The following is a 57,671-nucleotide window of genomic DNA, read 5'->3' on the forward strand; positions in this document are numbered from 1 at the left end:
GCAAGTTGGGCATAGCGAAGCCATACAATACGAAGTATTGGATATAAAGAAAGCACTAAGATGATTAAAATAAATCATCTTAGTGTTATTATTTTAGGTTTTATGTCTCAGGTATGTCTCATTTCACTTATTCATTTATTCTGTTTCTTCGCTTGACGTCGTTTTTTATAAATAGTTTCTTCGATAATTGAACCTGCGATAAGACCGATGGCGATAATCCATTTACCAATTAGTAACCACATAATGTCTCACCTTCTCTACCATTGACTTACTATTATATTTCCCTATTCAACTATTTTAATTCATCACATGATTATACATACTCAAATGTTGATGGACCGCTATGAATATATTCAACTACATGATGGTTCTTTAAAGAAAGTGGCACATCAATGACTCTTTGATTTAATGATCCTTTATAAGGTAAGTTAGGACGATACAATTGTGTTATAAACATTCCATCCACTAAAACGTCTACATATTCTAATAATTGATGACGTTTACCTTTATTTTGCGCTAAATATTCATATTGAAACCCAGTCCATACCCATATAGACTTTTGCTGTCCAAAATGTTGTCGAAACGTTTGTACTAACTTCAAGGTTACGTCTAAATTACAAAATGGTTCTCCACCTAAAATACTTATGCCACTTATAAAATTAGGTTCACAATATGTGATAATTTCTTCTAATATATCATCTGTAAAAGGTTCTCCATATCTAAAATTTTGTGCAGCTTCGTTATAACAATTAAGACATTGAAATGGACAACCAGAAACGTAGACACTACAACGTACGCCTTCTCCATCTACAAAACTATGCGTCTCTATTTTAGCGATATATCCACGCCCATTTTCAATTTTCAAATAAGATTTCATGCTTTAGATTCCTTCATATGTTTAACACGGGCGCACATTTCTTTATGTCTACCTTCAATGACAGGACGTTGTACTGGATTACCTAAATAGCCACATGTACGTTTAACTACATCTACTGTTTCTGGGTTATCATTGCCGCATTGTGGACATTTATAACCTTTCTTAGTAGACTCAAAATCTCCATCAAAGCCACATTCATAACAATGGTCAATAGGAATATTTGTTCCTAGGTACCCTACTCTTTCATAAGCGTAATCCCATACTGTCTCTAATGCCTTAATATTATGATTCAATTTTGGGTATTCGCAATAATGTATAAAGCCACCGCTCGCATAATATGGATAATCCTTTTCAAAATCAATTTTTTCAAATGGTGTAATATCTTTTCTTACATCATAATGAAATGAATTTTGGTAATAACCTTTATCTGTGATATCTGGAATGTCACCGAACCGTTCTTTATCTAATCGACAGAAGCGATCTGTCAAAGATTCACTCGGTGTACTATAAATACTGAACCAAATATCATATTGATTGGTCCATTGTTCTTGAAGACGTTTCATTTCCTTTAATATTTCTAGCGTAAATGCTTTAGCTTCTTGATTATCCTCCCATTCAGGTCCATAAAAAACTGTTGCAGTTTCATATAACCCAATGTAACCCATAGAAATGGTAGCTCTTTTATTTTTGAATAAAGTATCGACTTGTTCATCATCGTTAAGTTTGTATTTAAATGCACCACTTCTATACAGAATAGGAGCATTATTGACTGTAGCACTTTTTAGTCGTTCAATTCTATATACTAATGCATCATGCATTAATGTCATTTTGTCGTAAAATAGTTTCCAAAACGTCGTCATATCCCCTTCTGATTCTAAAGCTATTCTAGGTAAATTTAATGTCACGACACCTAAATTACAACGACCATTATTTTCAAATTCTCCTTTGTCATTGCGCCAACTTGGTAAAAATGATCGACATCCCATTGGTGCCTTAAAATCACCTAATAATTCAACAATTTTATCGTAATTTAAAATATCTGGATACATACGTTTCGTTGAACATTCTAATGCGAGTTGCTTAATATCATAGTTAGGATTATTTTGCTTCAAATTCACACCATCTTTAATCGAAAATACTAATTTTGGGAAAATAGCTGTTACCCTATCTTTACCTAGTCCTTTAATTCTTGTATTCAAAATAGCTTGCTGTATTTTTCGACTTAATCGATCAGTTCCTAATCCAAAACCTAAAGTCACAAAAGGTGTTTGGCCATTTGATGTATATAAAGTATTAATTTCATATTCCAAACTTTCTATAGCATCGTTAATATCTTTTGTAACTTGTTCGTCTATATACTTTTGAATCTGGTCTTCTTTCACATAATTATGAGCCATTTCACTATGATGCCGTTCATTACTTTCTGCGTATTTACTAAGTAATTCGTCTACACGATCAACTGTACAACCACCGTATTGACTACTAGAAACATTAGCAATAATTTGTACAAGTTGTGCTGACGCTGTTTGAATGGATTTAGGAGAAGTTACATTAGCATTACCGATTTCAAAGCCATTTTTTAACATACTTTCTGCATCTATAAGACAACAATTCGTTAAAGGTTGAAATGGATGATAATCTAAATCATGAAAATGAATATCACCACTTTCATGTGCTTGCGCTATATGTTTAGGTAATAAGTAATTTAAAGCATATGATTTAGAAACAATTCCTGCTGTTAAATCTCTCATTGTGGAAAAAGTATTACTATCTTTATTAGCATTTTCATTTACTATAGTTGGGTCTTTTTCTATAAGTCCAGTTAATGATTGTTCTAGTTGATTCATCTTTTCACTCTTTTCTATATATAGTGTCCAATTTAAACTTAATCCACTATATATAGTTATTCAATGGATAACTCGACACTTAACCAAACTGTCATAAAGTTTTTACCAATTAATGAACAACTATAAAATAATTCTTACATTATTGATAGCAATCCAATTGATAACAATGCGTGCGCTACTATATTAGTACTCTTATTTTAATCAGCATAAATAACTTATTTTTTAAAATAAAAAAAGACAAACCCACCTCATGGTAAGTTTGTCTTAATAAACTCAATCTATATTATGAAATATAGTTGTATGAACCAGCTTGGCTAGCTGAAATTGTACGAGTTGATACGTTACCTGGTCCACCATTATAGTTCATTTCTGAAACTTTAATTGAACCGTCAGAATTTACATTTTCAACATAAGCAACGTGACCATATGCACCTTGTGATGTTTGCATGATTGCACCTTGTTTAGGTGAATTACTTACATTATAACCATCTTGTGCAGCAGCGTTTGCCCAGTTGCTAGCGTTGCCCCAGTTAGAACTAATTTTTCCGCCAACTTTGTCATATACATAATAAGTACATTGACCAGCTGTGTATGCATTTGAACCAGAGCTTGATTGACCTGAAAATGCAGTTGAATTATTTGATGATGGCGCATTTTGTGTAGTTACTTTAATATTTTTATCTGATGTTGAATAATCAGCACCTAATCCGCCACCTTGGTTATTTGAATTATTTGCTGTATAAGATTGTGTAGATTGATTATTATTTGTTGTAGCGTTATTTGAATTGTAGCTTTGAGTTCCTTGGTTACCATATGAATAACTATAGTAATTACCTTGTTGTGGTTGTTGAGCTTGTTGTTGATTTTGTTGGTTCTGTTGGTTAGGACTCCAATTACCTTTCCAATCGTAATTGTAATTACCTTGTTGGTCTATTGTGTATGTGTATTCATATGAATAAGGATCATTAGGATTATATCCATTATTATTGTTTTCTGCTGCATCTGCATCATGTTGCATTAAACCAAAAGTTGCGAAACCTGCTGTTGCGATTGTAGCTGTAGCGATTTTTTTCATTTTAAATATCCTCCTAAAGATTGATATAACTGTTTATTCTCTTTATCTCGTGGCTACCTTCAATTTTCAATTAATAAAAGTTTTTTACTCGTTAAATAACGACAAGTCACACTCTAACAGACATACAAGAGTTTGTGGTCAATGTTAATGTTTTGTAAATGAATCATAATAATCCAACATTTTTTGTAAAATTGTTGGATATCGTTGTAATGGCTTTCAATTCATTGCCTAGGCTATTATTTAATTATATTTATATTATTTATTACTGTTTATGTAATTTATCTGACAATTACAGACATAAAAATACTAAGATAATAGCTTTATTTCTACTATTATCTTAGTATTTGATAATCTATTAATGTTGATTCAAATAATTCAATATAACTTGTTGATACATATCTATATAATCTAAATATCTAGATTTATAAACATATTCGTCTGTTTGATGTGCCAACGTTATATGTCCTGGTCCAATAATAGCTAAATCAAAATCTTCATCTTTATCCCCTAGTAATTCTGCTGCATCTGTTGCACCAACCATACCTGATACTTTGAAGTCGTGATTATATTCTAAAAATGTGTTTATTAAACGATTATCTTTATGCGTATAAACTGTAGGATGATTAACAGTGACTTCTACAGATAATCTTTCACTGTCTATTTCTTTTACAGTATCTTTAAATAACTTTTCAATAGCAACATTATCATATTCTGGCACTGTTCTTATATTAAATTCTGCGTAGGCAGATTCTGGCACTGTATTGAATTGCTCGCCTCCTCTAATAATTGAGTTTACAATTACTAGGCCTGCTGCCACATCTTCCTTTAGGTCACCATCATTATAATGACCTTGCTCTCTAATACATTCATCAATATAAGGATGAACATCAAGCGAATGTTCTTTTTCGTTCTTTTTGATTTCAACATATTTTTCTTTAATCCTTTGTATGAATGCAATTAATGAATTGATTGCGTTGTGCCCTAATGATGGTAAAGATGAATGTGCCGGTATGCCTTTAGATGTTACTTTTAATCCCATAGATCCCTTTGTTGCGTAAAAAGCGAAACCATCTGATGGTTCAGCAATGATCATTCCATCTAAATCATTAACATATCCTTGTTCTTTAAATAATTGAGCACCTGACATTTCTTTTTCTTCTGCAGCAGTAGCCATTAATCTAATTGTCCCTTTTTGTAAACGACCCGATTCCTTAATCTCAATCATGGCTATAATTAATGCTGCTAATCCACCTTTCATATCTGTTGTTCCACGTCCATACAACTTGTCATCTTCTTCAGTTAATTTAAAAGGATCATATTTCCATTCATTATAATCTCCTGCGTCAACTACATCCATGTGTCCTGATATAGCAATTTTAGGCTTTCCTTCACCTATTTCAGCAACTAAATTAGCACGACGATTGTCAACTTTTATTATTTTCGAATCAATATCATATTTGTTCAATAATGCTTTAAAATAATTACAAACCTCAAGCTCATTATCATTTTCAGTATTTATTTCTACAATATCAGCTAAAATTTTTATTTTATCTTCTTCTGAAAATACACTCATGTCATCATCCCCATTGTATTCCATGTAATTAATCACTTTACATTAAATATTTCACTTACAACCAATAAATAAACACTATTTTAAATATGTATTTTACTGTGTACCGATTTTTTGGGAAAAAACGAAGAGGATACGATGAAATGTCAACTTTCTTCATCGTACCCTCTATTAATTAAATAACGAATTATTTACTGTTTATAAACATAGTTAAATGTATTATTAAAACTCTTATACATACTTCAAGACGTCCTCTATCTATATGAATTCATAGATTCAAGCCAACTTATAAATGATTGTTGTTCTGCTTGATTAAAATATTTTTTAGACAAAATATCTTTAAGTAGTTGCTGTTTCTTAGACGAATCTATTACTTTCGCCTTAATTAATTGTCTTGCCTCATATAAGAAATCAATATAATTCTCATAAGATTTGTCATATGTTTCAGATAAATCTTGAATAATTTGTTTTCCTAATTTGGGACTTGCACCTTCTGTGGAGACACTGATAGTTAATCTTCCTCTTCTAAGTTGATTATGAAACGTTATATTACCTTGTTGGGCATTACCAACATGATTAAATAGTGTGTGAGGGGATATATGATTTTTAATTTCATCGTTAACATGCGCTTGATTTGTAGCGGCAATCACTAGGTCGGCATCGTTTACATCTGATGCTTCAAAAGATTTTTCTTCCCACGTAATCTGTTGCTGTCGTACTAGTTGTTCCAATATATCTGTAATATGCGGACTGACTACATGAATTTGTGATGTATATTCAAGGAGCAAACTTACGCGACGAGTGGCAATTTTTCCGCCTCCAATAACAACTACATTCATATTTGTTAAATCAATCATTATTGGCATTTGCATGCGTAATCCCCATTTCTATTTTAATAGACATCTCTTTGATATCTATTTTCTTTTTTCATTTGTTTTAGATAATCTTCAGCTTCTGTTTCAGATAAATTTTGTTCTTTTATCAATACTTCTTTAATTGTTTGATGTACATCTTTAGCCATTTGTTTTTCGTCTCCACAAATGTAAATAGCCGCTCCGTTTTGAATCCATTCATTAAATTGCTCACTATTTTCTAAAATACGATGTTGTACGTACACTTTGTGTTCAGTATCTCTAGAAAAAGCAACATCTAGTTGAGTTAGATAACCTTTATCCAACCACTCTTGCCAATCTTCCTGGTATAGAAAATCCGTTTCAAAATGTTGTTCACCGAAGAATAGCCATGTATTTCCTTTTAACCCAAGTTCTTCTCTTTCTTGCATATAACTTCTAAATGGTGCAATGCCTGTTCCTGGTCCAATCATGATAACTGGAATATCACTATCTTGAGGGAATTTAAAATTCGGATTACGTTTTAAATAAATTGGTACTGTATCACCCGGTTGAAGGCGTTCTGCAAATTCTACAGAGCATACACCTTTTCTATTACGACCATGTGATTGATATCTAACTGCACCGACCGTAATATGTACTTCATCAGGTATCGCTTTATAACTACTTGAAATTGAATACTCTCTAGGCGGTAATTTTCTCAATAATTGGAATAGGTTATCTGGTTGTAATTCTGTTGTATCAAAATCATTTAATAAATCGATAAGGTCTCGACCGTCAATATAATTTTGAATCCATTCTTTATCTTGAACTCTCTCTTTTAAATCATCATTATCAAATAACACAGCAGCATTTTCTAACAATGGCTTTGTTAGTTTCGTAATTTCAAAATAGGATGATAAGGCTTCTTCTAAGTTAAGTGTATCTCCATCATCGTTGATAAGTACTTGATCTTCATAATCCCAACCTAATGTACTGATTAATAACTCTACTATAGCTGGATCGTTTTGTGGTAACACAACAATACAATCCCCTGGTTCAAAGTCTTCACCAAAATTATCTAATAGTAATTCAACATGACGTGTTTCTTTATTTGAGCCTTCACCATTTAAATTAATATTTTCTAATACTTCCGCTTCATAAGGATTTGATTTAGAATATTTTCTTTCTTTTGCTAATTTTATAGACTCACTTACCACCTGTTCACTCTCTGTATCTTCAGGTTTAGAACCAATTGAATTAATCACATTGGCCATCCATTTTTCAGCGTCTTCTTCATAATCTACATCACAATCTATACGGTCATAGATACGTTCAGCACCTAATTCATCTAATCTAATGTCAAAATCTTTACCAGCTTGACAGAAATATTCATAGGTTTGATCACCTAAAGCTAATACTGAAAATCTTACACCATCTAATTTTGGTGCTTCGCGTCTATGTAACGCTTCGTGAAATTCAAATGCATTGTCTGGTGGGTCACCTTCGCCATATGTTGAGGTAATAATAAATAAGTCTTCTACTTTCTTAAGATCAGAAGTATTGAAATCTTCCATTGATTTTAATGTGACATCGTTTCCTAGGTTCACAAGTCTTTCTTCAAATATTTCAGCCAAACTTTGTGCATTTCCTGTTTCAGAACCATATAAAATGGTAATTGTTCGCGATTCTGGAGTAACTTCTGGTTCCTTTTCAGCTAGTAGCGCTTCAGTCTGTTGATTACTTTGTACTGAATCACTTGAGTTCAACGTGGAAGTTGATTCTTTTTCATTATTTGACACTTGTTCACTAACTAAAATGTATCCACTTAACCACATTTTTTGTTCGGGTGATAGTGTTTGAAGTAATTCATTAAGTTGTTCTGCTTGTTCCTCATTGAAAGGACTATTTGTGATGTTAATCTTCACTGTTTTCACCTCTTATCTTCAATACTAAATTCTTTAAATCCGTACTTTATATATGAAATGATTTGTCGTTCTATATTTTTTATTAATTTTAAATTTAAACGTTCAATCTGTAAGCGTTCAAATACTAATAGCTAATCATCTTAAAATTCTATTATACATATTAATTTTTAAGTCGGATTCGATTACTTTCATTATGTACCAAAACGTTGAAACAGTAAATGATAGTGTAATTACATCTCTTTTTTAGTACCATTTGATACGATTTGATTTCAAATTTAAAGATAAGTGGTCTATAAACAGTATCTTACTTAACATTTCTCAGGAAATAATACCTTTATTGTTATCAATTATGCGTTAACTCGCATAAAAACAGTATTATCACCTTGATATTTTGAAAGATATAGCTGTGTAAAATACCAAACTAAAAGATTTCCTAAGAAAGCACGAATAAAAAAACTGCCCACAAAGTCATATACTTTGTCGACAGTCTAATTCAACCAGATTTAACTGATTATTTATCCAATTACAATTGATCCATATTTTCAATTAAAGTGATTTTGCCTTTTTTACTATGCACAACGACTGAGAAATCATTATCTTTATTACTATCGTAAATCAATTCATCGCCTTTACGTTCATCTGGCTCATTATATACGTCTGTAAAATCATCTTCTGATACATTCGAAGGTGCTACACCCACTCGATCAACTTTATCACCAGAATATAACACGGCTAAATCACCATATTTTTCATAATATGTTTGGCCCCCATCAACTTTGCCTGTAGGCTTGCCAAATTTACTTTCAACTTCTTTTCTCGTCATATCTTCATAAATGCCTTTGTAACCATCAGTAGAAGCAGATTTCATATAACCTTGATCGAAGTTACTACTAAATACATCAATCGTTGGTGCTTTTTCTGAACCTTTTTTATCATTTGATGCGTTATCATTTGATTTACTAGTATCTTTAGATTTTTTATTTGTCTCTGTAGTTTGATTATCGTCAGAACTATTATTGATTACATTGTTATAAAAATAATAAGCGCCATATAACAATGCTGCTATCAATAGAATAAAGATAATTGATAAAATCACGATCCATATCGGTTTTTTAGTCTTTTTATTTTGTTGAGGGTTATATTGATTACGATCTGGATACTGTTGATTAGTTTGTTCATTTTGTGATGCCGATGAAGTTGCTTTATCCTGATTATTTAAAGACTTCCCACATTTATTACAAAATGCTTGCCCAGACTTTAATTCATTTCCACAATTGGGACAATATTTCATTTTCATCGTTCCCTTCTCTCAATAATCGTTCACAGTTTATAGTTTTAAAAATATTGTTATACAATATTTTAAATTAATTTATGTAAAATGACTATCTTTTCTTTTACATTTTTAAAATTAATTGTTTTAATCCTATCAATTAATAAAAAAGTACCGCTCCAAAAAGGGCGATACTTTTTATGAATCCTGGTCTTGATGTGTGTCTTCATATCGAATGCGTTGTCGATAACCATACGTACTTTCTTTTATTAATTTTTCATCGAGTAATCCAGCACCAATAGCACCTGCTACTGTGGAAATAGATGCTGCAAACCAAGGAATGCTTAAATATAAATCAGGGCCAGCTGGACCTTTAAGACTAATTTGTTTTCCTAAGAAATCTGCTGGTAAAAGAACTAATTCTGCGAATAAAAACATTAAATAGAGAATAATATAATATATGATAATTGCAATAAACAATGTCATAACAGTTGTTAAATTATATAATAAGGTGATTCTTTTATTTTTGCTGTGCTTTGAAGATTCCCACAGATCATGTGACACCATAATCCATAGCAACATACCTAATATTGCAATAATAGAGATACCAAATAATCGCCACATTGAGAAATTGTCAGCCATCTGCCACATGGTAGTAAATATTAAACCAAAGGCGCCTGTAGTAAAAGCGATAGCTACAATATTACTTAAACTAGCCATCATATTGAGTGGATTGTTCGCAAATGTCATGCCGCTAACTAACCTAAACATACCTCTTGTTCTAGAGCTTGATAAATATCGTGTATGATGAGTCTCTGTATTTTCTAAATATACTTGCGTTTTATCGATTTTAGATAAAGGAAACTGTTGCTTTATACTTTGTTCAATATTGTTATTTTCATCATAGTCACGATGATCTTGTTCAGCATGATGCACTTCATTGATAATTGTTAAAATCGCACTTTTAAAACGCTTTTTAACTGGTCTCCAACCAAATGCAGGATAAGAAAAGATAGCAGCACCATTTTTCATATTAATATCTACAGCCATCACACGATGTTGATGAAAAATAGGTAAATCTGTAATTGCAAGAACGTAATCCCACTCACGTTCATCGTGATACTCTTGAACTTTACTAAATATATCTTCTACATTTTCAGCATAACCAGTCAGAGGATCGACAACTAAGTCAATTTCCCATTCATATTGATTTTCATTTTGTTCAGATAAAATATCAGGAACATCTTCCATTATTTTTTCTGCAAGTGCTTCTGTAACACCAGGTGCTACTACTAAACCAATCATTTTTCGTTGCGACATTAGCGTCCCTCCTCTCTGTGCTCTTGTTTCTTGCCTTTGTTTAAATCATCATTACGATCATCACTTGAAGATTGCTGTTCCACTTCTTGATGTGATGGATCATGTTGCTGTTCTTCCTCTTGTTGTTCTTCTTGAGCTTCTTTATAACGTTGGTACTGACGATATGAATAAGTAATCTTACGGATTTTTTCTTCATTTTCAACTGTAGATCCCATTGCACCAGCTAATAAACCAAGTGAGGAAACAAACCAAATTAATCTAACGTAATTCATAAATGTAAATTCAGCTTGTGCACTTGTCCAACTATTAAATAAACTTACTGGTACGAATAAGGTAATACTTATAGTTAACAGTATATATAATACAAAATAGTTAATAAGAGTAATGACAACAAGTGTCAACATTGTAGTCGCATTATATATCCATCTATAAGTCCTTTGAGATTTAGCTGTTTTTCTTTCAATTAATCTATGGGCGTAAAAAAGCCAACCTGCCATCCCAACTATTGATATAATCATTAAGATAATAAATCTTAATGGTGAATAAATAACACTGAGTTCCCATGGCATTGAAAAAATTGAGACATATGTTCCAGTCGCAAAGGCTACAGAAATAATTTTTTTAAAGTTAAATACATTCTTCCACGGCTTATTTGCTCGTGTTAAGCCACATATTAACTGAATCCAACTTATTAACATTAATGTATTGATATAGCGTCTTTTAGCGGATTCATCTTCTGCAGGTTCAACAGAACGTAAATGTATGAGGGGGTGTGTACTAGGTTTCTTTAAGGGTTCATTATAATAAAGTTGTTCAATCATAGTTGTGATACTACTGATTAACTTTCGTTTTAAATCAATTGCTCCTAATGAGGGTAATGACAACATTGCAACTTGTTTGTCATTATCAAAATCACTCACTACAACTCTTTTTCCTGAAATACTTGGAAGATCCGTCACACATATTGCAAAATCCCAATTTTTTTCATTTTTAATTTGTTCAGCCTTATCAACACTTTCGTGTACATCTTCCGCAGATCCAATGATTAAATCTTCTTTTACATCAAAGTTCCACTGACTATCATCGTTAATTCGTTGTGATAATAAGCGTTTTACTTTAGGAATGATTTTTGTCACATGCTCGTGCGCTACGCCTGGAGATGGTACTAAACCTACTGTATACATCGTCATACCTCCTTTCTTTATATAATTTTTGAAACTTTGGTCTAATTACCTATTATTAATAAAAATAGCAGAAACTATTTTAGTATATATAAATATAATGATATGCAAATCTTATTATTGCCTAACTTTTCCTTTTTAAACCTTTTAAAAAGAATTAGCAGACAACAATACATAATAACTGTATTTATTAACTTTTACAAACAATCTTTTTATACATTTACTTTTTTTAGCAAATAATAGTCTAAAATAAATAAGTTTAATCTCAAACACAAAACACCTTGAAAGGAACTCAATTGATTTCCTTTCAAGGTGTTGAATTAAAAATAAGCCTATTTACTTTTTATAGATATTACTTTAATTATTTCTCTTTATTATCGTTAAAACGACGTGTTACTTCGTCAGTGAAATCATCTTTGTTAGAATCGTCTTTTTTTAATTTATCTTTTTGACGACTTAATTCTTCGTGATGATTATGTTCATTAAAGTGATCATCTTCTCTATGTTCTTCTTCATATGAATCACGATGATTGTCTACATTGTTATCTCTTTGTTTATCATCTTTTAAATGATTATCTATATCTTCACGATGTTCTCTATGAACATTGTCTTCTTTACGTTGATTGTCATAATCATTATGATTATCTACTACACGGTCATTTCTTTTTTCATCAGTTTCATGATGACGTTGATTATCGTTATGTTGATCATTAGTATGATGTTCATTATTTCTATGCTTGTCATCATTATGATTGTCTACTTGTTTGTTTTTTCTAACTAATAACATAATACCAGCAATTATCCAGAATAATGCTGCTATCCAGTTCATCACTAATGATAGGACTCCTGCAATTAATAATAAGATACCTGCTAATTTTGCATGTTTTTTTATTAATAACGTTGCAATTATTGCAATTACAAAAATAACTAAACCGTATATTAGACCTACTTTAAAGATTGAAGGTAATAATTCAGACATGTGTGATGTTGAGTCTACGGCCGGATTAGAAGCTGCTTGTTCTTTCGCTTGTCTTTTTATTTCACTTTGCACTTCACTTCTTCCACCAAATAATGATGCTACCCCTAAAATTAATATTACAAATAATTGAGTAATGATCCCTAACCAAGCAAGGATGCGTTCAATTGTTCTTTTCATCAATTTACACCTCTTTCTCTATTTCTTAATCATTACCCAAATGAATATTAATATATGCTTAAATTATTAAATTAAATTCATAAAATTTTAATTATCCCTATTATATCAATGTTTAATAAGTATTATTTCTTTAATTGTTTTACTAATTTTGTAAATAAATAAGATGTCATTTTATACATAATAAAATAAATTATACCTACAATGAGAACAATACTTATAAAGCTTGTAATATATATACCTATGTATACTTCTCCAAACAAACCTAAAATTTCATATATAATTTTAGAAGCAAATAATGTATGAATGATAGCTACGATAAAAGGAATACTAAATAACCATATTAATTGTTGATCCAATATGTGTTTGATTTTCTGATTATCAATACCTAAATGTTCCATAGTAAGATAATTTTGAACATCTTCTTGTGCTTCAGAAACTTGCTTGTAATAAATAATTAAAAATATGCCAATAAATAGAACTAATGATACTAAACTTCCAACAAATATAAGTCCTCCATTAATGTTGTACCAAACGTTCTTAAATTGCTCATAAGTACTAATATCTATATCATGTTTTCGTTCAATCTCATGTATTATCGGTGAATCATTTCCTTTTAACTCATAGTCATTAAACTCTATCGTCGTATTTGTTAAATGCATGTTCGATTGTGATGTCGACTTGTTATAGTAGTTAACTATTTGATTTAATTCCCTATCATTTTTCACTATCAAATTAATATTTTCACTGAATCTTAGAGAATTAACGTTAGTCTGATGGACACGTTTTATATGGTAAGGTTTACCTTGTATGACTATTTTGTCAGAATCATCTAGAATATTCATATTAGTGTTTACGCCAACTTCATTATCTTTAAGATGGAGATGACGATTAAATTGATTATAGTCATTTAAATTCATAACAGTTATAAATACATTTTTATTTTTCCCTGGATCAATATTAAACTTATTTGGTGTTTCACTCGGTTTTAATAATCTTTGATATTCTGAATTAGCATCCAAATATACATTAAACAGTGATTGCGTATAAACTTTTGGCGTATCAGCATTCGTCTTCTGTTTAATATCATTAATTACTTTTTTTACTTTTTTAGCAGTTTGTTGATTATGATGAAAGTCTCCATCTACACTCGTTACATATTGATTTTTCCACATTTCATTTACATTTTTATCTAAACCTCTATATGTAGTTACTGTCATCCCTAAAGTAACAATTAAGAAAGTACAAAGTAGTGCTATGCTTGCCAAACCAATAGCATTAGATTTCATGCGTGTTCTTAGACCAGAAATTAAAAAGAAATGCTTAGGTTGATAATAATACTTTGGCAACTTTTGTAATCTTTCTATTATGAGCACACTGAATGAAACAAATAATAAATAAGTACCAGAAAATACGAAAAATATAGCTATAAACAATGCAAAAAAAGATTCAACAGGCGTATTGTCCTGCAATGCAATTCTATAACCATTGCCCACAAGAATAATTCCTACAAGTAGAAGTATATAATTGATCACTTTTTTATAACGTCGCTTGTGATGAGCCTTTTTATTAATTAATTGCATAGGATTTTGTAGCGTGATTTTAAATTGATTAATCATAAAAAGTAATAACATCACTATAAATAACAACAGTAATGTAATCCACATTGCTTTAACATCAAATGGATATGCACGTAAACTAGTTTGATGACCTGTCGTAATTTTATTGATTAACATAAAGAATAATGATCCAAATAAATATCCACCCACGATACTAATTATCGTTATAAGGCAGTATTTTATTATATGTTCAATAAGTAACATCACTCTAATATGTTTCTTTTCCATTCCTAAAATAAGATACAGTGAAAATGTCTTTTGTTGTTGTTTCATTACAAATTGATTGGCATAAATGATAAAAATGACAGCTAATAATGACATGAATACATTACCAATAATTGCAAACATACCTAGCATTTGGTGATGTTGTTGTATATATGAATTAGTCGTAATAGATAATAATATGTATTCTATAGCAAATATAATACTTGAAGATAAAATAAATGGTAAGATGATATGTCGTTGTGTTACAAAATGACGCTTAACCATAGTCCAAATCATCGAAAAGGGCATCTCATTTACTCCCTCCCATTATTTAAGATAGCTAAACTATCAGCAATTCGCTTTTGATATTCTGATTGTCTTTCTTCTCCACGATAAATTTCATGGTACAAACGTCCATCTTTTATAAATATGACTCTATTCGCATATGAAGCATCAATATTAGAATGAGTCACCATCAAAATCGTTTGTAATTGTTGTTGATTAATTTGTTGAAATAATTGCATTAAATGTTTTGAACTTTTCGAATCAAGTGCACCAGTGGGCTCATCAGCTAATAAAATTTGGGGTTGTGTAATAAGCGCTCTTGCTATAGCTACTCGTTGCTTTTGTCCTCCAGAAATTTGGTTAGGAAATTGATTTAATATATCACTAATATTAAGACGCTGAGCTAAGTTATCAATACGCTGTTGCATAACTTTAACTGGTTTATTAGCCAAAACTAATGGCATTAAAATATTATCTTTGTTAGTCATTGAATCTAATAAATTAAAGTCTTGAAAAACAAAACCTAATTGTTCACGTCGAAATGAAGCGATATCTTTCGATTTCAGTGATGCTAATGATTGACCATCGATTTGAATCGTTCCTTCTGTCAATTGATCGAACGTCGCAATAAGTTGAAGTAAAGTTGTTTTTCCCGAACCTGATTCTCCCATAATAGCTACAAATTCACCTTTATCAACAAATAAATTCATATCACTTAATGCTTCTGTCCTATTTAGCCCCTTGCCAAACACTTTTTTAACTTGCTTCACTTCTAATAACATATGGACGCTCCTTTCCTAATCATTACCTATTTTATATTAAAAAATAACCAACAACATTTATAATTTCTTACAAATTTTGTTGGTTACCTTACAATTTTGAAAGTTATCATTCTCTTGGAAAATCAATCGTAAATTGCGTACCACTGTTTAATTTTGATTCTACTTCAACGTTTAAATTAAGATGTTGAGATATGTGTTTAACAATAAATAAACCTATACCACTAGATGATTCATTAAGACTCCCATTATATCCAGAATATCCTTTGTCAAAGATTTTTGGTAAATCTGCTTGGCTAATACCTATACCATTATCTTTGATATGTAATTGTTTTGTTTCTGAGTTAAAGTTAATCCAAATATCTTTGCCACGTGCATACTTTAATGCATTATTTAACAACTGTTCTATTAATATAGATGCCCATTGTGCATCGGTTAATACGTTATCATCAACTGATTGATAATGGATTTTAGTATTTTGTTCAATAAAATGTACACGATACTTCATAATTAAAGGCTTGATTAACTCGTCAATTTTTACTTCTGAAATACTCATATCAGAAGCTTCATTAAGTAATTTCAAATAACTTAATGCTAGACTAGTATAATTATCTATTTGTACTATTTCTTGTCTTACTTGATTAACAACATTATGTTCATTACGTTCTAATAATAATTGGGTGGCAGTAATAGGTGTTTTAATTTGATGTACCCATGTTAAAAAATAACTTTCAATATCTTTTTGATATTCAGCTTGTCGTTTTTTTGTTTCAAATAATTCTTCTTCAAGTACCTCTATTTTATGTTTAAGATTAACTTGTTTTTGAAATCCTAAATAACTAATCCACCAATAAATCAGCATAATAAATAAAACAATAGCAATACCAAGCAGCAATGCACTCATTGAAAGTGAAAATACAAAAAAGATCACAGCAAATAATAATAATATTAATGTGACGATTGCAATTTCATTTTTAATTGTTTTTATAAAAGGTAACATCATTTTATTTACACCCTATATCCAACATTTTTCTTCGTTTCAATAAAGTCTTTTAAACCAATTTGATTTAATTTCTTGCGCAGTCGCGTCATATTAACGGCTAATGTATTATCATCTATATAATTTTCAGATTCCCAACATTTTTCAATCAAAGCATTGCGTTTAACGAATTTCCCTTCATTTTGGAATAATAACTTTATGATTTGAAGTTCTGTTAAAGATAATTGTATTGCTTCTTCGTTATAAATAATTTTGGCCTCATCAATAATTAACTTACAACCTTTGACAGTTAATTCATCATTGGAAACTGCTAAATCATAGGTACGACGAAGTAATGCTTGAACTTTAGCAACCGTTAATGATAAATTAAATGGCTTTTCTATGAAGTCATCGCCACCCATTTGGATAGCCATAATTTGATCCATATTATCCGTTCGAGAACTGATAAATATAATAGGCACATTAGAAATCTTTCTTATTTCTTGGCACCAATGAAATCCATTTAATGTCGGTAGATTAATATCTAACAATACTATGTCAGGTTGATATGTGATGAAGTCATCTAAAATATTTGAGAATTGTTTAGCTATACTTACCTCATAATTCCAATTTTTAAGTTCATTAGCTAAACTTTCTGCAATGACAAAATCATCTTCTACTATAAAAATCTTCATTAAGATACACCTTTCGTTGCGCTAAATTGTTTTATCTTGATGTTTATCTTTTTCATCAGTTTGATGTTGAATATGATTTTCATTTTGATTGTTTTTAGCTTCTTGGTTCTTTTTTCTTCTTTTTTCTTCATAAATACTTAAAGCAATAAAACCTACTATAAATAATGGGGATAACATGACAAATATCATTTTCTTCACCTCAGTCATATTAGCTTAAGAAGTTACGATGGTAAATACACACCTTAATTTCTCTTACTACACTGTATTTATTATCTATTTTACATCTTTATTATAAAAAATACATTTGTTATGAGTGATTTACTTTTACATTTCTTAATGTAATTAAAATTTATTATAGATTTACAATCTATTTACATGAATATCATAAACAGTCAAAATTATTTTCTTATAATTAAAATGTAATAAGTATATACATATTTTAGGAGGCTTTTTTAATGAAATCTTTTAAACATATTGGTAAGTATTTGTTGTCGGGTAGCATAGTCGCTGCAACATTATTAAGTACGACAAATATATCTTCAGCTTCAGAAACAAATGCTGATAAAAGTAAGGATAAAAACAAAGATGACGCAGTAGCCTTCGGTAATACTAAAAATCCAAAAAATGTCATCTTTTTAGTGGGTGATGGTATGGGTCCATCATTTAATACGGCCTATCGTTATTACCAAAATGATCCATCTGCAAAATCTATGAATCCTACCACTTTTGATAAATACTTAAAGGGTACGAATCGTACATATCCAAACGATCCTAAAGAAAACGTGACAGACTCAGCTGCAGGAGCAACTGCATTTAGTTCTGGTCATAAAACGTATAATGGTGCCATTGGTGTAGACGAAAATAAGAAAAAAGTTAAAACAGTTTTAGAAGACGCTAAAGAAAAAGGCAAATCAACTGGATTAGTATCAACTGCTGAACTCACTGACGCAACACCAGCTGCCTATGCTTCTCATGTAGATTCAAGAGATAAAAAAGACGAGATTGCTAAACAATTTTATAAAGATAAAATTAATGGCAAACATAAGGTAGATGTACTTTTAGGTGGTGGCTCTAAATACTTTGGCAAAGAGAACGGCAATCTTGATGAAAAATTTAAAAAAGATGGCTACGATGTAGTATCTAACAAAAATGAGCTTAATCAATCTAGCAAAAAACAAGTATTAGGATTGTTCTCAGAAGAAGATATGCCGCTTCAAATTGATGCGCCAAATAGTAACCCATTATTAGTTGATATGGAAAAAAGTGCTTTAAGTAAACTTGAAAAAAATGATAAAGGATTCTTCCTAATGGTAGAAGGTGCTTCTATTGATAAATCTGCACACCCAAATGATGTAACAGGTGTCATGTCTGAAATGCAAGGCTTTGATAAAGCATTTTCAAATGCTATTGATTATGCGAAAAATCATAAAGATACGCTAGTTGTGGCTACAGCTGACCATTCTACTGGTGGTATGACAATTGCAAAAGGCAAAGATTATAAATGGAATCCTCAAGCCATACATCAAATGAAACATTCTGGCTCATATATGACTAAAGAAATCGCATCAGGAAAAGATCCTGAAAAAGTTATTAAAGAAGGCTATGGCATTGATTTCCCTAAAGAACAAATGGATAAAGTTAAAAAAGAAGCTAAAAAACTTAAAAAATTAACTAAAAAAAGTAAAGATGACGAAGATCCTAAAGTAGAAGAACAAACAACACATCTTCAAGATGCAATTCAAAAACCAATTAATGATGAATCTCATACTGGTTGGACAACATATGGTCATACTGGTGAAGATGTTAATACTTATGCATATGGTCCTGGTTCTAAAAAATTCACAGGTAATAAAGAAAATACTGATAGTGCTAAAAACATATTCGACTTTTTCGCTAATGACGTCAAATAATGATTTTAAAAAATGATTTTAAAAAAATCCGGGATGAGTAATACCTCATCTCGGATTAATTTCATGTATACAGTTATATTAAATATCTAAATTAATATTCAATATTTGGCGCTTGGTTTACATGGTTTTGATATCTTTTAAAAGCATAGTAACCTGCACCAACTAAAGTTAAAAGTATAGCTAATTTTTTCATCATCAAAACTCCTTTTCAATTTATTCATTTCAATTATCGCTTTGAAATTCTTATGACATAATTATACACTTTTTTCCAATAATTTTAAAAACCTTAATCTAATAGGATTGAAAAAACATAAATTAAATTTAATATACTTAGCACAAATATACAGAATGAGTATGAATGACAACTGCTTCAGGAGAACTTTTTAATTAGATATAAAACGATATAAGTTTATAAAATATCTTTTATTACTCTTGTCCTTTTAAATGCTCTATATGTTTAAAACCATCTCTTCGAATTGCTAGTTCTTCCATAATATCGTACCAATTATGACCTACTTTTTGTTGGATTGTTTGTAATAAGTGATCTTGAGCATAATTAAGTTCATTGATTAACGCGTTCCCACTGTCAGTTGAATATAATTGTTTTACTCGACGATCTTTGTCGGACGTTTTCTCTATGATAAGTCCCTTTTCTTTTAAAGTTCTTAATGTAGCATGTGAACCTTGTTTTGAGATTTCCAAAGTTTGTAATAACTCTTTAATAGTAATACCTGGTAATTTATTGATAAAAAATAAAAACCGGTGATGCTGACGACTCATGCCATATTGTTCAATAATGTCGTCGGCAGTTGTAACAAAGGTTTTATATGCGAAGTAAAACAACATATGTTCATAATCATTTTTATTTGTCGACATTTGCTTTCTTTCCTTTTCTTATGTTTAAAACTTATTATAATAAAAATTCAGTGTTTCGTCATGTTTATACCTATAACTATAAAGGTCAAGTTAGTTGACTTTATAATCTTGAAAAGTTATCTTTTAAATGTAATATACAAATACATAAACAAGGTGGAATGAGTTATGAAACAACGTGTAGGACAATATTTGATGGATGCAGTACACGCTGCAGGAGTAGATAAAATATTCGGTGTCCCTGGCGATTTTAACTTAGCCTTTTTAGACGATATAATTTCACATGAACACGTAGAGTGGATTGGCAATACGAATGAATTAAACGCTAGCTATGCTGCAGATGGTTATTCACGAATCAATGGTTTAGGTGCATTAGTCACTACTTTTGGTGTAGGTGAATTAAGTGCTGTCAATGGTATTGCAGGTTCTTATGCCGAACGCGTACCAGTAATTGCAATTACTGGAGCACCTACTCGAGCGATTGAATCTGCTGGTAAATATGTTCACCACTCATTAGGTGAAGGTAAATTTGATGATTACAGAAAAATGTTTGAACCCATTACTACAGCTCAAGGATACATTACACCTAACAATGCAACGACAGAAATTCCAAGACTAATTCAAGAAGCTATAAATGAACGTCGCCCAGTTCATATCCACTTGCCTATTGATGTAGCTATGACTGAAATAGATGTGACTTCAACGTTCCAACCTAAACAATCAACAGAACAGGATATCTCTAGCTATATCAAAATGATTGAAGATAAATTGAATGCTGCTAAGCAACCTGTTATTATTGCAGGTCATGAAATTAATAGTTTTGGATTACATTCAGAGCTAGAACGATTTGTTAATCAAACAAATATCCCAGTAGCACAACTTTCTTTAGGTAAAGGTGCCTTTAATGAGGAAAATGAACACTATCTTGGAATCTTTGATGGTAGTATTGCTGAAGAAAATGTTAAAAACTATGTTAACCATAGTGATGCCATCTTAAATATTGGTGCTAAATTAACTGACTCTGCAACAGCAGGTTTCTCATATGAATTCGATATAGATGATGTCGTTATGTTAAATCACAACTATTTTAAAATGAATGAAACTATTTCAAACAATATTGCTTTACCTAACTTATTAAAAGGATTAATGAATATTTCATATAAAAATACATCTGAATTCCCTTCATATGTTAGAGAAGAAAATAACGATTATATATTAGATGATCAACCTTTAACACAAGCAACTTATTTCAAGATGATGCAAGAATTCATACAACTTGATGATATTTTAATAGCTGATCAAGGAACGTCATTCTTCGGTGCATATGACTTATCTTTATATAAAGATAATACATTTATAGGTCAACCTTTATGGGGCTCAATTGGTTATACATTACCTGCCACACTAGGCACTCAAATTGCTGCGCCTAACAGAAGAAATATTTTATTAATCGGAGATGGCTCATTACAATTAACTGTCCAATCATTATCTACTATGGTTAGACAGCAATTGAAACCTGTTATATTTGTTATTAATAACGATGGTTATACGGTTGAAAGATTAATTCATGGTATGAAAGAACCTTATAATGATATTCATATGTGGGATTATAAAGCGTTACCTGCTGTGTTTGGTGGCGATAATGTTGCAGTTCATGATGTCAACACATCCCATGAACTTAAAGATGCTTTTGAAAACATAAACGCTAATAATGATCGTATGCATTTCGTCGAAGTCAAAATGGCTGTTGAAGATGCACCAACTAAATTAAGCGATATTGCAAAAGCATTTGCTTCACAAAATAAATAATTAAGCATTAACTTCATATAACAACTTACTTGTATAGAAATCCTCTTGAATAATGAAATTTAGATCATTATTCAAGAGGATTGTTTTTATTGATACTGAACCATTTTTTCTTCTTCTAATTTTTCAATAACATGATTAATAGTCTGTTCCTGTATTTCTGATTTAATATCTTCATGTATTTCATCTTTAATCATAGGATATAAATGATCAATAATTTGTTTACTTGCAATTTCACCTATCTCTATTTCATATTTTTGATAAAGAAACGATTTTAATTCTTTAGAGACTTCTATAATCATATATATCACCTCTTTTTAATGATTTATTTTAATCCTCCTAAAGTTAATGCCATTATTGCTTTAATTGAATGTAAACGATTCTCTGCTTGCTTAAAAATAATAGAATACGAACTATTAAATACTTCATCAGTAATCTCCATTTCAGAGAGTCCATATTTCTGATAAACTTCGTTACCTACTTTAGTTTGTGTATTATGGAAAGCTGGCAAACAATGTAGTACTTTTACATTCGGATTTTGAACTTTTTTAATTATTGACATGTTCACTTGATAAGGTTTTAACATTGCTACACGTTCTTCTATAACATTTTCAGGTTCTCCCATTGAAAACCAAACATCAGTATATAGAGCATCTGTTTGATATATTGTATTATCTACTTCACTACTTAATTGTATTGTCGCCCCAGTTTGTTGTGCGTATTCTTTAGCCATAGTCACTACTTTTTCTTGTGGTAATCGTGACTTAGGTGCAACAATGTTTATATTGACACCTAATAAAGCGCCTGTAACTAATAAATCACTAGCAACATTATTTTGAGCGTCACCCATAAAAGTCAACGTTTTTCCTTCCAATGTACCCCATTCCTCTTTTAAAGTCATGAAGTCAGCTAACATTTGAGTAGGATGCCATTCATTCGTTAATCCATTCCAAACTGGTACATTTGCATATCTTGCGAATGTTTCCACATCATCATGTTCATGCCCTCTAAATTCAATGCCATCATACATACTTCCCAATACTTTAGCAGTATCATAAATAGATTCTTTTTTACCTAAATGAATTTCATTTTGACCAAAATAATCAACATTCATTCCTAAATCATGTGCCGCTACACTGAAAGCAGCTCGAGTACGTGTTGATGGTTTTTCAAAAATAATAGCTATATTTTTATTTGGAAGTAATTGATGTGATTTATTATTTTTCTTTTCATCTTTTAATTGTCGTGCTTTTTCAATAATATAATTCAATTCTTCTTTAGGATAATCAGTCGATTTTAAAAAACATTTACCTTCAAAGTTAAATTCTCTCATGTCATCAACTCCTTGATAACATATTACAATAAAATTAATATAGATTCAATATAATGATTATTTATGCAAAATTAAAAAGCACTTTTCCCTTTGCTATTCTGATTATTTGCTATCTAATCGGAAGCAAAATACGTTTTCTATGTATATATGTTTTTGTAATATAAAACTATTTCATGATGTTTCTCATGAAACATTTTAAAAGTAAAAGACTAAGCAACAGTCATGTAATTATTTTTTCAAAAATATTTTTCTACAGTTCAAACTAGTTAATATAGTTATTTATATCTTCTTGGTTTCACTTTGAAATTAAGACTACTCGATGTCTACCGTAAGACAAACCTAAGTGTGACGTATATTAAAAAAGCCTTTCATTGTCTCATTCACAATGAAAAGCTTTTAACTAAATAAATATCATTAAACGCCGACATCTTCCCATGATTGATTTACTTTGTCTGCAGTGGATTTATCATATAAATCAAGTGCTGCTTGATGTAATGATTTTTTTGCATCTTCAAAATCAGAATTTGAAGAAAGATATTGTGTTAATGTTCGATAATAAATTTGTTCTGCTTTATCTTTACCAATACGTTTGATAGTTAAGTACGCAGCTTTGTTAGGTATACCAGAATTGGTATGTACTCCGCCATTATCTTCTTGAGTTTTTGAATAATGTTTCATATTAGATGGTTGATCATATTGTTCTGGTTTAGACATACTTCTAAGTGCATCACCTTTAACATTAGGTGTGTATATATCTTCACCTATTAAAAAGTTATCACTATCAATAAAGTATGCAAAGGTATCAGAAATACTTTCATTTAAGGCTCCCGGTTGATTTTCATATACTAAATCCGCTGTTTCTTGAGTGATTCCATGTGTAATTTCATGTGCTACAACATCTTTAGCACCAGAGAATGGTAAATAATTTTCATTATCGCCATCACCATAAATCATTTTGTCTCCAATCCATGCAGCATTATTTCGATTATCTTCATTTTCAAATTGGTTAACATGTGTCAGTGAATCGATAGTACTTCCTTTATCATCATAAGATTCTCGCCCAAATTTATTTTTATAATACTCGTAAACGTCTTTAGCATAGTCATTAGCGTCTACACCAGCTCGTTGGGACTGATTTACAAAGTTTTTATCCTTATCAGTCATTAGTTTCGAATCACCTGATTTATCATTATAGTCATAAGCTGAAATTTTACCTTGATGTGTCACATCTTGCAGTGCATAACCTTTCTTTTGACTATTGATATTAATTTTTTTGTTTTTATTTAGTACACTTTTGCCTGTACCTTTAGTAGCAGCATGTTGCATATTATTTAATTTATCAACGACCTCACCTGTTTGAGCATCTACTTGTATAGTCCAGTGAGATATTTTAGGGTATGTTGTTACGATTTCAATATTATAAACATATTTATTATGTTGACCACTAATTTGGATATTATTCTCTTTAACAACATTATCTTTAAAGTTTTTAGCTTTATTTGATGACATTGAAATAGATTCGAATGCTTTATTCAGAGCTTCGTTTTTATTAATTTCAATACTATTACTAGGCTTAATTTCACCACCACTCGTATTTCCGTTGATAAGAACTACTTTCCCTTTTGGATCTGTATGTATTTTAACTTCTCTATCAGGCACATATGTATTTTTAAACTTTGGCTGTAAAGTGTAATGGGTATAACCTAATTGGTCAGTTTTCACCTCAACAGTTTTGTAATGTTTATATTGTTTTTTCGCATTTTTATCATTAGGTAATACTTTTAATGCTTGGAATGCTTTATGTTTTTCTGTAATTTCTATTTTACTTTTAGTTGATGACTGTTCGATCTTAGCATCGGCATTTCCACTATAAATAGAACTGCTTAATGTTAATAATGAGATGCCTGAAATAGCAATTTTTGAAATTTTATTCATAGAACTCCTCCATTTATTCACAAAATTTATAATCTCCCCCAATAATATTTATATTTTTCAAAAAAGTAAATGCAAATTCCATAAAATACTTTGAATATTCTTTATAAAACACAATAAAAAAGACGTCATTTAATATATGACGTCTGTAAAAAATCTTATTTTATTTAATTTTTTTGATAGCTTTATCTTCTTTTATAGCTACTTTAGTTTTTTCATAACCAATTACTATACGGTCAATTTTACCTTTAGAAGAGTCAAACCATACTGTTTCACCTTTTTTATTAGGTTGGTAATAATAGATACCAGTATTATTGTTTTTACCATTATTTACTTTTTTCAAATCTTTACCATATGATTTTTGTAAATCAGTTAGCTTCAATTGTTTTTTCAATGGAATATCAACTAGTGAAGCCTTTTTAGTTTTTTTATCATATTGGCGGAATAATTGATCTGATTTAACAATATTTTTTGTTGAATTTGTTGATGCAATTTTTATACCATTAAATGTTACGTTTTGAGCTTTGATAGCATTTTTGAAGTTTTTATCTAATACGAATTTTGCATCGTAACCTGCGTCACCTTTATAAGTATAATATGCATTATGTTGTTGTGTAGTTGCTGCATGAGCAGTAGTATTTATAACTGGCGTCGCACTCGCTGATGCACTTAATAATGTTCCAAAAGCTAATGTAGACGCAATAATTGTTTTAGTCTTTTTATTCATGAGAGTACCTCACTTTCTTTATCTGTTACTATTTCTCTCAATGAGACTTCTAAATTATACGCTATCGGTCAAAGACATACAATTAAAAGCAATTGTTATTACATATTTGTAATATTCAAATTGTTGATGAACATAAAACACTTGTAAACATAATTAATTTTTAACATTCTTCTAAATATGTAGTTAGCAGTTGGATATAATAGTCTATGAATTTTAAATAATCCGCTTTATTCACACACTCGTCGATTTGATGAGGTCCTTTTCCTGGTCCAATCATTAAAAATGGAAAAGCATCTGTTTTACCTTTTAATAAATTAGATGCATCTGTAACTGCAACAGTTGGTGTAATCACTAATTCAGATTGATTGAAGTAATTTGTCGCTAACTGATGTCCTAATTTAAACAAGCGATTGTCTCCAGTAGTCACTACAGGATCCAAATCTAAATATATGTCGTGCGTTAATTTTGCTCCTTTATCATTTGCCATGTTGATATATTTTTCAAATAAAGCTTTAACTTTTTCATTATTGTATTCAGGAATCGTTCTAATATTATATTCAGCAGTTGCATAATCTGGAACTGAATTTACTTGAGTGCCACCTTTAATGATGCTATTTGTCATAACAAGACCTTGTATTCTAGTTTGCACTTCTTCTTTACTAACATAACTAGGTAACTGACTAGCCATTTGGTCGACCATATTACCATAGTTTAATGCTGTCCCTTTTATATTTTGAGTGATTTCTTCGTATTCTTTATTAATATTTTGAATAAATTCAATCAGTGGTGTGATCGCATTTTCTCCCATAAACGGTGTTGAGCTATGGCTTGAACGACCTTTAGATGTAATTCTAATATCCATAGAACCCTTATGTGCATATACAATACTAGGATATGATGGCTCGGCTATCACAAGTGCATCTACGTCATCCATATAACCTTTACGATATAATTGCTCTGATCCAGCTTGTTCCATTTCTTCTCCAGCAGTTGCTAATAATTTAATTGTTCCTTTAGGTAATTGGCCACTTTCTTTAATTTCTATCATTGCTATCACTAATGCTGCTAGCCCTGACTTCATATCAGCAGCACCTCTGCCGTATAAATAGCCATCTCGTTCTGTTAACTCAAACGGAGGCGATGTCCATTCCTCATGCTTTCCTTCATGTACAACATCCATGTGCCCTGAAACTGCAATTACTGGCTTTCCTGAGCCAATTGTTGCAATAAGATTTGCACGTTTATCTGATACTCTGTCTATTTCAGATTCAATATTATATTTGTTAAGACATTGCTGTAAATACAACGCTACCTCTAATTCATTATCATTAACTGTAGGAATAGATACAATATCTGATAAAATTTTTACTTTTTCTTCGTTAGTTAATACAGCCATAAATTTCACTTTCTTTCCTATCATATTTGAAGTCAATTAACATTCTTCATTAAAAATATAATTAAATGATATGTTCTTATTCAGAAAATTGATTATAATATAATTAATTATCATCGAAGTTAATGGAGGATATGCTTTTGAAAAAAATATTAGCAAGTATTGTCGTTTTAGCACTTGTAATAGCATTAGGATTTTCTGTTTTCGCAGCTTTAACTCATCAAAATAAATCATCACATCACAAAACAAATCATCAAACTGAAGACAAAGATAAAAAGAAAGACTCTAAAGATAAAAAACAAACAACTACTAAACAGCAGGAGCCTGTTCAAACTGAGCCTTCATCGTCTCAACAACCAAGTAATACACGCTCTAATAGTTCAGCTAGTCAACAAACGATTCAAAAATCAAATAAAAATAATAATCAAACGTCTCAAAATCAATCAACACAAGCCAAACAATCAACACAACCTGCACAATCTTCACAACGTAGTAGTAATCAACCAACTCGTTCACAACAACCATCAGCATCTAAGAAACAAAATCAATCTAATACGAGTACAGAAACTCCTAAAGCTAACAATGGACAAACTACTAACCAAAATGCGAATCACTCATCGCAGAATAACAGTAGTAATTCAAATAAACAGAACAAATCAGAATAAAATAAGAAATAGGGTTAGGTCATTCTCACACAGGCTCAATGAGCTGAATGTCTAATCCTTTTTTGTTTTGATTTTAATTAAATCTCACTTCAATCTTTCCACTTAGCGCTAACTATTTCATCAAAATCATCACTTATTATCTTCATATCAATGAATTATATTAATATATTATAATATTATTTAAAAATGATTTTGTGTGCAAGTAACTTCTCTTAAGAAAATCACAAAAAAATTCTAGTACCAAGACATTAATTAACTGTCTTAAGTGCTAGAATCTAATTGTTATTATTCGGTTACATTACTTTCATCAACTTTAGCTGAGACTTTTCTCATTAGAGGATCAGTAATCGGTTTAAGTACTACACCTATAATTATAAACGCTAATCCAAATGCTGCTAAAATAATCACTTTTGTAATTAAAATTTCAGGCACAATACCTCCTACTGTTTCACGTAAAGCGTCAATAGCGTAAGTAAATGGCAAGTACGGTGATATCGTTTGGAAGAATTTAGGCGTTGTTTGAATTGGGAACGTTCCGCCACCGCCTGCAATTTGTAATACTAAGAAAATAATGGCAATTGCTTTACCTGGATTTCCTAATAACGATACACATGTATAGATAATTGAGTTAAATACTAACGAGCAGAACACTGCTATCGTTACGAATAATAATGGTGATTCAACAGCTGCTTTTAATATTACCAAATCTCCTATAGATACAATTAATGATTGAACAATACCTAATAAGAAGAAAAAGCCTGCTTTGCCCATGAAAATTTCGCGTGGTGTGAGTATCGGTTTCAATGATTCGTGTTTATTGTCTACTGATAATAAACTCACCATCAATAACCCACCTACCCATATAGATAATGCAGTGTAGAATGGCGTCATTCCTGATCCATAATCTTTAACTGGGAAGACATCTGTTGTCTTTTTATTAATTGGATGAGCAATGACATCAGCTTGTTTTTTCAAATCATTTTTTAGAGTATCGATTAAATTATCAACAGCGTCATCTTTATCCAATTGCTTGAAAATTTTATTTGCTTTTTTCAAGTCTTTTTCAACGCCTGGTAATTTATTTTCAGAGAAGTCAGCTAAGTTAGACAATGCTTCTTTAGCTCTAGGTTGATTTTTATCTAGTAGATTAACTGCATTATCATACCTACTGAACAATGATGGTAAATTATCATTTACTGATTGTGTTGCATTAGCTAAGCGTTGTTCTAATCCAGGCAATTCATTTCTCACAAAGTCTGCAGCCTTACCAACATCTTTTTTCACAGTTGGGAAATACGCTTGCGCTGTTTTCATGGCATTAATATATGCTTGTTCAATGCTAGGCAATACTGTTTGAATACGCTCAATTCGTTTTTGGCCGCTATCTAAAATACTTTGACCTGAATTGATCACTTGGTTAATTGAATTTAATTTAGATTGTACATTTGATAATGTTTGTTGTCCTTCAGATAATTGTGAAGTAATGTCATTTGAGATGTTTAATAAGTTTTGATTTAATTCTTTCTTAATATACGTACGGAATTGACTTAATGCACTATTTGTATCTTTGATATTTTTTAATACATTAACCGCTTCTGCTTTACCAGAACTTCCATTTGATAATGCATCGATTAATTGATTTGTAGTTCTTAATTGTTTGTTCAATTGATTGTTTGCAGATTTAATTTGTTTAATTTCTTTAGACAAATCAACATCTTCATTTTTCTCAAGTTCTGATAAGATATCGATAAATTGTTGATTATATTTTGTAGCATTTTCTAATCTTGATTTAATATTATCTAATGGTTCTTTAAACTCAGATGGCTTATCTGATGACAAAATACCATAAGATACATTTTTCAGCGCATCCATATCTTTTTGTGATGCGTTTGCTTGTACATCACTCATATTGGATAGTGATAATAACGATTCAGTCAATGCAGTATTCATTGATTTCACATCATTTGAAGTAACAAACTCATTAGAATTACTATTTTCATTATTACCAGATGTACTCAATGATTTCGTTTTAATATTTGAATTATAACTATGCCCTTCATCATGCTGTTTACCATGTGCACTCTGTTGACTTGTATTAGTTTGTTGTCGTAAGTCTTGGTTCACATTATTATTAGCATTTTGTGCTCGTCCAGCTGCGTCTTGGTAATCACCAACTCTATTTTGAACTTGAGTTAAAAATCCTTTAGCATCAGTCAATTGATCGTTTGCTTCATCAATACCTTGTCCTGCAATAGATACCCCTTTATTTATTTTAGGGAATTGTGCTGGTACATCATTCGCTGCAACATTCAAGACGCGTTCAATGTTAGGCATATAATTATTTAAAGCTAAAATTAATTTTGCCCTTTCGTTTAATGCAGGAATTGATGCATTGACTTGATTGAGTTTTTCTTGTGCATCTAAAATATCACCTTTATAATTACCAAGATTTCTAAATTGATTCGCATATTGATCAAGGTCATCCTGATGGTCATTTAAGTAGATAATTTTATCTTTAAATTTATTTATTTCTGGTAATGATTTATTAGCTGCGTACACTGCATTTTTAATTTTATTAATTGTAGGTACTTCGTCTTCAATTTTCAATCCTACTTTATTTGCTTCTGCAAGTAACGCTTTGGTCACAGTTTGGTTAAATTGTTCATTGGCTTTTTCTACTACCATCGAAGAACCTGTATCTGTTAGTTTTGCAGCTACAGCATTAATTTTTTGATTAACTTTGAAATCAACATCCGCCTTTTCAGGATGCTTTCTTAAAGTACCTGTAATTTGGTGTGTAAACTTACTTGGTATGTATATGCCTGCATAGTATTTCCCCATTTTTATTTCATGATCAGCTTTTTCTCGACTTACAAATTGCCAATCAAAGCTATCATTTTTCTTAAGGGTTTGTACCATTTTGTTACCGACGTTAATTTCTTTTCCTCTTACTTTGTCACCTTTATCTTCATTAACAATTGCCACTTTAATATGTCCAGTATTACCATACGGATCCCACATTGCCCACAAGTTAAACCAAGCATAAAATGAAGGTAATATAGCTAAACCTGCTAAAATCACCCAAACTGCCGGTGTCTTAGCAATTTTCTTTAAATCCGTTTTAAACAGTTTCAGTGCGTTTTTCATTGTCACACTCCTAAAAACAATTTATTAACTTTTCTACCTATTTTGTCACAGTCTTTATACTCATTTTATCAAATGTTATTTTACATTTTTCTAAAAACAATTTATTTTTCTTATAAAGGTTAGTATAATACATTTTGTTAGGTTATTATAATTCGTTGATATGTATCAACTATAAATGCCATAAATTAAATTATATCAAATTCAAGGTATATAGCACAATAATATTTAAATTTTCAAGGGAGCTTAATATAGATGTCTAAAGACAAATTCTTAATTTATTTACTTTCAACTACTTTAATCGTGCCATCTCTAACAACAGCACCCATAGCCCATGCTGAAGATGATCAAACACCTACACATTCGTCATCTTCACAACGCACTCAATCTCAAAGTAATGCTGATAAAAAGAGTGGTCAAGTTACTTCATCAACAAATGATAATAATGACGAAGAAGATAAAGACAAAGATCATGATACCTCTCAAAGTGATAAAGAAGCTAAAAATAAATCTTCACGACATGATTCTAAAAATAATCAATCAAAAGAAGAGAATCATTCATCACATCATTCTACACAAACATCTGTCACTGATGATAATTATAAAAAATCCCATCAGCCAACTAATGTTATCAATCAATTTTATGATGGATTATCTTTTTCACAATCTGATTTCAATCGTTTGTGGTCACCAGATAAATATGACAATAGTTTTAGTTTAACGACATTAATTCAAAATCTATTTCATTTTGACACTGATATTTCAGACTATGAACAACCAACTCGCGATGAAGAGAAAGATAATCAAAATTCCGATGATCAAGATACTAACGATGATGTAACGAGTGACGAAAGTAAAAGTAATTTAGATAACGCATCATCTAATAACAATTTAGAACAAGATGACAATAATCAAAACGATCAAACTACATCAAATGATGATCAAACAGATCATGATAACAATGATTCTCATAATGCAACACAAGAAACAAATGATGATGCATCTCAAAGCTCAAACACGAGCCATTCAAGTCAATCTAATACTAAAAATGACGATAATACTGATTCATCAAATCAAAGTATCTCAGATTCTGCAATTGATTCTATTTTAGATGAATATAGTGAAGATGCAACGAAGACACAAAACCAATATCAATCTTCTAAAAAGAAAGAAACTCGCGATGAGAATCATTCAGAAGAACAACAAAAAGACGATACACAACAAGATATCAAGAATCCTCAATTACCAACACCTGACGAATTAAAACACAAAACGAAACCAGCACAATCATTTGAAAGTGATTTTAAAAAGTCTAATACACGTTCAACTGGTCTATTCCAGCAATTACCAACATTACAAGATGGTCATTTAACAGATGGGGATATCAATGTTGTAGATAGTAAAAACACAAGAGACTTTATAAAATCTATCGCCAAAGACGCACATCAAATAGGCCAAAAAGAAGATATTTATGCTTCGGTTATGATGGCACAAGCAATCCTAGAATCTGACTCAGGTAACAGTGCGCTTGCCCAAAAACCTAACTTCAATTTATTTGGGATTAAAGGCGACTATCATGGTCAATCTGTTTCATTTAACACATTAGAAGCAGATAGCTCAAATAGTATGTATAATATAACAGCTGGATTCCGTAAATATCCTAATACCAAAGCTTCATTAGAAGATTATGCTAATTTAATTAAAGGTGGTATCGATGGTAATCCAACAATTTATAAACCGACATGGAAAAGTAAGGCATCTACATATCAGTCAGCAACATCACACTTATCACGCACGTATGCCACTGATCCAAATTATGCTAAAAAATTAAATAGTATTATTAAACATTATCATTTAACTGATTTTGATAAGAAAAAAATGCCAAGTTTAGATAAATATAACCATTCTATTAAAAATGACGATCAATCACAATCCAGTTTCAAACCATTCGAAGAAAGTCAAGGTAGCGCTGGCTATCCTCAAGGTCAGTGTACTTGGTATGTTGACCAACGTATGAAACAATTTAATGAATATATCCACAGTAATATGGGAGATGCTCATAATTGGAATAACCGTGCAGAAAAAGAAGGCTATCATGTATCATCAACACCTAAAAAGCACACTGCTGTTGTTTTTGAAGCTGGTCAATTAGGTGCAGACACGCAATATGGCCATGTTGCATTTGTAGAAAAAGTTAATTCAGATGGTTCAATTATTATTTCAGAATCTAATGTTAAAGGATTAGGTGTTATTTCATATAGAACAATTGATGCGAGTGACGCTTCACAACTTGATTATATTACTGGTAAATAATTTCAAACTATAAATAATGGACGAGACAATACTAAATTTGCCTCGTCCATTTTTATTTTGATGTTACTGTTGATGATGTTTTCGTTTATGTCTGCTTATCCAAATAAGACTTGCCCCGAATAATGCAACAACAATTGAAATTGGCATCCAGTGTTGTTTGATTGTTTGTCCTGCTTCTGGTAATGATAGATTACCGTCATCATTAAATAACCCTTCTAACAGACCATCTCCAGAACCTAGTGTCAATCCCTTTTCTGGTGTAGGTGTTGGTATATCTTCAATTCCATCCAATAAACTACGTCCTGAATTTAATTGATCCAATAAGCTTGAATTATTATTATTCGAATGTTGATTGATTCTATCAAAGATACTCGGTCTATCTTTAATAGGAGATATAATGTAATCTAAATCTTTCTTAGCACTATCAACTTTATGTTGTAATTGTAGTAAGTCATTTGCTTTACCGTTAATTGCAGATTTAATTAAGTCTAACGTACTCGCTTTATCGGTTTGAATACGATTAATGATGTCTGCCAACACTTGGGCTTTTCCTTGTTCAATACGAGTGGCTAATATCGTTTCAATGGCTTGTCTTTTATCTTTAGCATTATTTAATACGTCATTTAAGATATCATCTGCAGTGACGTTCCCTTGTTTATCAATTTGCTGTTTTAACTGATCTATAATTTGTTGATTATTTAAATTTCCATTTGCTAGTTGATTGGCGATACGTTCTGCTTCTTTGTCACCTAATCGGGTAGAAAGTAATTGTTTAATCAATTGTTGCTTATCTTTAGACTGGTCTAGCATTGATTTTAAAATGTTATCTGATGAAGTATGGGATAAGTTATCAAATTGTTTTGCAATTTGATTAGCGATTTGTTCATCTGATCGACCTTTGGTTTGTATTTTTTTCAGTGTTTGATTCGCTTCATTTTGGCTCATAACGTTATTTAATATCGCTTTAACTGATTTATTTTTGTCTTTAGAGTTATTGAGCTCATCAAGTATTAAATCACGTTGTTGATTTGTACGATTTTGAGTCTGACGAATATCTCGTTTCAATTCCTTTTTACTTTGAGTAGATAATTCACTTTGTTGATTAACATTATTTTCTAATTGCTTTAAGGCATCTTGTTTATTATTCAAATATTGACCATTATTTGCATGACTTTCAGCTAATTTTTTAGAAATATCATGATCAATTTTGTCGCTGCCTTCTAACTTTTTAGTAACATCATTCACTTTATCTTTAGCTTTATTATTAGTACTCTCTGAATTTGTATCTTTGATTAATTGTTGAACTTGAGATGATGTTTGATTTTCTTTATCTTCAACATTATTTTGCTTTTGCAAATTACTCTTCGTTTGTTCTTTATGATTGGATTGTACTTTCTTAGAATTGTTTGATGGTTCAACTTTTTCCAGTTGATCATTGTTGTTATCTTCTTCGCCATTTATTGTTGCATCTTGTTTGATTTTATCCAAATCATCGATGATATTGCCCTTTTTATCATCTGAATTCGTTTTATCAAGTTGTTGATTTTGTTCCTCGGTCACATCTTTATCATTATCGGAATAGGAATCTCCTTCACTTAGTTGACTATTATCAACTTTCGAGGATGAAATGTCTAAATCCTTTAACATTTTGTCTAAATTCTCTGTCACATCTTTATTATCATCAGTATTACTGGAATGATTTACTTGTGAATTTGATTTTTCATTCTCAGTACTCTTAGCAGTCTGTTTCTTTATTGTTTTTATTTTTGTATCTTCTTGCTTAGCATTTTTAATAATTTTGTCCAAATTAGTATTATCAGTCACGTCATCCAATTGTTCTAGATAATCTTGCTGTTTTTCTTCATTCAAATGGCTGAGTTGTTTAATGTCATGTTTAGCTTTTTTGATTTGACCTTGCAAACTTTCTTCTTTCGATTCAAGTGTGCTATAAGATGATGAATCCTTTGCTTGGACTTTCATATTATTTGTAAAACCATATCCAATCATTGAGCCACTGATTAAAAGCGCTGAACAAGATAGTTTCAAACATATGCTGACTTTATTTGTTTGTTTATCTTTCATGTTTTCAATCTCCTTTAGCCGATTAGCAATTTTAAATTTGTTTTTATTATATAACAAACTCCTATAAAATTACACTTTACATTTTAAATAGAAGGTATTTGATATCCTTATAAATTTTATCAAACAAATACGTTGTATTTCTATGTATATAGCTTTATAATTCAACCAAGCTAAATTAATTGGTTTTTGTATATAATTTAACTTAATTAAATTTAAAAGGAGTTTTTCAGATGGCAGAGTCAATTTATTCTACTACTATTATTAGTAATGGTGGTCGAGATGGTCGTGTATTTAGCCCGGACAATACTTTCGTACAAAATTTAGCGACGCCTAAAGAAATGGGTGGTCAAGGCGGTAACGACACTAACCCTGAACAATTATTCGCTGCAGGATATAGTGCTTGTTTTAACAGTGCTTTGTCTTTAATTCTATCTCGTAACAAAGTCAACGATGCAAATCCTGAAGTAGAAATAACGATTGAATTAGTTAAAGATTCTACGGATAACGGTTTTAAATTAGCTGCAGACATTCAAGTTACTTTAGAGAATGTATCTCAAGAAGAAGCAGAACAATATGTTGAACAAGCTCATCAATTCTGCCCATATTCTAAAGCAACACGTGGAAATATTGATGTTTCGTTAAAAGCAATTGCTCAATAATAGTAGATAATTTTTAATTACCCCTATGATTTCATTAATATATATTAAATATCTTGAAAGTGGTGGAGAATGAATGATTCTCCCCACTTTTTTTAATATTTTATGATCTTATTCAAAATATAATGGTAAACAAGTACATCCCTATCCCAATTTTCAACAGTTATATTCAAAAACATCCTATTTCACTAATTATTTATATAAATTAAGGGAATAAGGTACAACAAGCTCTATAATTAATTCCCTATTCAATGAGAACAACAACGTTACAGCTAACATTATCAATTAATTTTCCAACAATTTTTGCAATCTGTTTCATTTTTCAACGCCTTAAAAAAATTAATGGTGTTTCATATAGTTGAATCTTGTTAAATTGATAAATGTAACTTTTACACACCATAGATTTCACTCAATTAAATTGAGCTTAACTTCATATGTACGACATAAGTTTACTAATAAAAAAACAAATAGGAGGAAATGTCTTGGCAAAACTTTTATACAAATTAGGCAAATTTATCGCTGAGCACAAATGGTTAAGCATTATTTCATGGCTTATCATTCTTGGCGTAATTATCATACCACTATTGATAAGCTCCCCAAAATTCGATAGTGATATCACTATGAATGGACTTAAATCATTAGACACAAATGACAAAATGTCTAAAGAATTCCATCAAGATAGTGAGAAGGCATCGATGAAAATTGTGATTCATTCTGATAAAAAGAATGGCATCACTGATAAAAATACTAAAAAAGACATAGAAAAAGCTTTAGATAATATTAAACAAGACGATGATTACGTACAAAATGTAAGTAATCCATATGAAACAAATCAAGTAAATGATGATAAAGATACTGCTATTGCAACAGTAAACTATGTTGTAAATCAAACATCATTACAAGATTCTTCTAAAAAAATTATCAATCGAGAAATGAAAGATGTTAAAGATGACCACAATGTTCAAATAGAACAAACAACTGGAAGCTCAATGAATTCTGAAATTGGTGGTAATTCAGAACTTGTTGGTATCATCACAGCATTTATTATTTTATTAATTACATTTGGCTCATTAATCGCTGCAGGTATGCCGATTGTAAGTGCCTTAATCGGTTTAGCTTCAAGTGTGGGAATCATTTCATTACTAACTAATGTATTTGACATTCCAAACTTCACATTGACGCTAGCAGTAATGATTGGTTTGGCAGTTGGTATCGACTACTCCTTATTTATTTTATTTAGATATAAAGAAATTAGGAAAAAAGGTACACCTCCTGTTGAATCCATCGCTTTAGCAGTTGGAACAGCCGGAAGCGCCGTTATCTTTGCCGGATTAACAGTAATGATTGCTGTCTGTGGATTATCATTAGTAGGTATTGACTTCTTAGCAGTTATGGGATTCTCTTCTGCACTTAGTGTTTTATTTGCTGTATTAGCAGCCTTAACACTATTACCTGCATTAATTAGTGTATTCCATAAACAAATTAAGATTAAAAACAAACCAGAAAATAATAAAGACCCTAAAGATCATAAATGGGCAAATTTCGTAGTTGGTAAACCTATAATTGCAATTATTATTAGTTTAATCATTTTAATTATCGCTATCATACCTGTATCCGGAATGAGATTAGGTATCCCAGATGATAGTCTTAAAGCTAATGATTCATCAGCACATAAAGCTTACAACTTAATCACAGATAACTTTGGTGCAGGCTATAATGGACAAATTGCAATGCTTGTTAACACTAAAGATGGAGGTAGCAAAAAATCTATCGAATCTGATTTAAACAGCATGAGAAAAGATATTAAAGACATGGATAATGTAGATACTGTGGAAAAACCACAATTAAATGATAATAATCATTATGCACTTATCCAAGTTATTCCAGAAGATGGTCCTAACGCTAAATCTACAAACGATTTAGTTTATGATTTACGTGATTACAATAAAGATGCTAAAGAAAAATACGATTTCAATTCTGAAATAACAGGTCAAAGTGTTATTAACATTGATATGTCAGAAAAACTTAACAACGCTATTCCAGTATTTGCAGGCGTTATCGTATTATTAGCCTTTGTATTATTAGTATTTGTCTTCCGTTCAATCCTTGTACCATTAAAAGCAGTACTTGGTTTCGTACTTTCATTAATGGCTACATTAGGTTTCACAACTTTAGTAATGCAAGATGGTTTCTTAGGTGGCTTATTCGGTGTCGAAAACACTGGACCAATATTAGCCTTCTTACCTGTTATAACAATAGGCTTACTCTTCGGTTTAGCTATCGACTATGAATTATTCTTAATGACACGTGTTCATGAAGAATATAGTAAGACTGGCGATAACGACCACTCTATTAGAGTAGGTATTAAAGAAAGTGGCCCAGTTATTGTTGCTGCAGCATTGATTATGTTCAGTGTGTTTATTGCTTTCGTTTTCCAAGATGATATGGCAATTAAATCAATGGGTATTTCTCTAGCATTCGGTGTTTTATTTGATGCATTTGTAGTACGAATGACATTAATTCCAGCATTAACAAAATTATTCGGTAAAGCTTCATGGTACATGCCTAAATGGTTGCGTAACATCCTCCCTGAATTAGATATCGAAGGTAAAGCATTAGAACAAGATTCAAATAGAGCTAATTCTCAAGCACATTATAATGAAGATGATTATAATGCTTATGCCGATGACCGTCGTCAAAGAGAAGATAGAAATAGTGTAAGCAACCAATATCGTTCAGATGAGCAACGTCGTTTCCATAATGAAAATGGACAACATTATAACGACAACCGTGATCATTCAACATATACTAGTGAATCACACTTATCTCGACTTTCTTCAAACGAACCTAATGATGATGTAGATTATGAATCTTTATATAACAAAGAAGGAAATGGACAATATGTTGGTAATCGCAGAAATGATGATTACAGACACTACGATAGTCCAAATAATTATGATAACCATAACACTTCGTACGCACGTCGTTCTCAATCAAATCAACAAAGCAATGAAGTACGTACGACTGAATTATTTAAAGATTTATCAAGTAAATCAAATGGTCAAGATGTGTTATTCCATGCTCTAATGTTATATGCAAGAGAAAATGATCACGATGTTTATAATCAATATAATCATCACTCTGATCAACAATCTCATGACGACACTCACCGTAATAACGATAGAGATAGATATTAATTTTTAATAGGAGGAAATGCTGAATGTTTAAAACAAGAAGTTTAAAACTTTTAGGCCTATTTGCCACTATTGCCTTAGCCATTGTGCTAAGTGCATGTGGTAACGGTGGCGGAAGTTCATCAAAAGAAAAAGACACATCACTTGGTAATAAAGAAATCGAATTACCTTACGTTGCTAGCGATAACTCTGCACCACGTACATTAGTCATTGCTGAAGTTTTAAAGAAAGCTGGTTATGATGTAACAACAACACCTGTTCAAGCAAGTGGCCCGTTATATGCTTCTGTAGCTGAAAATCCGGATTCATTCCATGCATCAGGTATTTTCCCATCTACAGATAAAAGCTATTATAATAAATTCAAAAGTAAATTATCAGTTTATGACAAAGAAAATCTTGTAGATGACGTTAAAGTTGGCTTGGCCGTACCAAAATACGAACAAGATATCGATTCTATTGCTGATCTTAAAGACAGTAAAAAATTCGATAAAGACATTCAAGGTACTGACGCAAGAAATGGCGTTATGAAACAAACTAAAAGTGAATTAGATGAAGATAATTTAGACGGCTATAGTCTTAAAGAATCTTCAGACCAAGATCAATTTAAAGCGATTCAAAAAGCTTATAAACAACAACAACCAATCCTATTTACAGCAATGGATTCAAGTTGGTTCTCTAAAGAATTAGATGTAAAAATGTTAAAAGATCCAGATAAAATCTATGGTAAAGAAGATCAACATATCAATTTAGTATTCAACAAAGAATTTAAAGAAAATCATCCAGCTGCGTATACAATTGCAACACGCATGTCAGACGACTGGAGCAAAAAAGATGAAGATCAATTAGCTAAGAAAATCTTCAAAGACCAAAAAAATCCAGAACAAGTTGCAAAAGATTATGTAGATGACCACGACAATAAAGTAGACGAATGGTTAGAAGGCATCGACCACTAATCTTAGCTACGAATTAATAACTCCGAGTAACAATCATGTAAAGGACTTGAGAATGAAGACATTCTCAAGTCCTTTTTTGTGTATTTAATTGAAGATAATTGTTTAGTTTATGTAAAAACCATTTATATTTGGTAAGATAAAATTATTCGTGATACATTACTAAATAAACATTGTTATTATTAATTAACATTATTACTTGAGGAGTCATAGTTATGCCAACATCAACACAAAAACGCATGATTAAACATATTAATCAAACTGCCTTTGAATTGTTACACCATAATCATTTTGATGAAATTACTGTACAAAAGATTTGTGAAGCAGCCGAAATTAACAGAAGTACATTTTATCGATATTTTCAAGATAAATATGATCTACTTCTACCACTTACAGAATTCTTAATGGAAGAAGAAGTAGTGAAGTATGATGGCCATAATGCTTCAACAGATGCGTTCCAACTGTTTATCCATTTTATTGATAGTAACAAACGCGTTTTTAAAAATTTATTAGTAGCTTCAAGACAAGAAGATGTATTTCGTCTGTTCACTCGATATGGTAGTGAAAAAATGATTGAAGAAGCACAAAACAATAATGACCCTCTTTCTAATAAAATTAATAATAGTAAATTCCCACAATTAATTGCTGATTTTTATAGTAGTGGTTTAATAGAAATTATTTGTCGGTGGGTTGAAAACGACTATAGTTATTCAGCTGATGAAATTTTAGAAGCTTTATATGATAGTTTGGATATCAATATCCCCTCTTGTTATAGCAGACAAACACAATTTGACAACCAAAATTGACAGTGTTAACTTTAACTAGAATGACTATTCTATTTTTAATGAGTGATGAAGATGTCCAAGAAGAAACAAGATTTATTAGAAGTAGCTGAACGATTATTTTATCAACACGGTTTCCATGGTGTTGGTCTCAAACAAATTATTCAAGAAGCTAATGTAGCCACAATGACACTTTATAATCATTTTGATTCAAAAGAAAAATTAGTAGAAGCTGTCCTTAAACAACGTGAATCACGTTATTGGCATTATTTAGAAGATGGTGTTAATCAATCTCCTCATCAACCTTTTATTTCAGCTGTTGATGCACATTGTAAATGGTTAGAAGACTATTCTTATACTGGAGATATGTTTATGAGAGCTATCGAAGATTATAGTGACAGTGATAGTAATATAGAATCTATCGCTCGTGGTCATAAAGAGCGTCTTTTAAACTTTCTTGAAAATTTAGCTACTCGATCTAACTTTAAAAATGGTCGTGATTTAGCGATTAGATATACTTTACTTATGGAAGGTACAACTTCTATGACAACACTATTAGGTGTAGATGAAGCGACAAAGCATGCACGTTATATTGCACATCTATTTATAGATGAAGCAACCAAATACAATTAATATTTGAGATTGATGTTTTCATCAATCTCTTTAATTTCAACCTAAAATAGAATGAACGTTCTATATAAAATAGGGAGTGATCATATAATGAATTTCTATAAACTTGTATTTCCAGGTATTGCCATGATTGCTACAATCTATGGTTTAGGTAGATTTAGTTTTGGCCTATTTCTCCCTGATATTTCTAAAGATTTACATTTAAGCGCTTCAAGTGCTGGAATTATATCATCTTTATTTTATTTATCTTATTGTTTTACCATCATCTATGCTACGTTAAGAACTGCAAAAACTGGTCCTAAATATATGATTATGTTAGCTAGCTTATTAGTTATTTTAGGTTTAATCACCATTAGCATAGCCTCCAATGCATTGTCGCTTTCTTTAGGTGTTATATTTGCTGGAGCGAGTTCGGGCCTTATCTCTCCACCTTATGGTTATGCTATTTCATTATGGATTAAATGGGAACAACAAGGTAAAGCTAACACATGGATTAATTCAGGTACGAGTATAGGTTTAGTGTTTACTGGAATAACTGCTATGTTAGTTTTTATAGATTGGCGTTCAGTATATTTAATTTATGGGATTATCGCCATTTTAATTACCGTATGGAACTTCTTTATTATTCCGTCTTTAAAACACAACATAAACATAAATCCAGGTTCTCTTAATATTCTAGATATAAGTGCCAGTAAAAGAATTATCTTTGCATCTACAATATTAGGTATTTCAACTGCACCATATTGGACCTTTTCAAAATCATATGTTCAAAATACTGATCACTACTCGCCTATCGCTTTATCTATATTTTGGATACTTATTGGTGTAGCTGGTGTATTAGGCGGTATTTCCGGTCGAATGATTGATCAATACGGACTTAAGTTCTCATATTTTTTAGGTGTCATTTTAATGGCAGCTGCATCTATTCTACTGGCATTAACACCTTTTATTTGGATAGTACCTTTCCTAGCTTCTTTACTTTTTGGAGCAAGTTATATATTTATTACAGGTGTATTGCTTGTTTGGGGAGTTAAATTGTTCGTTAAAAACGCTTCTCTTGGTATAGGAATTCCATTTTTAATGTTAGCAGTAGGACAAGTCATTGGTTCTGTTTTAGCAGGCCCTATTGTAGAAGAATTAGGTTATACATTCACCTTTGTAATATATGGCATTATTGGTTTAACACCAATCTTAATCTATCCAAAAGTTGAAGTTAAACCTCCGAAAATTAATATCGACGATGAATATACAAAACTACAAAAAGCAAATAAAGATTTACTATAGATATAAAAGAAAGCTCCTCAAAGCGAATTGAGGAGCTTTCTTTATTTATATTAATCTTCATTTTTATTATCGAAATTTCTTCCTTCTAGTCCTGCTAATTCTTCTTTAGATGCATGTGGTGCTTTCATCTCAAACACTTTATCTACAACAGTGTAATCATAATATCCTAAACGTGCAATTGGACGAATTGAAGGTATATCTAGCTTTCCATCTTCAGTAATCACTTTATCATCGATATGAACTTGAGCAACACGACCAATTACAATATCCACTGTAGATACCGGGTCACCAGTTGGTATACGAATAGTTTGAACATATTCACATTCAAAATGAACAGGAGATTCCTTAACTCTATATCCAGGTGCTTCAATACATTCTTCTTTAGTCACACCAGCATATTCAAATTCATCTTCTTCGGGTGCTAATGCTTTGGATGATAAATTAACAGCTTCTCTTAAATCATAAGTCGCCATATTCCAAACAAACCAACCTGTTTCTTCTGCATTTTTCACTGTATCTTTACGTTCGTGGTCTCCTAAAACAGATTGATTAGCGGCAAACATAACCATTGGCGGGTCCCATGTTAGATTCTGATATTGACTATAAGGTGCTAAATTATCTTTACCATCCTTAGAAACAGTTGATATCCATCCTATAGGTCTTGGTACTGTACTACTTTTAAATGGATCATGTGGTAATCCATGAGATTTAGTGCCTTGCTTTGGTGAATAATTCATTGTTCCTCACCCCTATTAAATATTTATATTTCTTCAAGCATACAATAACTTTATTGATAATTCTAATACTAAAAAACGATTTACTTATAGTCACATACTATAAATAAATCGTTTAAAAATAATTAATAACTATTAATCTAACTATATTCGCTTAACTTTTGTTTAATAAGCGTTAGCATCACTAGGCATAAATAATGATACGATAAATGCAACAAGACCTATACAAGCGATTGAAGCAAACATCATAAAGTAACTAGACAACTCACCAATATAAATCATTATTATTGGAGCAATGGCTGTTCCCATAAATAATATCACTGTATTTACAGATAAAAAGAATCCTTGGTTACGATTAACTGTAATTCCTACTTTTGAAATGACTGAAGGGATTGCAAAGGCAATACCAGCTACAAACGTAACGCTAAAAATAGTTATGCAAATAATGTTAGTAGTCATTCCCATAACTAAAAGTGAAATTGTACTTGTTAATAAAGCTAATGAGATCAATCGTTTGATACCTATACGACCGCTCAAACGTCCAGCTAATAATGATAGCAACATACCAATAACACCAAATAGTTTTACTAATGATGCTGTAGAAATGTCACCATTCAATTTATCAGATAGTATATATAAATTTAAAATAGCGTACATACTAATAAACATAATCAATAAAGTAAATGAAATGAATAAACAGTAAATAACTTTTAAATTATCTCGAAAGTCTTTGAAGTTATTAAAAAATTTAAGTAATTTAACATCAGTATTTCTGCGAGGACTTTCAGGTACAAATTGATAAATAACAAATACCAATAACAAATATAATACTGTTAAAGTAAAATACACCCAATGCCAATTTAAATGATGAACTATCATTTCACTTAAATTTTGTCCTAACACACCAGATAACATAAAACTTGTACTAATAAAGCTAATTGCTGTAACTCTCTTTTTAGCAGGGTAAGTTTCTGTGGTATAAGTAATGGCTACTGGAGAAAATGCAGCGGCAAATATTCCTTGTAACGCACGCATAACAAGTAATAATGTAAATGAATTTACAAAGCCAATAATAAAGCAAATCAATGTCAAACCACTTAATCCTATTAATATTGTTTTAATTCTCCCGTATTTATCAGAAATGGTTCCATAAAATAGACAGCTAATTGAATACATAATAGAGAAAATAACACCATTTAAAGTAGCAACAGATTGTGGAATATGAAATGAATGTGCAAATGCTGCAGTAAGCGGAAGTGCAGTATATAAACTTCCCATAACGATAATTCCTGAGAAAAAGAGAATTGTAGTTATAAGATTATAATGACATTGTTCTTCCATTTATCTTTATACTCCCTTCCTATTTTTTATTAACGTTACCTATTATTACACTTTAACTCATAAAACTAAAGAACCTATTTAATTTGCAAAAAATTTAAAATTTATAGCAAATTAAATATCACATTGATATACTCTGTAATTTGCTCATCTATCCCTTTTATAACTTGCAAACAATTCATATTGACTTTCATCACCCTAAGATATATAATATATCCAGTATAAAAAATATATTAAATGGAGGTGACCCATATGAAAGTAGAATTAGGTTTAACATCTTTTGCTGATAACACTGTTATTCACATGCCAGAAGGTTCAGAATTACCTATCTCAAACGCGGAAAGAATTAGAAATATCGTTGAAGAGATTCAGCTTGCTGATCAATTAGGATTAGATGTGTATGGTCTTGGAGAGCATCATAGAAAGGATTATGCAGTATCCGATCCTGTTACAGTATTAGCTGCAGCTGCTGCAAAAACATCTCACATTAAACTTTCCTCTGCCGTTACCGTATTATCGTCTGATGATCCAGTCAGAGTATACGAACGTTTTTCAACATTAGATGCCGTATCTAATGGTAGAGCTGAAGTAATGATTGGTAGAGGTTCATTTATCGAGTCATTTCCTTTATTTGGTTACAATTTAAATGACTATGAGGATTTATTTAATGAAAAGCTTCAAATGTTGCTAAAAATCAACAATCATGAAATGATAGATTGGGAAGGTAAATTACGACCTAGCATTGATAAGACAGGTATATATCCAAGAATAGAACATGGACAATTACCTATTTCAATTGCTACAGGAGGAACGCCTGAATCTTCTTTAAGAGCTGGTGCATTAGGTTTACCAATTACTTATGCTATTATTGGTGGTAATCCTAAACGTTTTACTCGCAACATTGAGATTTATAAATCTGTTGCTGAATCATATGGTCACAATCCTTCTGAACTGCCGATTTCAGTCCATTCTTGGGGCTATATTGCTGATACAGATGAACAAGCTAAACGTGAGTTCTTCCCGTCATTAAAAGCACATCAAGATATACTTGGTAGAGAACGCGGTTGGCCAACTTTTGATGAACAAGCCTTTGAAAGAGAAATTGGAAGCAATGGTGCGATATACTTAGGAAGTCCAGAGACTGTCGCACAAAAGATAATTGAAACTATAGAAACTCTAGGTCTTAATCGTTTTATGATTCATACACCAGTAGGATCAATGCCTCATGAAAAAACAATGCATTCAATTCATCTTTTTGGGGAAAAGGTTAAACCTATAGTAGATAAATATTTTAAAGATAAATAGGAGGAAATATTATTATGATATTACGTTATGCTACAAATTTAAAACTTGCTAAAGAATTATACGATGCATCAAAACCAAAATTACAAGGTGACCAAGGCATGATCGATACATTCTCAAATGTATTCGGATTACCAAAACAATCTGTTAAATTAGTTGGTGGTTTAGAAGCTGCAGCTGCAGGTTTATTCGCAGTTAGTTTCTTAAGTAAAACAGCTTCACGTTTAGGTTCATTAACTACTATTTCAGTATTAGGTGTAGCAACTTATAAACACTTTGAAGCTGGTCATGGTAAAAAAGGTGCACAACACGCATTAGACTTACTAGGATTAGCAACATTAAGTTTACTAGATACATTTGATGGTAAACGCAAATAATTTTGACCATAAAATAGACCACATCCTTGTGGTCTATTTTATTTATATTTATTTAACAAATGTAATGGAATATGACACATATGATGATCTTCAGGATAATGTTCTAATCTATCTTGATGTTCTAACGCACTTTTTACATAATTAGACAGAGGTAAGACTTCCACCTTTATTTTAAAACAATCTTCTCTTTGATTTATAAAGTCTTTCGCTTCTTGCAAATGTTGATCATCCTTACTATAAAAACCTGTTCTATATTTTTCACCTACATCATGCCCTTGTTTATTTACACTATATGGATCAATGACTTCAAATAAATACTCCATAATTTTATATATTGATAACACTTCAGGATCATAAGTTAATTTTACGCATTCTGCATATCCATCATAATTCCCATCTAATGTTTGAGTCTTTCCATTGGCTCTTCCAGCTTCTGTTGAAATAATGCCTGGTATTGTTTTAAAAAATGCTTGCACTCCCCATAGACATCCACCAGCCACATATACTGTTTCCATAATATTCACCTCTTTAGTTGAATTATACAAAAATAAATTAAAATCAAAAGTACTTATTAGTTCTCTCTATAACAAAATATTTATAAACAACTAATGCAAAGTGACAAAACTGTTATTCAATTGACACCTCATACATAGGTCTTTTAAAAGTTTAAATGATATCTTTAATTTAGATATTAAACAGCTTTATTCATTTACCATTTACTCAAGGGGAGATCTATTTGTTTCATCAATCTATCAAATATTTTATCAGTGCTATTGTTATTACTATACCTTTATTACTTAATTTCAACCAAAATGTTTTAGCTTCTACAAACGAAAATCCACATAAAAACCACATTTCACATCAGAAAGATAATACATATACACTTAAGACTACAAAAGAAAGACACGAGCAACATATGAAATTATTGCCAGAAACTGGTCAAAACAGAAAGCATACACCCATCCTAGGTTTGGTAGTGCTTTTAATATTAGGAATTACTTTTATCTTTATAAAACGAACTTCATCTAAAAAATAATATATTTTATATTAATTTCTCCTTTCTTAAACTTTCATAAATTAATCTTTTTTTCATATAAGTATCGATAAATACCAACTTCTTATAGTTTTTATCGATACTTTTTTCTATGGTTAAATCGAATTAACGACAATTAAATAATATTAAATTCTATTTAATTAAATAAAATAAAAAGAATTAGTTTCAAAACTTAAATGCCATAAATATTTTTAAAAAAATTATATATTTATATTGACTTAAAAATATCTGATGTTATATTTGAATCGTAAATAATTTTTTTGGAGGTTTTTATATGAAAGCAAAATTTTTCACAGCTAGTTCTTTGTTAATTGCCACTTTAACGTCCGCTACTCTTCTCAACTCAGCACAAGCCGACACTATGTCCACGCAACATCAAGATAATAACCAACAAGTTAAACAGAGCCAACACCAAAAGAAATCTAACATTCAGAACAAAGACAACATTAAACCTATCGAGAAAAAAGAAAGAGCAAATGTTATATTACCTAACAATAATAGACACCAAATTACAGATACGACTTTAGGACACTATGCACCAGTAACTTTCATTCAAGTCAAAACTAATGGCGGTACTGCAATTGCATCAGGTATCGTAGTTGGTAAAGATAAACTTTTAACAAATAAACATGTCGTCGATGCTACTAATGGTAATCCACAAAACCTAACTGCAGCCCCTTCCGCTATTAATGAAAATGACTTCCCTAATGGTAGCTTTACTGCTGAAAATATCACTAAATATCCTGGTAACGCTGATTTAGCTATCGTAAAGTTCTCTCCTAATCAAAACGGTGAAAATATTGGAGATGTTATTCAACCAGCAACAATAGACGGTAATGTAGATTCAGAAACTAACCAACCTATTACTGTAACTGGATATCCTGGTGACAAACCACTTGCTACTATGTGGGAAAGTAAAGGTAAAATCACTAAACTTCAAGGCGAAAATATGCAATATGATTTAAGTACTACTGGTGGTAATTCCGGTTCCCCAGTATTTAACTCAAGAAATGAACTTATCGGTATTCATTGGGGTGGCGTTTCTAATGCTTATAATGGTGCGGTTTACTTCAATGATGATGTATTAGATTTCTTAGAACAAAACATTCAAGATATTAACTTTGCAAATAATGACGATGGCAATGATGACGCCGCTTAATTTTAAAATATTTTAAATATAGCTATAAAATATCCATCTAATGGAGGTTTATAAATGCAAACTACATCTAAATACAAATTATTTAAGTTAGTTACTTTTTCTATCATTGTTGCTTTGCTGTTATCACTAAGCGCTATAACTAATATTAAAACAGCTCAAGCTAAACAAGATTCAGATCAACTTGAAATTAATGTAAAGAGTAACAAAGTACCTCAAAAAGTAGAACAATTAGCACAACAACAGTATGTTGGCTATGCACAAGCACTTGATAAACAACACAATAAGCAAAGTGGGAAATATCAATTAGGCGAACCTTTTAATATTTATAAATTTAATGGCGAAGAAGATAATAGTTATTATTATCCTATTTTGAAAGATGGCAAAATTGTATACACACTAACAATAAGTCCAAAAACAAATTCTGACTTAAAAAAATCTAAAGAAGACGCTAATTATAGCGTGAAAATATCTAATTTTATCGCTAATGATTTAGATAAAATTAAAGATAAAAATTCAAAAATCACTATCCTTACTGATGAAAAAGGATTTTACTTTGAAGAAGATGGCAAAATAAAATTAGTTAAATCTACACCACTACCTACTAACACTAAGGAAAAAGAAAGCAGTAAAACTGTTTCTTCAACACTCAAAAAACAATTAAACAATACATCTGAACCGACTAAAATTAAAGAAACTCAATATGCAGAAAATGAAAGTAATAATCAAGTTCAATATGAAAACACCCTAGATCATTTCAAAATTAGAGAACAACAATTTGATAATTCTTGGTGTGCAGGATTCAGTATGGCTGCCCTACTTAACGCTACAAAAAATACAGATAAATACAATGCATATGACATTATGAGAACTTTATATCCTAATGTTAGCGAAGCAGAATTACCACAATATTCTACTAATCCAAATCAAATGATAAGATACGGTAACTCACAAGGTAGAGATATCCAACATCAAAGTGGCATGCCTTCTTATAACCAAGTTGATCAATTAACTAAAGATAATAAAGGCGCTATGATTTTAGCACATAGTGTTGAAAACAGACCAAATGATCCTCATCTCGGTCACGCTCTAGCCGTGGTTGGTAATGCTCAAATTAATAATGAAGATAAAATTATCTATTGGAACCCTTGGGATACTGAATTATCTATTCAAGATGCGGATTCTAACTTATTACATCTATCATTCAACAGAGACTATACATGGGATGACACAATGATAGGTTATTAATTAACATAGTCATTGATATTGATTAGAGGTAGGTGAAAGTATGTATCAACTTCAATTTATTAATTTAGATTACAATCCATCAACACTCACAAAGGAACAGCTTAATTTGATTCAACAATTTTTAGGTAATTGGAAAAACCAATCACTTCAAAAATCAATTAGTATTCGATATGAAAGACATACTCATCTTAATCAATATCAAATTATTCAAATTGATTCTAACCATCAGCGTATCAAAATACTACCTGAAGATAATCAGCAAATAATATATACGTTAGACTATGAAGATGCACAACATATTTTAATACAAACATCGATTCATCATTCTTATGGCACTTCAAGACCAATAAGATATGAAAAATAAATTACATTAAAATCACAATATGAATAACGCCGTTCAAAGAAAGATACATTAAAGTATCCCCTTTGAACGGCGCTTTAATATGATTAATTAATGAGTAGTTGAACTCCTCTTACTATGTTAATGATAAATAGTATGCCTGAACCAATGATTAATATAGTAGCTAAAATAAATAATAGTACCATTAGTGTAGTGTTACTATCGTAAAATGCTGGTGCCATTGCAAAACAAATTAAAGACACGACGATAAATAACCACGATAAAATATGATTGAATAATGCATTTCTAGAATGTGTAGATGCAGGTTTTTCACCCACAATCCAAACAATAAGTGGGAACAGTACGGGTGCAAAAAAGATACTTAAATAGCTTAACGATCCCAGTACATTATTGGTTCTATTATCCAATTCTCTATTGTTATTTTCCATCCGTTGCCACCTCTTTTTTTATTTTATTTCTTTGTATATACTCAATTATTTCCTAGGTTATTTATTTATACCTCTAGTAGCGTTGATTTACACATTATCGTCTATATATCCCATTTAATTAACTATCTAATAATATAACCCTGTTTACCTAATATATCTAAAATACTTTTAGCCTGTATATTCATACCTTTTGTACTGATAATTGGATAATTATAAAAATTTAATACTTGTTGTTCTAAATTTGTATCATTAAATAAAAATTGATGAGGATAATGTTCTAATAATTCTTCAGTAACAGCTTGTTTTAACGCTAGTATTTTAGCACCGTAATGCATACCCTCTATAAGCGGCAAACCAGTACTTTCTACTTCAGAGGTAAACAACAAATGATTACTACGGTAATAAGTCTGCATTTTCAAACAATCAATTGAACCAATAAATCTTACAGGTAGTTTTTCTTTACGACATTGCTTAAACATTCGTTTTATTGAACGTGTTTCATCTCCGTTTAATGTGATTTGTATATAAGAAGGAATTTGAAATTTCTTAATTGCTTGTCCCACTTTTACTACTAAATCAAAACGTTTATAGTTTTCAGTATTAGTCGGATAAAATAAATGGATGGCTTCATCATGTACTTCAGGGTACGAAGTAAATAGTTTTGGCTGACAAACTTGAACTTGGTCGTTATATGGTTCTACTAACTTTTTCATTTCATTAGTCTGAACAATAATACAATCTGCATCACTCACGCTTTTTCTAATCTTTTTCTTTAATATATTCATTTTCAATCGCTTAAGCATACTATCTGATTGTTTGTACGATTCGTTTATGAATGCAAGTGCTTGATGAACATATAAAATCTGCTTTCCACTAAATCCCGAGACACCATAATTTAGTAATGACACAATACAATCTGGTTGTAATTTTTTTATCATGCGCTTTAATGTAACAAATTCAAAATAGATTCTGTGCAAAATTGAATATTTAATAAATGGAAACGTCATGCCTTTAACGTGTTTAGATTCATAGACTCGTCTTTTACTTGTAATAAATAGCCATTCATTATGTTTATCTTTTAATACTTCCTTATTAAAATAATCCGATATGGTTTTTGCTCCTCCATATTCACTTGCATAATCTAATACTAAAATCTTCATCTTTCCATCTTCCTAATCTATCATTAGAGGCTAACATTTAATCTTTCGAAATATTCACCATTAGAATTGATTTCAGTATATTTATAGCTAACCCCTACATTCATTTCTTTAATTGTTTGATCTGTTTCATCATCGCTTCTACATTTTGTTCAATCTTAAATTCACTTTCATAAAATCGGCGGGCATTCGTACCCATTTCTGCTCTCAATGTTTGGTTATCAGTTAATTGACTTACATATGTCAAACATTGGCGATAATCACCATTATTAACCCAATATCCGCATTGCTGTTTGACAATTTCACTGCCAGCATCTGTATTACTATCAGTCATAGCAATCACTGGTTTACCAAACATAAAATAACTTGTTAGTCGTTGAGGGTAATTAGGTATAGTAAAACGTTCGTCTAAAAATATAAATCCTACATTACTTTCTTTTAACAGTTGATGATAGGCGCGTTGAGATAATCTCTGTATAGTAATTACATTGTCAATATGTTTAGTAGCTTGAACAACATCTTCAAATTCAGTGCCATTACCTACAATCACCATTTGAGCATTGGGTATTTTGTTAAATCCTTGTGCAACTGCTTTAATCTTGTCTGGTGATTGTGGTACGCCAATATTCCCACCATAGATAAATGTAACTTTTTTTGCATCTAAACCATATTGACGAAAGATTTTTGCCTTTTTATGACTAAATTTTTGTGAAATATCATATAATCCATTTCTAAAAATATGTATTTTATTTTTCACAATATTAGGATGATGATTTGTAATAAACTTCTCATTAGCTTCTGACATTACACCAATATAGTCTGAAACTTTGTATAGTAATGTTTCTTGCTTTTTAAAATATTGATACATAAAGCTATCTTCTTTTAACATATTTAAATCAACAGCATTTTGTGGAAATATATCCTTTAACAATAAAGCCGTTATTGCATTAAATTGTTGCTTCAAATCTCGAACTAGTGGTCCAATTGTGACAGGTGGGGTTGGGTATAGAATCAACTGAAACCTATCGTTAGGAAAATATTTATAAATGGCACGTTTAAATAATCGACTAATGATTAACATACTAATGCCTCGTTCAATTGCGTTTGTTTGATTAATATTTGTTGGTAATTTCACTCTTAATATCGATACATTATCTTCTTTAATTACATGAGTCTTTTCTACGTGTCGTCTCTCCAAAGGACAGACCACAACAATGTCTTCATAATATTGTTTTAATTCATTAATTAAATCAGGATATAACCCAATGTCTTTAATCGTTGAAATATTGACTACCGTTAAAAATATTGCTTTCATGTCATCACCAAGTTGTTTTTATAAATTTATCATCGAAAGTCTATAACACTATAGTTTCGATTGAGTATATTGAATTGATACTTTATGTATATTTTTTCTGAAAATCAGAGGCAATACTATAGCTGGTATACATATACCGCTATTAATCGCTAATAAGAAATAATAAGGACCTAAATTAAACACTTTGAGTAAAATAAACATTAATCCCAAACTAACAACTACACCGCATAAATAAATGATTGCTTGTGAATAAACAATGTTCATTGCATTTAATAACGTTTGATAAGTAAAAGCAATAATAGATAACATCACTATAGTTGCGGTTAAAAAAATAAATATCCATTCGATTTGATATGATTTGCCTATCCAAAGATTTATGACTAAATTCACCATCCATGTCATGAAAAACATACTTATCAAAATCATGCATATAATGATCATTAATTTTTTATGTATACGTTTAATATCTTGAAACTGTTGCGCTGTTAGTTTAGCTATCATTAAAGTCCATAGTGGGGATAAAATAACCGTTGCCATAGTTAAAAATATCGAAAATAGTTTATACGTTAATTGGAATTCCACGGAATAAAAAGGACTGAAAAAATAGCCAATAAGTAGTGGTCCTGAATTTAATAAAGTTAATGAAGCTACATCTAATAAAAAGAAACCTCCACCAAGTGACAATAACGGTTTAATTAAATCCTTCCTAAATCCACTCATGTCTAATTTGACTATCTTTCTATATTTCCTAAAATAAAATACTGTAAAAATCAAAGATACACTTACATTTATTGAAAAATAAATCACGCATAACGATACAATGCTGTGCAAACCAATCATGTTCATCGCTAATATTAATAAAGTACTAATGAATAAATTTAAAAATTGCATCAAATTAACAATATAAGATTGAAAATGAGCATGATAAATATAAGTTATGGTATTTAAATAAAATACAAATGGAAACATAAAGAATGTGATTAAAAACATTTGATTTACGTCTGATTTTGAATTTTTTATATGAAATAATGTTGTCCAATCCACCCATTGATTAACGATTAACCCTGCATAAAGTAATATAATTAAGGGAACAATCATCGCTACGTATGTCGTGTTGATGACTTCGTTTATACCATGACGATCTTTCTTTTGAATAGCAATTGTTAATAGATTCCTTAAAGAATTAGAAATACCAAAATCCATAATATAAAACCATGTCATTGTAGATAATATAATTAACCAAATGCCATACAATTCATCATTGTTTAAGTATTGATTTGTCACTCGATAGAACAAGAAATTTGCACATAGTGATAATCCTGTAAATAATCCAATTAAAAGAACATTATTTTTATAGCTTTGATTCATGTTGTAATTCCATTCCTTCTTTTAAATAAATGCCCCATAATATATAACAAAAAATGCCAGCATTCGTTGAACTAAACATAATCATTTCTCCCATATTAACGAGTAACGTCGATATAAATAGTACGATAGTTAAACGAAATGGATGCTGTACAATGAACAACATAAACACGAGATAAATCAAATAACAAATTAATCCGAAAATACCTGTAAATATAATTAATGCAAAGAAAATATTCCCCGCTTCAAAGGTAAAGTTAAGTAAATCCAAACTTGTATTATTCACTGGTATACCAAATCCTCCACCAAATAAAGGGTACTTATCTAGTGCGTCCATTAAATATTCAATTTGTATATATCGAGAATATAATGCTTGGTCACTTCGCTGTCCTTTAACTAAAAAGGCTTTAATGCGTTCCTGAATAAAAGGATTCATAAAAATGATTACTACAGTCATAACTACACTACCGAAAATCAACCATTTATAACGCTTATGCATATTCATCAATAAGAAATACAAGCAGACACAAACAACAAATGATAATACACCTGTACGTGAATTAGTTTTCACTAGTTCATAAGTGCCAATTGCAACTATAATAAGTTGGCATATAATAAATTGTCTTTGATAATTGATTGATACAAGTATAAGTGTCAAACCCATTACCATAATGATTGCAAATAAATTTGGATGATTCAGTATACCTTGAAACGAATAACCATTAAGCAATTTCCCTATTGGTTGATTAATATAAAATGACGAACTTATAATCAACAACTCGATGTATACGGCTAACCAAAATATCAATTTTTTAAAGTCTTTGATCTGTGAAATTAATAATACAATGATCATTAACGGTAAAAAATAATTGATTAATTTAAGAATTGCAACCAATGGAAAGGCTGATGTCAACAAACTCGTAATCGCATATATTGTCATTAATAAGCACGAACCAAACACAAATAATGACATTACTTTACTTGTCGCCCATTGTCTTGAAGATTGATATAAGAAATAGCTACCACAAATGAAAATCAAGACATATTTCATTATATTAATGAATAATTGACTACCTTCAAAATCAATACCAGGCGAAATAAAATAACGCATCATATAAAGAAATATAAGTTTAACGACACCTATCTCACCTTGTTTAATGAGCAGCAAAGAACAACACATTGTAATCAATAATAAAGTTTGATTCTGTATGCTTAAGATAAATAAAATAATCGTTAATAAACACTCAATCCAAAACGAAATATTGATTTTAATACTTTTCTGCATTTACTTTCTCCACACCGTATCATTAATGATATCTTTATAACTTTGTATAATTTTCACTACCTTTTGAGAAACATGTATATCTTTATAGTCATTTGCCTCAATGATTGGAGATGCATTATCTTGCATCTTTTTAACCAGCGCAACCGACTGTATGATATTGTCAAAATGGATGCCGCCTAATACAATCGTTCCTTTATCTACTACTTCCGGTCGCTCTGTAGAATTTCTTAGTAATACTGCTGGAAATTTAAGTATTGCAGATTCTTCAGATAAGGTACCACTATCTGATAACACAACATATGCATTTTTCTGTAAGGCATTATAGTCTATAAAACCAAATGGTCGTAAACGCCGTACTAAAGGATGGAAGTTCACTTGTTGTTCATCAATCATTTTCCAAGTTCTAGGATGTGTAGAATAAATAATAGGCAATTGATAGTGTTCAGCGATTTGATTAATCGCATCCATTAATGATTGAAAGTGGTCTTTGTGGTTAATATTTTCTTCTCTATGTGCAGAAACAACGATATATTGTTGTGTTTTTAAATTGAGTCGTTCTAACACATCACTCGCTTCTATTTTAGACAACTGCTCATGTAACACTTCTTTCATTGGTGAACCTGTAACAAAAATATGTTCTCGTTTAATCCCTTCATCTAATAAATAACGACGACTATGTTCTGTATAAGGTAAATTAATATCACTAATATGATCTACTATTTTACGGTTAATTTCTTCTGGAACATTTTGATCAAAACAACGATTGCCCGCTTCCATATGAAAAATAGGAATTTTCAATCGTTTGGCAGCAATAGCTGATAAACAACTATTTGTGTCACCAAGTATTAGCAATGCATCTGGTTTCTCTTTCTTTAATACGTCATAGGCCTTTTCTATAATATTTCCCATAGTTTGACCCAAATTATCACCAACTGAATCTAAATAATAATCTGGTTCTCTTAACGATAAATCTTCGAAAAACACTTGGTTTAAGGTATAGTCGTAGTTTTGTCCTGTATGCACTAATATGTGATTAAAGTAAGTATCACATGCTTTAATTGTTGCTGATAATCTTATAATTTCAGGTCTCGTACCTATAATCGTCATTAATTTCAACTTTTCCATATTTATACCTCCAAGAAATATGTATCTGGATGTTCAGCATCGAAGATCTCGTTAGCCCACATCAAAGTGACCATATCTTCTTCACCTAAATTTTCAATATTGTGTGTATAACCTACAGGTATATCTATGATTTCCAATTT

50 protein-coding genes (1 of these 50 running past the window's edge) are annotated in these 57,671 nt (G+C 30.7%); 16 read left to right on the top strand and 34 right to left on the bottom strand.

What is annotated here, in order from left to right:
- Window positions 1-313 precede the first annotated feature (313 nt).
- The 15 genes from nrdG to Q4528_RS01380 all read right to left on the bottom strand — a co-directional run bounded on the left by nrdG (window position 314) and on the right by Q4528_RS01380 (window position 17,801).
- Window positions 314-877 carry an anaerobic ribonucleoside-triphosphate reductase activating protein gene (gene nrdG / locus Q4528_RS01310; RefSeq protein WP_046466954.1) on the bottom strand — a complete coding sequence of 188 codons (564 nt, stop codon included), beginning with the start codon at window positions 875-877 and terminating at the stop codon, window positions 314-316.
- Window positions 874-2,724, bottom strand: coding sequence for an anaerobic ribonucleoside-triphosphate reductase (gene nrdD / locus Q4528_RS01315; RefSeq protein WP_046466953.1), 1,851 nt, complete (start codon window positions 2,722-2,724; stop codon window positions 874-876). Before nrdD ends, nrdG begins: the two co-directional genes overlap by 4 nt.
- 283 nt (window positions 2,725-3,007) lie before the next feature.
- Window positions 3,008-3,799, bottom strand: a complete 792-nt coding sequence (locus tag Q4528_RS01320) for a CHAP domain-containing protein (RefSeq protein ID WP_017636659.1) — start codon at window positions 3,797-3,799, stop codon at window positions 3,008-3,010.
- A 355-nt stretch (window positions 3,800-4,154) separates the two neighbouring features.
- Window positions 4,155-5,372, bottom strand: coding sequence for an ArgE/DapE family deacylase (locus tag Q4528_RS01325; protein ID WP_046467181.1), 1,218 nt, complete (start codon window positions 5,370-5,372; stop codon window positions 4,155-4,157).
- Between the two features lie 251 nt (window positions 5,373-5,623).
- A complete protein-coding gene (locus Q4528_RS01330) occupies window positions 5,624-6,241 on the bottom strand; it encodes an NAD(P)-binding protein (protein ID WP_303520239.1) in 618 nt (205 codons plus the stop codon).
- A 20-nt stretch (window positions 6,242-6,261) separates the two neighbouring features.
- Entirely contained in the window at window positions 6,262-8,127 is a 1,866-nt protein-coding gene (locus Q4528_RS01335) for an assimilatory sulfite reductase (NADPH) flavoprotein subunit (protein ID WP_046466951.1), read from the bottom strand.
- Window positions 8,128-8,650: 523 nt separating this feature from the next.
- Window positions 8,651-9,418 carry a zinc-ribbon domain-containing protein gene (locus Q4528_RS01340; protein WP_026083450.1) on the bottom strand — a complete coding sequence of 256 codons (768 nt, stop codon included), beginning with the start codon at window positions 9,416-9,418 and terminating at the stop codon, window positions 8,651-8,653.
- 177 nt (window positions 9,419-9,595) lie between these two features.
- On the bottom strand, window positions 9,596-10,717 hold the full coding sequence (locus Q4528_RS01345) for a hypothetical protein (protein WP_017636664.1): 1,122 nt from the start codon (window positions 10,715-10,717) through the stop codon (window positions 9,596-9,598).
- The gene (locus Q4528_RS01350) at window positions 10,717-11,901 is read right to left on the bottom strand and encodes a voltage-gated chloride channel family protein (RefSeq protein ID WP_017636665.1); all 1,185 of its coding nucleotides are present in this window, start codon (window positions 11,899-11,901) and stop codon (window positions 10,717-10,719) included. The genes Q4528_RS01345 and Q4528_RS01350 overlap by 1 nt, the downstream gene beginning before the upstream one ends.
- 358 nt (window positions 11,902-12,259) lie before the next feature.
- Window positions 12,260-13,054, bottom strand: coding sequence for a DUF4064 domain-containing protein (locus tag Q4528_RS01355; protein WP_029055924.1), 795 nt, complete (start codon window positions 13,052-13,054; stop codon window positions 12,260-12,262).
- 122 nt (window positions 13,055-13,176) lie between these two features.
- Window positions 13,177-15,183: an FtsX-like permease family protein gene (locus Q4528_RS01360; RefSeq protein WP_046466950.1), complete on the bottom strand. Its 2,007-nt coding sequence runs from the start codon at window positions 15,181-15,183 to the stop codon at window positions 13,177-13,179.
- Window positions 15,184-15,188: 5 nt separating this feature from the next.
- Window positions 15,189-15,941 (bottom strand): ABC transporter ATP-binding protein, encoded by a 753-nt coding sequence (locus Q4528_RS01365; RefSeq protein WP_017637232.1) that lies wholly within the window; start codon window positions 15,939-15,941, stop codon window positions 15,189-15,191.
- Window positions 15,942-16,047: 106 nt separating this feature from the next.
- Window positions 16,048-16,941: a sensor histidine kinase gene (locus Q4528_RS01370; RefSeq protein WP_046466949.1), complete on the bottom strand. Its 894-nt coding sequence runs from the start codon at window positions 16,939-16,941 to the stop codon at window positions 16,048-16,050.
- Between the two features lie 5 nt (window positions 16,942-16,946).
- On the bottom strand, window positions 16,947-17,612 hold the full coding sequence (locus Q4528_RS01375) for a response regulator transcription factor (protein ID WP_046466948.1): 666 nt from the start codon (window positions 17,610-17,612) through the stop codon (window positions 16,947-16,949).
- A gap of 21 nt (window positions 17,613-17,633) precedes the next feature.
- Entirely contained in the window at window positions 17,634-17,801 is a 168-nt protein-coding gene (locus tag Q4528_RS01380) for a hypothetical protein (RefSeq protein ID WP_017637236.1), read from the bottom strand.
- Window positions 17,802-18,067: 266 nt separating this feature from the next.
- On the opposite strand from Q4528_RS01380, the gene Q4528_RS01385 reads away from it, so the two are divergent.
- A complete protein-coding gene (locus tag Q4528_RS01385; protein ID WP_029055919.1) occupies window positions 18,068-19,522 on the top strand; it encodes an alkaline phosphatase in 1,455 nt (484 codons plus the stop codon).
- 91 nt (window positions 19,523-19,613) lie between these two features.
- Here the strand turns inward: Q4528_RS01385 and Q4528_RS01390 are convergent, their stop codons facing one another.
- A complete protein-coding gene (locus tag Q4528_RS01390; protein WP_017637237.1) occupies window positions 19,614-19,715 on the bottom strand; it encodes an SE2200 family small protein in 102 nt (33 codons plus the stop codon).
- A 233-nt stretch (window positions 19,716-19,948) separates the two neighbouring features.
- Window positions 19,949-20,398, bottom strand: a complete 450-nt coding sequence (locus tag Q4528_RS01395; RefSeq protein ID WP_017637238.1) for a MarR family winged helix-turn-helix transcriptional regulator — start codon at window positions 20,396-20,398, stop codon at window positions 19,949-19,951.
- Between the two features lie 165 nt (window positions 20,399-20,563).
- Here Q4528_RS01395 and Q4528_RS01400 point away from each other — a divergent pair, with 165 nt between their 5' ends.
- The gene (locus Q4528_RS01400; protein ID WP_046466947.1) at window positions 20,564-22,204 is read left to right on the top strand and encodes an alpha-keto acid decarboxylase family protein; all 1,641 of its coding nucleotides are present in this window, start codon (window positions 20,564-20,566) and stop codon (window positions 22,202-22,204) included.
- An 86-nt stretch (window positions 22,205-22,290) separates the two neighbouring features.
- On the opposite strand, the gene Q4528_RS01405 is transcribed toward Q4528_RS01400, so the two are convergent.
- The 5 genes from Q4528_RS01405 to Q4528_RS01425 form a co-directional block, all read right to left on the bottom strand.
- Complete coding sequence (locus Q4528_RS01405; protein WP_017637240.1) at window positions 22,291-22,503, bottom strand: hypothetical protein; 213 nt, start codon at window positions 22,501-22,503, stop codon at window positions 22,291-22,293.
- A gap of 23 nt (window positions 22,504-22,526) precedes the next feature.
- On the bottom strand, window positions 22,527-23,534 hold the full coding sequence (gene argF, locus Q4528_RS01410; RefSeq protein ID WP_046466946.1) for an ornithine carbamoyltransferase: 1,008 nt from the start codon (window positions 23,532-23,534) through the stop codon (window positions 22,527-22,529).
- A 414-nt stretch (window positions 23,535-23,948) separates the two neighbouring features.
- Complete coding sequence (locus Q4528_RS01415; RefSeq protein ID WP_029055914.1) at window positions 23,949-25,469, bottom strand: M4 family metallopeptidase; 1,521 nt, start codon at window positions 25,467-25,469, stop codon at window positions 23,949-23,951.
- A gap of 160 nt (window positions 25,470-25,629) precedes the next feature.
- A complete protein-coding gene (gene isaB / locus Q4528_RS01420) occupies window positions 25,630-26,193 on the bottom strand; it encodes an immunodominant staphylococcal antigen IsaB family protein (RefSeq protein WP_046466945.1) in 564 nt (187 codons plus the stop codon).
- A 160-nt stretch (window positions 26,194-26,353) separates the two neighbouring features.
- Window positions 26,354-27,589: an ArgE/DapE family deacylase gene (locus Q4528_RS01425; RefSeq protein WP_046466944.1), complete on the bottom strand. Its 1,236-nt coding sequence runs from the start codon at window positions 27,587-27,589 to the stop codon at window positions 26,354-26,356.
- 131 nt (window positions 27,590-27,720) lie between these two features.
- Here Q4528_RS01425 and Q4528_RS01430 point away from each other — a divergent pair, with 131 nt between their 5' ends.
- Window positions 27,721-28,251, top strand: coding sequence for a hypothetical protein (locus Q4528_RS01430; RefSeq protein ID WP_244971514.1), 531 nt, complete (start codon window positions 27,721-27,723; stop codon window positions 28,249-28,251).
- A 285-nt stretch (window positions 28,252-28,536) separates the two neighbouring features.
- On the opposite strand, the gene Q4528_RS01435 is transcribed toward Q4528_RS01430, so the two are convergent.
- On the bottom strand, window positions 28,537-31,398 hold the full coding sequence (locus tag Q4528_RS01435) for a YhgE/Pip domain-containing protein (RefSeq protein WP_046466943.1): 2,862 nt from the start codon (window positions 31,396-31,398) through the stop codon (window positions 28,537-28,539).
- Window positions 31,399-31,650: 252 nt separating this feature from the next.
- Here Q4528_RS01435 and Q4528_RS01440 point away from each other — a divergent pair, with 252 nt between their 5' ends.
- Entirely contained in the window at window positions 31,651-33,708 is a 2,058-nt protein-coding gene (locus Q4528_RS01440; protein WP_046466942.1) for an amidase domain-containing protein, read from the top strand.
- Window positions 33,709-33,771: 63 nt separating this feature from the next.
- Here Q4528_RS01440 and Q4528_RS01445 read toward each other — a convergent pair whose 3' ends face one another.
- Window positions 33,772-35,790: a synaptonemal complex protein 1 gene (locus tag Q4528_RS01445; RefSeq protein ID WP_046466941.1), complete on the bottom strand. Its 2,019-nt coding sequence runs from the start codon at window positions 35,788-35,790 to the stop codon at window positions 33,772-33,774.
- Between the two features lie 230 nt (window positions 35,791-36,020).
- On the opposite strand from Q4528_RS01445, the gene Q4528_RS01450 reads away from it, so the two are divergent.
- The 6 genes from Q4528_RS01450 (at window position 36,021) to Q4528_RS01475 (ending at window position 43,286) form a co-directional block, all read left to right on the top strand.
- Entirely contained in the window at window positions 36,021-36,449 is a 429-nt protein-coding gene (locus tag Q4528_RS01450; RefSeq protein ID WP_017637249.1) for an organic hydroperoxide resistance protein, read from the top strand.
- Window positions 36,450-36,928: 479 nt separating this feature from the next.
- The gene (locus Q4528_RS01455; RefSeq protein ID WP_046466940.1) at window positions 36,929-39,643 is read left to right on the top strand and encodes an MMPL family transporter; all 2,715 of its coding nucleotides are present in this window, start codon (window positions 36,929-36,931) and stop codon (window positions 39,641-39,643) included.
- Window positions 39,644-39,666: 23 nt separating this feature from the next.
- Complete coding sequence (locus tag Q4528_RS01460) at window positions 39,667-40,593, top strand: glycine betaine ABC transporter substrate-binding protein (RefSeq protein WP_046466939.1); 927 nt, start codon at window positions 39,667-39,669, stop codon at window positions 40,591-40,593.
- Window positions 40,594-40,805: 212 nt separating this feature from the next.
- Complete coding sequence (locus Q4528_RS01465; RefSeq protein ID WP_303520264.1) at window positions 40,806-41,396, top strand: TetR/AcrR family transcriptional regulator; 591 nt, start codon at window positions 40,806-40,808, stop codon at window positions 41,394-41,396.
- Between the two features lie 51 nt (window positions 41,397-41,447).
- On the top strand, window positions 41,448-42,005 hold the full coding sequence (locus Q4528_RS01470; RefSeq protein ID WP_017637253.1) for a TetR/AcrR family transcriptional regulator: 558 nt from the start codon (window positions 41,448-41,450) through the stop codon (window positions 42,003-42,005).
- 87 nt (window positions 42,006-42,092) lie between these two features.
- The gene (locus Q4528_RS01475) at window positions 42,093-43,286 is read left to right on the top strand and encodes an MFS transporter (protein WP_046466936.1); all 1,194 of its coding nucleotides are present in this window, start codon (window positions 42,093-42,095) and stop codon (window positions 43,284-43,286) included.
- Between the two features lie 50 nt (window positions 43,287-43,336).
- On the opposite strand, the gene Q4528_RS01480 is transcribed toward Q4528_RS01475, so the two are convergent.
- Window positions 43,337-44,023 (bottom strand): flavin reductase family protein, encoded by a 687-nt coding sequence (locus Q4528_RS01480; protein ID WP_017637255.1) that lies wholly within the window; start codon window positions 44,021-44,023, stop codon window positions 43,337-43,339.
- Window positions 44,024-44,185: 162 nt separating this feature from the next.
- Entirely contained in the window at window positions 44,186-45,361 is a 1,176-nt protein-coding gene (locus Q4528_RS01485; protein WP_303520268.1) for an MFS transporter, read from the bottom strand.
- A gap of 249 nt (window positions 45,362-45,610) precedes the next feature.
- Between Q4528_RS01485 and Q4528_RS01490 the strand changes: the two genes are divergently transcribed.
- Window positions 45,611-46,663 carry an LLM class flavin-dependent oxidoreductase gene (locus Q4528_RS01490; protein WP_046466934.1) on the top strand — a complete coding sequence of 351 codons (1,053 nt, stop codon included), beginning with the start codon at window positions 45,611-45,613 and terminating at the stop codon, window positions 46,661-46,663.
- Window positions 46,664-46,677: 14 nt separating this feature from the next.
- A complete protein-coding gene (locus Q4528_RS01495; RefSeq protein WP_046466933.1) occupies window positions 46,678-47,037 on the top strand; it encodes a hypothetical protein in 360 nt (119 codons plus the stop codon).
- Between the two features lie 38 nt (window positions 47,038-47,075).
- Here the strand turns inward: Q4528_RS01495 and Q4528_RS01500 are convergent, their stop codons facing one another.
- Window positions 47,076-47,552 (bottom strand): peptide-methionine (S)-S-oxide reductase, encoded by a 477-nt coding sequence (locus Q4528_RS01500; protein WP_046466932.1) that lies wholly within the window; start codon window positions 47,550-47,552, stop codon window positions 47,076-47,078.
- Between the two features lie 221 nt (window positions 47,553-47,773).
- Here Q4528_RS01500 and Q4528_RS01505 point away from each other — a divergent pair, with 221 nt between their 5' ends.
- The 4 genes from Q4528_RS01505 (at window position 47,774) to Q4528_RS01520 (ending at window position 50,859) form a co-directional block, all read left to right on the top strand.
- Window positions 47,774-48,073, top strand: coding sequence for an LPXTG cell wall anchor domain-containing protein (locus tag Q4528_RS01505; RefSeq protein ID WP_046466931.1), 300 nt, complete (start codon window positions 47,774-47,776; stop codon window positions 48,071-48,073).
- Between the two features lie 292 nt (window positions 48,074-48,365).
- On the top strand, window positions 48,366-49,250 hold the full coding sequence (locus tag Q4528_RS01510; RefSeq protein ID WP_029055898.1) for a trypsin-like serine peptidase: 885 nt from the start codon (window positions 48,366-48,368) through the stop codon (window positions 49,248-49,250).
- Between the two features lie 54 nt (window positions 49,251-49,304).
- Window positions 49,305-50,495: a C47 family peptidase gene (locus Q4528_RS01515; RefSeq protein ID WP_046466930.1), complete on the top strand. Its 1,191-nt coding sequence runs from the start codon at window positions 49,305-49,307 to the stop codon at window positions 50,493-50,495.
- A 40-nt stretch (window positions 50,496-50,535) separates the two neighbouring features.
- The gene (locus Q4528_RS01520) at window positions 50,536-50,859 is read left to right on the top strand and encodes a cysteine protease inhibitor staphostatin B (protein WP_046466929.1); all 324 of its coding nucleotides are present in this window, start codon (window positions 50,536-50,538) and stop codon (window positions 50,857-50,859) included.
- Between the two features lie 83 nt (window positions 50,860-50,942).
- Here the strand turns inward: Q4528_RS01520 and Q4528_RS01525 are convergent, their stop codons facing one another.
- The 7 genes from Q4528_RS01525 to Q4528_RS01555 all read right to left on the bottom strand — a co-directional run.
- The gene (locus Q4528_RS01525; RefSeq protein WP_046466928.1) at window positions 50,943-51,284 is read right to left on the bottom strand and encodes a magnetosome magnetite crystal formation protein family; all 342 of its coding nucleotides are present in this window, start codon (window positions 51,282-51,284) and stop codon (window positions 50,943-50,945) included.
- 122 nt (window positions 51,285-51,406) lie between these two features.
- The gene (locus Q4528_RS01530; RefSeq protein WP_046466927.1) at window positions 51,407-52,444 is read right to left on the bottom strand and encodes a glycosyltransferase; all 1,038 of its coding nucleotides are present in this window, start codon (window positions 52,442-52,444) and stop codon (window positions 51,407-51,409) included.
- 100 nt (window positions 52,445-52,544) lie between these two features.
- Entirely contained in the window at window positions 52,545-53,756 is a 1,212-nt protein-coding gene (locus tag Q4528_RS01535) for a glycosyltransferase family 4 protein (protein WP_046466926.1), read from the bottom strand.
- Between the two features lie 48 nt (window positions 53,757-53,804).
- Window positions 53,805-55,124, bottom strand: a complete 1,320-nt coding sequence (locus Q4528_RS01540; RefSeq protein WP_046466925.1) for an MATE family efflux transporter — start codon at window positions 55,122-55,124, stop codon at window positions 53,805-53,807.
- Window positions 55,108-56,406, bottom strand: coding sequence for an O-antigen ligase family protein (locus Q4528_RS01545; RefSeq protein WP_029055891.1), 1,299 nt, complete (start codon window positions 56,404-56,406; stop codon window positions 55,108-55,110). Before Q4528_RS01545 ends, Q4528_RS01540 begins: the two co-directional genes overlap by 17 nt.
- The gene (gene wecB / locus Q4528_RS01550; protein ID WP_017637269.1) at window positions 56,407-57,531 is read right to left on the bottom strand and encodes a non-hydrolyzing UDP-N-acetylglucosamine 2-epimerase; all 1,125 of its coding nucleotides are present in this window, start codon (window positions 57,529-57,531) and stop codon (window positions 56,407-56,409) included. It abuts the gene before it with no gap.
- A 2-nt stretch (window positions 57,532-57,533) separates the two neighbouring features.
- Window positions 57,534-57,671, bottom strand: the final stretch of a protein-coding gene (locus Q4528_RS01555; protein WP_046466922.1) for a polysaccharide biosynthesis C-terminal domain-containing protein. It continues 999 nt past the right edge of the window; 138 of the gene's 1,137 nt are visible here — the last part of the coding sequence; the start codon falls outside the window, past its right edge; its stop codon occupies window positions 57,534-57,536.

The sequence above is a fragment of the Staphylococcus pasteuri genome, from assembly GCF_030547725.1.
Lineage (GTDB): Bacteria > Bacillota > Bacilli > Staphylococcales > Staphylococcaceae > Staphylococcus > Staphylococcus pasteuri.

Bases quoted from the DNA above. Each gene is read 5' to 3' on its own strand.
- nrdG (WP_046466954.1), bottom strand. From the start codon at position 877: ATGAAATCTTATTTGAAAATTGAAAATGGGCGTGGATATATCGCTAAA.
- nrdD (WP_046466953.1), bottom strand. From the start codon at position 2,724: ATGAATCAACTAGAACAATCATTAACTGGACTTATAGAAAAAGACCCA.
- Q4528_RS01320 (WP_017636659.1), bottom strand. From the start codon at position 3,799: ATGAAAAAAATCGCTACAGCTACAATCGCAACAGCAGGTTTCGCAACT.
- Q4528_RS01325 (WP_046467181.1), bottom strand. From the start codon at position 5,372: ATGAGTGTATTTTCAGAAGAAGATAAAATAAAAATTTTAGCTGATATT.
- Q4528_RS01330 (WP_303520239.1), bottom strand. From the start codon at position 6,241: ATGCAAATGCCAATAATGATTGATTTAACAAATATGAATGTAGTTGTT.
- Q4528_RS01340 (WP_026083450.1), bottom strand. From the start codon at position 9,418: ATGAAATATTGTCCCAATTGTGGAAATGAATTAAAGTCTGGGCAAGCA.
- Q4528_RS01345 (WP_017636664.1), bottom strand. From the start codon at position 10,717: ATGTCGCAACGAAAAATGATTGGTTTAGTAGTAGCACCTGGTGTTACA.
- Q4528_RS01350 (WP_017636665.1), bottom strand. From the start codon at position 11,901: ATGTATACAGTAGGTTTAGTACCATCTCCAGGCGTAGCGCACGAGCAT.
- Q4528_RS01355 (WP_029055924.1), bottom strand. From the start codon at position 13,054: ATGAAAAGAACAATTGAACGCATCCTTGCTTGGTTAGGGATCATTACT.
- Q4528_RS01360 (WP_046466950.1), bottom strand. From the start codon at position 15,183: ATGCCCTTTTCGATGATTTGGACTATGGTTAAGCGTCATTTTGTAACA.
- Q4528_RS01365 (WP_017637232.1), bottom strand. From the start codon at position 15,941: ATGTTATTAGAAGTGAAGCAAGTTAAAAAAGTGTTTGGCAAGGGGCTA.
- Q4528_RS01370 (WP_046466949.1), bottom strand. From the start codon at position 16,941: ATGATGTTACCTTTTATAAAAACAATTAAAAATGAAATTGCAATCGTC.
- Q4528_RS01375 (WP_046466948.1), bottom strand. From the start codon at position 17,612: ATGAAGATTTTTATAGTAGAAGATGATTTTGTCATTGCAGAAAGTTTA.
- Q4528_RS01380 (WP_017637236.1), bottom strand. From the start codon at position 17,801: ATGATATTTGTCATGTTATCCCCATTATTTATAGTAGGTTTTATTGCT.
- Q4528_RS01385 (WP_029055919.1), top strand. From the start codon at position 18,068: ATGAAATCTTTTAAACATATTGGTAAGTATTTGTTGTCGGGTAGCATA.
- Q4528_RS01390 (WP_017637237.1), bottom strand. From the start codon at position 19,715: ATGAAAAAATTAGCTATACTTTTAACTTTAGTTGGTGCAGGTTACTAT.
- Q4528_RS01395 (WP_017637238.1), bottom strand. From the start codon at position 20,398: ATGTCGACAAATAAAAATGATTATGAACATATGTTGTTTTACTTCGCA.
- Q4528_RS01400 (WP_046466947.1), top strand. From the start codon at position 20,564: ATGAAACAACGTGTAGGACAATATTTGATGGATGCAGTACACGCTGCA.
- Q4528_RS01405 (WP_017637240.1), bottom strand. From the start codon at position 22,503: ATGATTATAGAAGTCTCTAAAGAATTAAAATCGTTTCTTTATCAAAAA.
- argF (WP_046466946.1), bottom strand. From the start codon at position 23,534: ATGAGAGAATTTAACTTTGAAGGTAAATGTTTTTTAAAATCGACTGAT.
- Q4528_RS01415 (WP_029055914.1), bottom strand. From the start codon at position 25,469: ATGAATAAAATTTCAAAAATTGCTATTTCAGGCATCTCATTATTAACA.
- isaB (WP_046466945.1), bottom strand. From the start codon at position 26,193: ATGAATAAAAAGACTAAAACAATTATTGCGTCTACATTAGCTTTTGGA.
- Q4528_RS01425 (WP_046466944.1), bottom strand. From the start codon at position 27,589: ATGGCTGTATTAACTAACGAAGAAAAAGTAAAAATTTTATCAGATATT.
- Q4528_RS01430 (WP_244971514.1), top strand. From the start codon at position 27,721: ATGCTTTTGAAAAAAATATTAGCAAGTATTGTCGTTTTAGCACTTGTA.
- Q4528_RS01435 (WP_046466943.1), bottom strand. From the start codon at position 31,398: ATGAAAAACGCACTGAAACTGTTTAAAACGGATTTAAAGAAAATTGCT.
- Q4528_RS01440 (WP_046466942.1), top strand. From the start codon at position 31,651: ATGTCTAAAGACAAATTCTTAATTTATTTACTTTCAACTACTTTAATC.
- Q4528_RS01445 (WP_046466941.1), bottom strand. From the start codon at position 35,790: ATGAAAGATAAACAAACAAATAAAGTCAGCATATGTTTGAAACTATCT.
- Q4528_RS01450 (WP_017637249.1), top strand. From the start codon at position 36,021: ATGGCAGAGTCAATTTATTCTACTACTATTATTAGTAATGGTGGTCGA.
- Q4528_RS01460 (WP_046466939.1), top strand. From the start codon at position 39,667: ATGTTTAAAACAAGAAGTTTAAAACTTTTAGGCCTATTTGCCACTATT.
- Q4528_RS01465 (WP_303520264.1), top strand. From the start codon at position 40,806: ATGCCAACATCAACACAAAAACGCATGATTAAACATATTAATCAAACT.
- Q4528_RS01470 (WP_017637253.1), top strand. From the start codon at position 41,448: ATGTCCAAGAAGAAACAAGATTTATTAGAAGTAGCTGAACGATTATTT.
- Q4528_RS01475 (WP_046466936.1), top strand. From the start codon at position 42,093: ATGAATTTCTATAAACTTGTATTTCCAGGTATTGCCATGATTGCTACA.
- Q4528_RS01480 (WP_017637255.1), bottom strand. From the start codon at position 44,023: ATGAATTATTCACCAAAGCAAGGCACTAAATCTCATGGATTACCACAT.
- Q4528_RS01485 (WP_303520268.1), bottom strand. From the start codon at position 45,361: ATGGAAGAACAATGTCATTATAATCTTATAACTACAATTCTCTTTTTC.
- Q4528_RS01490 (WP_046466934.1), top strand. From the start codon at position 45,611: ATGAAAGTAGAATTAGGTTTAACATCTTTTGCTGATAACACTGTTATT.
- Q4528_RS01495 (WP_046466933.1), top strand. From the start codon at position 46,678: ATGATATTACGTTATGCTACAAATTTAAAACTTGCTAAAGAATTATAC.
- Q4528_RS01500 (WP_046466932.1), bottom strand. From the start codon at position 47,552: ATGGAAACAGTATATGTGGCTGGTGGATGTCTATGGGGAGTGCAAGCA.
- Q4528_RS01510 (WP_029055898.1), top strand. From the start codon at position 48,366: ATGAAAGCAAAATTTTTCACAGCTAGTTCTTTGTTAATTGCCACTTTA.
- Q4528_RS01515 (WP_046466930.1), top strand. From the start codon at position 49,305: ATGCAAACTACATCTAAATACAAATTATTTAAGTTAGTTACTTTTTCT.
- Q4528_RS01520 (WP_046466929.1), top strand. From the start codon at position 50,536: ATGTATCAACTTCAATTTATTAATTTAGATTACAATCCATCAACACTC.
- Q4528_RS01525 (WP_046466928.1), bottom strand. From the start codon at position 51,284: ATGGAAAATAACAATAGAGAATTGGATAATAGAACCAATAATGTACTG.
- Q4528_RS01530 (WP_046466927.1), bottom strand. From the start codon at position 52,444: ATGAAGATTTTAGTATTAGATTATGCAAGTGAATATGGAGGAGCAAAA.
- Q4528_RS01535 (WP_046466926.1), bottom strand. From the start codon at position 53,756: ATGAAAGCAATATTTTTAACGGTAGTCAATATTTCAACGATTAAAGAC.
- Q4528_RS01540 (WP_046466925.1), bottom strand. From the start codon at position 55,124: ATGAATCAAAGCTATAAAAATAATGTTCTTTTAATTGGATTATTTACA.
- Q4528_RS01545 (WP_029055891.1), bottom strand. From the start codon at position 56,406: ATGCAGAAAAGTATTAAAATCAATATTTCGTTTTGGATTGAGTGTTTA.
- wecB (WP_017637269.1), bottom strand. From the start codon at position 57,531: ATGGAAAAGTTGAAATTAATGACGATTATAGGTACGAGACCTGAAATT.